Source organism: uncultured Gemella sp. (assembly GCF_963519265.1).
In the GTDB taxonomy this organism is placed as follows: domain Bacteria; phylum Bacillota; class Bacilli; order Staphylococcales; family Gemellaceae; genus Gemella.
Map to the genome: position 1 here is coordinate 1 of NZ_CAUQNQ010000008.1, position 40,663 is coordinate 40,663.

Sequence of the window (40,663 nt, forward strand, 5' to 3'; positions counted from 1 at the left end):
CACTAGATATTATATATCAAAAATGGTCAATTAGCAACTTTTTTCCCTTTCTAACCTTTCTTCATTATGGGATTGACCCAAATGACAAAGTTCATATGAGAACTCATAGACGCAGTGGTTTATTGATATCTAAATTCGCTTTATAAAAGCTTTTTAGATATCTAATAAACTGTGCGGAGGTGACTCGACAAAATCGATTTCTACGAAATCACGATTTTTGAGTCACTCCCATAAATACGACTTAAAAAACTATGTTTTTAAGTCGTACTATCCACGTTACTATAATCTATAAGAATGTTCTTTAAAGTTACCTACTATTGTATTTACTGCACTTACTGTTATAAATGCTTCTGGACAATTTTTTGCTACCAATTTACGCAATTGATACATCTCATTTTGCTGAATAACTACAATTATCATTCGTTTCTTCTCATGAGAATATCCACCCTCTACATCCATTATCGTCGAACCTCTATGTAAAGTATTATTAATAAGTTCCACCATAACCTCAGGATTTTTACAGATAATTGTACATTGAATATATGCAGAAAAGAATTTTTGAACACCTCTCATCGTTTGATTACGAACAAAACTCATAACAAGGGCATACATTACATATTTTATATCAAAAAATATCCATACTATTGTATAAACTGTAATATCTTGTATAAGAAATACCGTCGGTAAATTAAAATCCATTTTTTTAGAAATGAATTTACCTGTAATATCTGTTCCCCCAGTAGAAGCACCCGCAACTAATAAACAGCACATTGCTAATCCCGAAATGATTCCACAAAAAATTGCGGCAACTAAAGAATCACCTAAATTCACCGGAGTAATAATCTTTGGTAAATTATTTATTAAGAAAGATGAAATACTTATGACAACTCCTGTAAGTATTACAAACTTTCTACCAATATATCTATAACCTATATAAAATAGTGGAACGTTTAATATAAACTGAATCGTCCCTATTTTTATTCCTGTTAACTTATTCACCACTAAACTTAACCCCAAAGCCCCACCTGCTCCAATATTATTTACAGGGATTAATAAACCAGCATAAATAGAGAATAAAACCGTTCCTATTATTATTAAAATAACATCTTTGGCATTCTTATGTTTCTCTGTAGCATAAATAGTATCTGATAATTTCATGATATCCTTATCCTTTATTTTTTTCCTCTATATATTTTAATACAAATATAAATTTAAAACAATTAAAAATTGATTATCTTTTATAAAACATTAATAAATAATTCATTTTATAGGCATTTTGTGTTAAAATTTAAGTAATAGACTTTTTTAGTTATTATGATATAGAAGAAATTTGGGAGTTGCTTATTAGTTAATTAATATACTAATGATTTTTTATTTACAAACCTCCCTTTTAAAAGGAGCTATTTATGATTAAACTCTATAATACATTGACAAAACAAAAAGAAATTTTAAAAACAATTGAAGAAAACAAAGTAAGAATGTACGTTTGTGGACCTACTGTATATAACTATATACATATTGGTAATGCACGTCCTATCATCGTTTTTGATGTAGTACGCAAATATTTAGAACACAGTGGATATGAAGTAGATTTTATCTCTAACTTTACAGACGTTGATGATAAAATTATTAAGGCTAGTAATGAAGAAGGAATTTCTACAAGTGAACTAACTGACAAGTACATCACAGCTTTCTTTAAAGACTATGATGCACTTGGATGTAAGAGAGCAACGAAAAACCCTAGAGTTACTGAATACATGCAAGAAATAATTAATTTTATCTCAAAACTTGTTGAAGAAGGATTTGCATACGAAGCTAATGGTGATGTTTATTTCAGAACACGTAAAAAAGAAGATTACGGAAAATTAAGTAAACAATCTATCGATGACTTAATTAGCGGTGCTCGTATTGAAGTTGGTGAACACAAAGAAGATCCTCTTGATTTTGCACTTTGGAAAAAAGCTAAACCAGGTGAAGTTAAATGGGATAGTCCATTTGGAGAAGGTCGCCCTGGTTGGCATATTGAATGTTCTGTAATGGCAAAAGAAACTCTAGGTGATACAATCGACATCCACGCTGGTGGACAAGACTTAACATTCCCTCACCACGAGAATGAAATTGCACAATCTGAATGTCACAACCATGCACCATTCAGTAACTATTGGATGCATAATGCATTTATTAATATTGATAATGTCAAAATGAGTAAAAGCTTAGGTAACTTCCGCCTTGTAAAAGATATTATTGCAGAAATAGACCCAATGGTACTTCGCTTATTCATGTTGACAGTTCACTACAGAACTCCAATTAACTATACACTAGAAAATATTGAACTTGCGAAAACAAACTTTGAAAAAATTAAAACGTCTTATCAAAACCTACAATTCAGACTAAATAATGATATGACTGATGAAAAACTAGATACAGAAGTTGTAGCATTAATTACAGAAGAGTTAAACAAATTTGAAGAATATATGCAAGATGATTTTAATACAGCAAATGCACTTTCTTCTTGGTATGAAATCGTAAGAATATCTAATTCATACACAGCAAAAGAAGCTGTTAACAAAGAAACTCTAGAGCTAATTAACGCTGCATTTGAAACATATAGTTCAATTCTTGGAATAAACGTAAAAGAAGACAATACACTTGATAGTGAACACATCGAAAGTTTAATAGCTGAACGTGAAGAAGCTCGTAAAAACCGTGACTTCGCCTTAGCTGATAAAATCAGAGATGACTTAAAAGAACAAGGAATTATCTTAGAAGATACTAAACAAGGTGTACGATGGAAAAAAATATAACTTTTAAATTTACTGAAAAAAACTTCGCTAACCCGAATCAAATGCAAGCTTTAACCCTTGCCTACATAGGAGACAGTATCTATGATATTATGAGTAGAGAATACGTTATGAAAAATCACTTAGGAAAAATAAATGATCTTCATAAAACAGTTTCTACAATCGTATCTGCTAGAGCCCAAGCAAGTTTTATGGAAAACATACTAAATAATAGTATATTAACAGAACAAGAAGAAAAAATTTATAACCGTGCAAAAAATCAAAAAAACAACTCTAAAGCAAAGAACGCAAGTATTATGGAGTATAAACTTGCTACAGGTTTAGAGGCAGTATTCGGCTATTTATATTTAGAAAAAAACTTTGAAAGATTGGAGGAAATGTTTAACTACATAATTAAATTATATGAAGAAAAACAATAAACACTATAAAGAATTAAGATTAAAAAATAAAGAACAAAAACCTCAAGTTGAAACTTCTGAAATTGATTTAGACAAAGAAGTAATTGCTGGACGTAACGCTATACTTGAAGCAATTAAATCTGGTCGTGAAATTAATAAAATTTTATTCCAAGAAGGTATTGAAAAAGGAAGATTAAAATCTATTTTTGCTATTGCTAATGAGAAAAAAATCATTTGTCAAGAAGTTCCAAAACGTAAACTAGATAATTCTACTACTGAACGTCATCAAGGGGTTATCGCCTATGTTGCACCATACGCTTACTTTGAACTTGATGAAGTAGTAAATAACCTAGAAATTAATAAGGATACTACCCTACTAATTTTAGATCATATTGAAGATCCACATAATCTTGGAGCGATAATTAGAACTGCTGAGGCTAGTGGTGTTAAAGCTATAATAATCCCTAAACGTCGTGCTGCTGTGGTTAGCCAAACTGCGGTTAAAGCATCTGCAGGAGCAATTGAACACATGCCCGTTATTCGCGTATCAAACCTAACTGATGCAATTAAAAAACTAAAAGAAAAAGGGTTCTGGATCGCTGGAACTACACTAGCAGAACGTTCTGAAGACTACACAAAAATTGCAAAAGATGTACCTTTAGCTATTGTAATTGGTAATGAAGGCGAAGGAATGAGTAAAGTTGTTACTAATGAATGTGACTTCTTATATCACCTACCAATGTTAGGGAAAATCCAAAGCTTAAATGCTTCTGTAGCCGCTGGAATAATTATGTATGAAAGAATAAAGTCTAATGATTAAAATATTAAAATCTAAAGAAGAGCTTGACCTTGGTTTTGCTCTCCGTATTAAAGTATTTGTCGAAGAACAAAATGTTCCTATCGAACTAGAATTAGATGACAAAGATCATAGTACGAACACTGTTCATATTGGATATTTTAATGATGATAAACTTATCGGAATCGCTCGTCTTATAGATCTTGATAAAGACGTTATTCACATTGGACGCGTTGTTATTGATAAAAAATATCGTGGAAAAGGTATCGGTCGTAAACTTATTATTGGCTGCGAAAACATAGCCAAACAAATTCTAAAAAAAGAAGTAATTATAGAATTAAGTGCTCAAATTCAAGCTGAAAAATTCTATGAATCATTAGGTTACAACCGAATTAATGATAAAATATATTTAGATGCTGGAATTGAACATGTTGATATGAGAAAAATAATTAATTAAATTATTAAAGGAGGCTTTTTTATGAAAAAACAATATTTATTTATTGATGGTTATAATTTACTTTTTCGTATGAAAGAATATAACTTAATAAAAAGCTCTACCTTCCCTACTGAACGTGATGTTCTAATTGATATTTTACGTGAATATGCAGGCGGAAATAATTACATTGTCTACTGCGTATTCGATGCATATCTTACTCGTGCAAAAGAATATATTAAAGAAGAACCACCTATCAGTATTGTTTATACAAAAACTGGAGAACGTGCAGACCAGTGGATAGAAAGAAAAACTCGTGAACTAAGAATTGATCACTTTATTGACATTATAGTTGTAAGTGATGATAACGATGAGCGCAATACTACTCTTGGCTATGGCGCTATTCTAAGAGACTGCCATATGTTTATAAAAGAACTAAAAGATAGAAAACAAAATGTTTCTAAAATAACAAAAAAACATAATTCACGAAAATTAAAAAATAGACATATTCGAATGAGCGATAAAGACAGAAGAAAACTAGAAAATTTCATAAAAAACGGGAAATTTTAAAAATTTGAGAGTGACTTAAAAATTGTGATTTCGGAGAAATCAATTTTGTCGAGTCACTCCCTTTTTAATATTTTGAAAAATCTATACTCTAATTTAAATAAAGCTAATTTCAACTTTTCCTTTATTTGAAATTGCTGTTATTTGTCTTTCCATAGCAGCTGTTGTATTCTTACTGTAATTAATTTGATAATCTTCTTTATTACCTATTATCCTAACAAATATATCGCCAGCATCTGTTACCATATTCACAGAATTTACTTTAGTTTGATCTACTATTATTTTCGCATTATTTTTAGTTTTAATTACTGCATTTTTAATAGTATCCTTAGTAATCTGTACCTTTTTATTGCTAGTAGATAATTTAAGGTTTTCTACTTCAGCTCCATCAACATCTATCTCATCATTACTATTAACAATTAAATTCTTAACATTTATATCAAATACTTTCGAAGTTGCATCTTTATTTTCTATACTAATACTTTTATATTCTTTTTTTGGAAGATATATCGTTAGACTATTTTCATCTGATTCTTCAGCAGTAGAATTAATATTAAGTGAATTATTCTCTGTAGAATAATTATATTTTCCCTTAAAGTTTCCTTTTATTAAAATTGTTTCGTTATCGTGATAATAAATTTTAACATTATTTTTCATTGTGTTAATTTTAACACTATCTATCCCTTTCTCTCCAATCCATTCACTAAAGACTTTATTAGAAGATTCTTTTGTAACATTTTTTTCTGGATTCTCTTTACTAAATCTTACACAACCCGTTGATATAGATACTGTGAATATCCCAATAATTACTGTTTTTAATAATTTTTTCATAGTAATCCCCTCCTACGTTCAGCATACTCCTATAAAAATCAAATGTCAAGAAAAAAGGGAGTGACTAAAAGACTACAGCAATTTTTTATAAATTTACTATAAGCATATCCAATAAAATAAGCAGGACAATTCAATAAGATTGATTTCCAAAAAATCAAAATTTTAAAATTGTCCTACTTTTATCTTTATATAATTATCTCATTGTTACGAATTCTTCAGAACCTGTTGGATGAATTGCTACTGTGTTATCAAAATCACGTTTTGTTGCGCCCATTTTAATAGCTACAGCAAAACCTTGAATCATTTCATCAACACCATATCCAATTCCGTGTAATCCAATAACTTTCTCATCTTCCCCAAGAGTTACTAGTTTCATAAAGCATGGTTGTCTGTGACTAGTTATTGCAGAATACATTGGAGTGAATGATGATTTATAAACTTTAATATTTTCTTCACCAAACTCTTTAATAGCCTGTTCTTCTGTATATCCAATAGAACCAATAGCTGGGTGTGAGAATACTACTGTAGCTACATTAGTATAGTCTAAGTGCTCTTCAGGTTTATTATTAAATAATCTTTCTGATAATCTACGTCCTGCCGCAACAGCAACTGGAGTTAAGGCAAGACGACCTGTTACATCACCAACTGCATAAATCCCTTCTACATTAGTATTTTGGTATTTGTCTGTTGGAATAAATCCACGCTCATCCACTTCCACACCTGCTGCTTCTAAGTTAAGATTTTCAGATAATGGTTTTCTACCGATTGCCCAGATTAATAAGTCAACTGTAGTTTCGCGTCCATCTTCAAGCACTAAAGTAACACTGTCATCAGCATTTTTTACAACTTTTTTAGGAATAGCATTTGTGTGAAGAGTTGGACCTTCTTCATTAATAACTTTTACTAAAGTATCTACTATATCTTTATCAAAAGTTCTTAAAGGACGATCGCGACGTACAAATAAGTGAGTATCAACACCTAATCCGTTGAATACCCCAGCAAGTTCTACTGCGATATATCCTGCACCTACTACAGCAATACGTTTTGGTAGTTGTTTAAGTGCAAATACTTCATTAGAAGTGACACCAAACTCAGCTCCTTCAACATTAGGTATAGTTGGTTGTCCACCAGTCGCTATTAAAATGTGATCAGCTGTATACTGTTCACCATTTACTTCAACTGTATTTTTATTTACAAATTTAGCATATCCTCTTACTAAATCTACTTTATTATTATTTAATCCACGTTCATAAGAACCATGAATTCTATCAATATATGCAGAACGGTTACCTACTAATTTTGAAAAGTCAAATTCTACATCTCCAAAATTAAATCCATAATCATTTGCGTATAGTTTTAAACTTTCAGATATTTGTGACGCATGCCACATAACTTTCTTAGGAACACATCCAACGTTTACACATGTTCCTCCTAATTCATTACCTTCGATTAACAATCCTTTTACACCGTACATTGCAGCTCGGTTAATTGAAGCTATTCCACCGCTTCCTCCACCAATTGCAATATAATCATAATGTTTTGCCATGTTTTCACCTCTATAATATAGTATAGCTTTTATCAATTAAAGATTAGTATTTCCCTTATCTTTTCTTAAGTTAGACTTAATCTCTATATTTCATATTATGCAACATTTAACAATTTAATTCAATAGATATGCTTACATTTGTAATCGAAAATTGAAATCATCTTATTATCAAAGATTTTCAATACCTTTCAATATTTTCCAGTTAAACCTTCAAAGCATTGTTAATGATAAATACTTCTTTTTATGATATAATTTTTCCATAAATGAGGTGATTATATGTTTAACTATATAGAAAAATTAAACTCTATAGAACAATTTAAAACTTTAAAAGAGGAAAATGAAAAAATTGTTTTTGTATTTTCTGCAACATGGTGCCCTGATTGCATCATGCTTGATCGTTATTTAGAAGAAACGATGAACAAGTTTCCAGAAATAAAATTCATCTACGTTAATCGTGATGACTACCCAGAAATATCTCAAGCTCTTGATATTTTTGGTATTCCTTCTTTTGTAGGTTACAAAAACAATGTTGAAGTTAGTCGTTTTGTATCAAGACTTGCTAAAACGCAAAAAGAAGTAGAACAATTTTTAGAGAAAATCTAATTGAATTATAAAAAGGCTCAGCATTTCGCTAAGCCTTTTTATACTACCTTAAATAATAAAGTGGTCCTAATATTTTTTTAATATTTTCAGTTGATTCAAACTTTAGATCTAATGCATCATCAATAGTTTTTATCTTATTGTTTTCTATCATTTCTTCTAGTGTTGACGGAATTACACTTAATTTAAACACCGGAGTGATTTTTAAATCTGATGTAGGAACGATATTATAAAGATCATTTTCTTTAATTTTTTGACCTACAAAAATCTCTTTTGTCCCTTTATCCATATTTACTTTTACTGTTTTGTTTGCAATAAAATGAGATAATGAGTAACCCGATTTAGGTACTACTATTATTTTATTATTTTTTGTAGCATCTCCAATATTATTAAATTCATCAACTCTTAAAACATTAGATGTTCCTTTAGAAAGATTAATATTTCCTTCAAAAGTTTTTTCAAATTCTACATTAAACAACTTTCTATATACTGCAGTAAATTCAATATTTTTTTCTTTTTCTGTAACTACAGCACCTAATTCATTAGTTTGCAATAGCTTGTTTTTAGAAACTCTGATATTTTCTGAGTTTTCACCAGCCATTAAATAATCGCTATTTGCCTGCCAACCTAAGAACTCTTGCTCTGTAACTCCAGTAGCTGTCGGTAAATTAATCATACTATCTATTCTAGAACCTACTAATACCTCTTGACCATCAGACAAGAATTTATCAATACCACGTCCTACAAACTTAACAGTAACCCACTCACTATCCACTTTTTTAAAGTAAATCTCTAAAACTGTCTCTGCTGTAATATAATCATCATCGCTGATTACTTTCTTATTGGATCTAAATAGTACTTCATATCCTGAATTTGGTTTAATTTTTTTACGAAGTTCTGCTAATAACTCCCCTATTTTTTTAGTTTCAGGCCACTCTATATCCTTATCTTTTATACTGTCATCAACCTTACCAAAACGTTTATTGTAATCATCTTGACGAATTTTAATAGTATTAGTATTTTCTTTATAATTTGCTTTTACTATAATACTATTATCAATACTAACTTCAGATAAATCCTTAATTTCATTAATTTTAGAATTATCTTTTGCATCTATAATAGTATAGCTATCAACATGATATTTTTCTCTATCAAAGAACTTAGTATCTATTTCACTTAGTTTCTGACCAGTTAGCAACGTCACTTCTTTCTTAGTAATGCCGTTATCTAATAATATTTTTGTATTATATTTTGCTTCAATTTTTATATTATTTCCTAATACTTGAGAATTTGCAACTTCCTTGTCATCTAAATAATAACCAGAAAAATCATAACTTGAATCATTACTAGTTATATCTTTAATTTCATTTTCTTTAATGAAGTTACCAAACGATACTCCCTGTTTGATTAAAAACTCTTTATTATTCTTCTTAAATTCCGAAGGATATTCTATTTTCACATTATTCCAGTAATCTTTATCCTGAGTTAATTGCACTTCTATTTTTTTCGATAGATATGGAACTTCTATATTCTCCGAACTTGTTTCCTTACCATCTACCAATATTTTAGCTTTTGTATAACTATAATATTTATCAGGTCGATAATACTGTTCCACTTCATATGGTAAAACTGAAACCTTATCATCCTTCGGTGCATTTCTTAATTCAATCGTTCTATTTACTACCTCTTTTTTACCTTCTGTTACAACTAGATTGATATTCTTTTTAGTAAAATATATTTGACTTGATTTAGAATATTCAAGATTCTCTATATTTCCTTTATTATCAATTTCATAACTCATAACATTCATTATTATTCTACTATTCGATACAAAAAGTTTTAGTAAACTTTTATCAACTATTTTACCAGCACCACTATTTTTTAATTGTATTCTAAACATTTCATTTGGAATATTATTATTATCAAGTGAATAGAAAATTAGATAGTTATGTGAATTCTTTTTATAATTCAGTAATTCAGCACTATACTCCAATTCTTCCATATTACTCTGAATTAGATTATTTTTTATAACAGGAAGAGAGTAACTTCTACTTCTAGAGAATAAATCAAAATTAAATATATTATCCCTTAGTACTGTATCCATTACAGTTGTATTATAATCTGTAAAATAATCTGCTTTTATTTCAGTACTCGTAGTTATAGTTAAACTAAAACACAATAGTCCAAAACTTATAATTTTACAATATTTCAACATTTCTCCTCCTTTCTTTCTAATCTCTATTATATCATATTCAGTAAAAACAATTATACATAATGTCATTAAAATGAAATTAAATAATATAATATTTCCGCAAGATATTATTATTTAATTTCTGATATAAGAATTTTTATTTAAATATCACAAAATTGACCTATAAGTGTATCACTTATAGGTCTAATTTTTTATTAATGTTATTTTTAAGCTTCACTTATATTTTCTAACATTATTTGATCATTAGATATACTAACTTCATCATATTCGTAATCATCTGCAAAATCATACAAATACTCCTTATACAGGAACATTTCATTAGAGTAATCCAAAAACTCCTCTTCTGGAGCAGAAAACTCTATTTCATTATAACTTTCATCAGCATAATCTGATAAAATTTCATCTTCATAGTCTATTTCAGTATTGAAGTCCTGGGAATATTCATCATCTTGCCCGTACCTGGGATCCGGCGACTCCAAACTAGATAAGTTCATTGTATACATAAAAATCTCCTTAAATATCTTTTTTATTATTATACATTATACATAATCGTTTAACTTTTTACAAGCAAAAACTATAGTTTTTTCAAAATATTTTTTCGCACCTCATTAAGCGCTTCTACACTTGCTCTATAGCGAATTAACTCCCTATCTCCAACGAATAAACATTCTTTAACAGAAACATCTCCTTGGGCATAAATCGCTATATAAACTAATCCAACAGGTTTCCCACTTTCGTCGCTATTTGGTCCAGCTATACCTGTCGTAGCAATAGCAAAATCACTATTTAAACGTTTTGCTATCCCTAGAACCATCTCACTAGCAACCTCTTTACTAACAGCTCCAAATCTCTCCAAAGTTTCTTCTTTTACTCCTAATGTAGTTATTTTAGACCTATTAGAATAACAGACTATTCCCTCTAATAATGAATCTGAAATTCCACTTTTTTCTACTAACATAGAGGCGATTTTACCTCCAGTTAGAGACTCAGCAATGGAAATTGTATAATTATTTTCAATAAGGAGATTAGCAACTGCACTATTCAATTCCGTTTGCGAGCTTGAGATATCTTCATCTCCAACCAGATAAATATACTCACCAACTCCTTCTCTACTTTCTATTTCTTCTAGCTGACGATTTATCAGCTCTTCACATTTAGTTTTATTTTCTGAACTTGCTGTAATTCGTAGTAGAACTTCTCCTGTTTTCGCGTATAACGCTAATGTTGGATTAGTTTGTCTATCCATTATGTCTTTAATTTTCGTCTCTAACAACGATTCACCAATACCATAAAACCTAACATATTTAGAAATAAATTTTTTCTTACTATATTTCTCTAAATAAGGTTTAACACTTTTTTCAAACATATCACGCATTTCTCTTGGTGGTCCTGGCATTAATATAATACGTTTATTATTTTCTTCAATAATTATACCTGGCGCGGTACCACAAAAGTTCTCTAACACTATAGCACCCTCAGGAATCATAGCTTGTTTTTTATTATTATCTGTTATTACATTTCTACCTGTTCTCGTTAATCTCTCGAGTATTTTTACCCATGAATATTCATGAAAATAGAAATCGCGACCAAAATATTCGGCTACACATTCTTTAGTGATATCATCATCCGTTGGCCCTAAACCTCCAGTTATTATAACAGTATCATTTTCATTAAATGCACTCTCTAAAGTTTTTAGCAACCGTTCTCGATTATCTCCGACCGTTGTTTGTCTAAAAACCCCTAATCCTAGTGCTGCTAATTCTTTTGATAAATATGCTGTATTAGTATTTACAATATCACCCAATAATAACTCTGTTCCGACAGAAACTAATTCAACTCTCATAAATAAACCTCGCAAAATTTACTAATTTTCTTCTCTTAATTCTATTCTACATCATAATAGTTAAAAAATAAATAATCTAGTCCTAGAGTCCTTTCATTAAAAAAAAAGAAAAGTTCAATGAAGTTACTCATTGAACTTTCTTATTATTCTATTCTCTATTTGTATATTTTTGATGTAACTCTAATTGATCTCCCATTAATTCATCAATCGTCACTAATTCAAAACCTTGTTCTGTTAAGTATTGTAGCACTGAAGGTAAAGCATTAATTGATGTTTGGTGAACATCATGCATTAAAATTATTGAACCTGGACGTGCTTTTCTTACTTCTTTCATTATAGAAGCAGTATTACGATTTTTCCAATCTAGAGTGTCAACATCCCACAAAATAAACGACTGATCCACTGCAGCTTGGATAGTTGCGTTAATTCCTCCGTATGGTGGTCTCATTATATGTACATCTTGACCACTTGCTTTTTTCAAAGCTTCAGTAGTATCATTAATCTGACTTTTAGCTTGTTCTAAACTAATTTTCGTTAATAATGGATGACTCCAAGAATGATTCCCAATTTGATGCCCTTCAGCAACAACCTGCTTAATTATCTCTTCATTTCCAGCCACTGCTTTTCCTACCATAAAGAATGTACCCTTAGCATTATATTTCTTCAATAACTCTAAAGCAACAGGTGTTGTATTAGGATTTGGACCATCATCAAACGTTAATGCTACAGCCTTTCTACTTCTTTTCTTAATATAAACTTTATATTTCTCTAAATCTTCTCCTTTTAAATAGGTTTCATCAATATATTTGTACAAATCATTTATAGAAATATCTACTGAATTAATCTCCGATGTATTAGATTCCACAGCTATGCTAAATTTAGAATTATTATATGTAAATTTCCATGTAGCCATATCTTTATCACGTAATTTTGTGATAATTTTATTAATATCTTCTTCAGATGCTCCTTGAACAGCTAATTGTTGTCTTATTCTAACTAAAAATTTCTGTTTAGCATCATCTGGTGAAGTAAATAAACTAGATAAAGTAAATTCGTTATTATCTTTATCTAAATAAATACTTGAAACTATTGATTCTTCAGCAGATGAGATTTTCTTAGATTCAATCTTATACAAAACTTTTTTAAGACTTACTTCTTTTACAGCAGTAAAATCTGACTCTTTATTAACTACTCCATAAAATTCTATCGCTTTAATATCTTTATCAAAATTTAAATTTCCCTCTTGCAATCCTTTAGTAACTACATCTAAGCGAGTTTTTATCTCAGCAGCCTGTTCAGTGCTCGAATTTGGATAATAAACTTTAATATATTTATCCTTTAGCCAGCCAGATTTTACACTACTATCTTTTGCTAACTCTAATTTATCACCATCTTGAACTATTTTTTTTACCTGAGATTGAAAATTATAATCTTGCCACTTTTGATATGCTGTATCTCCATAAAATAATAAAAACGTACATATTGAAATACATAATGCACCTAATAGAATAACGAATTTTTTCATTTCTTATTCCCCTTAAATTTTTTCATTTTATATACTTTCACAATATATTATACATTAAACAATTAAATTACTCCAGTAATATTTAAACAAAAGTATACAACTATTTTTTTATAGATAAAAAGGGAGTGACTCAAAAATCGTGATTTCAGAGAAATCGATTTTGTCGAGTCACCCCCGCACAGTTTATTAGATATCTAAAAAGCTTTTATAAAGCGAATTTAGATGTCAATAAACCACTGCGTCTATGAGTTCGCATATACACTTTTTTTAAATTTAGGACTTTTGGGTCAGCCCCTTTTCTATACTATTTATTCTGCATTCTACGGCCTTTTTTATCGAAGAATTTTTTATCTGTACCACGACGTTCATTACGATTTTTCTTATCTCTATTATCTGAACGTCGGCGTCTATCATTTCCTCTATTCGAACGTCTACCTTTATCTTGTCTACGAGGAAGTGGTTTTTCAAATGATAATTCCACATCAACTTCTTTTTTATCATTTATTAATTTACTAAGTAATATAGTTATAACTTTCTCCGCATTAGTTTCAGCTAACAATTTATTAGCTAAACTATTAAATTCTACATGATTGTTATCCATTTCTGAGATAACTTCATCGAATAATCTATTGTGGCGTGCTTTTTTCACTTCTTCTTGTGAATATGGACGTAACATCTTCATTCTCTCTCCACGAGAACTTTCTATATCTTTTAAATACGGCATTTCTACAGGATTTAAAAATGTTATTGCTACTCCAGATTTTCCGGCACGACCTGTTCTTCCGATTCTGTGAGTATAGCTTTCTACATCTTGCGGAATATCAAAGTTATATACATGTGTAACATCACTAATATCAATACCACGAGCAGCAACATCAGTTGCAACAAGAATTTGTAACGAATTATTTTTAAATTTACGTAAGATTTCCAAACGTTTTGATTGAGTAATATCTCCGTGCAATCCTTCAGCTAAATATCCTTTTGCGATTAAAGCACTTGCAAGTTCATCAACACGACGTTTAGTTCTTCCAAAAACAATCGCTAAGTTTGGATTTTGAACATCTAAGAAACCAACTAATGTTTCTAATTTTTCATTTTCTCTAGCAATTGTTGCATATTCTGTAATATCCGGTTTCAGCTCTTCATCACTCATAGTTTTTATAAGTTTATAATCATTCATGAAATCTTTTGAAAGTTCCATGATTGTTTTTGGCATAGTTGCTGAGAATAACAGCGTTTGATGTTTTGATGTTATCTTTGATAGAATAAATCTAACATCTTCGATGAATCCCATATTTAACATTTCATCCGCTTCATCTAGGACTAAATGTGTTAATGCATCTAATTTTATTGTTCTTCTATTAATATGGTCAATCACACGACCAGGCGTACCTACTATTATTTGTGGACGTTTTTTCAAATCTTGAATTTGTCTTTCAATACTTGTTCCACCAAATACGATGCTAACTTTTAATCCTTTCGCTCTTGACATAAGTCGAAGCTGTTCTCCTACTTGTTGAGCTAGTTCTCTTGTTGGGGCAAGTATTAATGATTGCAATTGATCATTACGCCTTACTGTATCTACTAACGGTATTCCAAAAGCACCTGTTTTTCCTGATCCTGTTTGTGCTTGTGCTAAAATATCAATCCCTGATAATACATATGGAATTGTTTCTGTTTGAATACCAGTTGGAGATATAAAATTCATATTGGTTAGCGACTGAACCGTCTCTTGACTAACCCCTAATTCTTCAAATGTTGTCATTTGTTTCTCCTTAATTTATCCGATTTTATATACTGTCTTATTTATATAACCTGTTAATTATAGCATGAAAATTGAAAATAATAAAGGAATATGGATAAACATCAAAAAAACTTGACGCCCCTTCTATCACTGATGTTTGAAAAATACATAATAAAAATAACAGGAGTGACTCAAAAATCATCATTTCAGAGAAATAAGATTTTGTTGAGTCACCCCCTCACAAAGTTTATTAGATATCTACAAAACTTTTATAAATCAAGTTTAGATATCAATAAACCTCTGTATTTTATAAACTCTTTTTAAAAATATAGGCTTTTTGAGTCAGCCCACTATAACCTTAGCTTCATTGAGAAAATAAAATTTCATGTTCATATTTTCTTACTACATATTTTTATTTGTAATCTCATCAATTTTTTTCGCAATATTTTTTATACTTTGTCCTGAGTTATTCAAATTATTTGTATAAATTAGCAACATATAATCCTTATCGCCAAAAACTAAAGCTGTATCATGATAATTTGTCTCTATAGCACCATACTTACTAGCTACTTTCTTATCCGGAATACCCTCTTTTATCCATTCACCATCATCTGAATCCTCAAGATACTTTAGTAATTCTGGATATTTATCTCGTTCTTTATACAACTTAGTCCATACTACTTCCATCATCGCTGGAGTGATTCTGTTTTTTTGAGCTTCTACCTGTGGTAATGTTACTCCCATTTCTGACAAATACTTAACTACAAAAGCCGAGGCAGTCGCACTATTCCCCATCAACATATTTGTAGCAGTATTATCAGAATACTGAATCATATTTTGAATAACATAATCTAATTTATAACTATCTTGCTTTGTATTGTTTGTTATCTGACCATTACCCTCTTCTAAAAACTTCGGATTATAATATATATCTGCATCCTTAGATAGTTCACCATTTCTAATACGATCATATATCTTCATTGCATAAATAACCTTAATTGTACTAGCTGCAGTAAAGTAATGCTTATCCTCTTGTGCATATCTATATCCTGTAGAAAAGTTCTTATAAACAATACCTATCTCGTTATTACCTTTGTATTGTTCTAGTAGATTTTCCATTGCTTCATTCAATTCTATCTCACTAAGCTTTTTATTTTCAACAACTGGTTCTTCCTGTTTATTTTCTTCATTCTGTGCTTCTTGTTGAGCCAGTTCTTGCTGTTTAATAGCATCTTTCCTAGCCTTAATCTGAGCACCTGCTGAAAATACACCATAAATAATTAAAATCACTGCTGTTGACTCAATTATAAACTTTAAAATTCTTTTTCCAGTTCTCTTCACTACTTTACTCACATCCTTTATCCATATATTCTTATACTAGTGTACTACATATTAACTATTTTAACAATAATAACACGAAAATAATCTTAAAAATAAAATTTACATTTCAATTGAAAATTTATCTACTTTAAAGCCCTTAACCTATCTTTGTTCTTTCCAAAGACTTATTTCAATTGTTAAAAGAGTAATCCAAAGCTTTCTGAATTACTCTTCTATAACTTTACATATTAGTTTTCAAATAAAAATCTTGCTCCGATATCTTAGAAAACCCTATATTCTCATACATATATTTTGGAGTATCATTAGCATCCACTACTAGAATTACATTTTCTTTTCGTTCATTATTTATTGCAAAACTAATTATGTGTTTAGCTATACCACGATTTCTATATTCAGGTGCTATATATAGATTATCAATTTCAAAAAAATTATTTTTAACGATAACATTAGCTGAACCTATTATTTTTTCTCCGTCCTTAGCGACAAGTTGTTTAATATTCTCAGATCTAATATCTTCATAAAGTATCGTCTGATTGTGCTCAGCCCATTCTTCATTGCTTGATTCCATATCTATTTTGTATTGGAATTTTAAATACCTATTTAAATCTGGTTTCTGTAGATATTCAACAGTAAACTCACTTATCTCCTGTTCTACAAAATCTCTAATATTCAAATAATATAGATACAGATTAATCTCACTAAAACTTTCCTTTTTTAAATATTTTTTTAATTTCCTTGATAACGTCACATTCTCCATTGCTGCTAAATGAATAAAGTTGACCCCTTTATCTCTAAAAAAGTTTCTGCATGAAGAGACATAATATTCAAGCTCTTCTATCGTAGTAGGCTCTTTTTTCATTAATAAATAATTTCCACTAAAGTATAACTTAGACTTTATAGTTTGATAGATTACATAACTATCAGTTTCTACAGCCGACTTTGCTCTGGAATAAATATCTTTAAAGCTATAATCCATAATTCACACCTCCTATTCTTAATGTAATTTATCTTATACTAATGATGTCCATGTGGTCCATGATGATGTTCAAAATGATTAATTATTTCTAAAACTCTTGAACTTCCAGTCAAATCATAAACATTTCTTAGAGTTTCTACATATGTTGGATCATCGTGTAAAACATCAAAATATGTAACCACTTCTTCTTCTACAAAATCGATATAATCTTCCTCTTCTGACAGAGCATTTAATGCTGCACCTAGAAGAATCGGATCATCTTTTAGCAACGCATTACCATTATATAAATCATAGATTTTTTCATACTCATATAATGATTTAAGCGCGTGTATAGTTATAAATAATGTTTCTTCCGAAAGACCTTGTGCTGTTAATACCTCTTGCATTAGCGTACGAATAGTGTCATATTGCTGATCTTCTTTATACAGAGAAATTAGATGTAAATAACCACTAATAGCCATTCCCTGTAGTTCTACATATTTTTCTAAGTATCTCTTAGCCTCATCACCTTTTGACATGTGCCCTAAATGTAAGTACGCTTCTGTAAAATCAGGATCAAGAGCAATAGTTTTTAATAGGTGCATTTTAGATTTTTCTAAGTTTTGGATTTGATTATATGCGAATGCTAAAGAGAATAAAATTCCTGGATCCTCATATCCTCTTCCGTTTTGATTATAGAAATCAATAGCCTCTTCAAACAATCCTAAAGCAAATAAATTATCAAATGCAGTTTGGAAATTCTCTAAAGATGGTTCTTCATAAAAAATTCTCTCACTTAAGCTTCTAGCTTTATCTTCTCTTCCTGTTGTTAAATAAATCCCTACTAACTCTTTATCAATTGCACGAATAGCCTCATCAAAATCTGTTCCGGCTCTTGCAGCTAAGAACTTTTCTTCAGCAATTTCATATAATTCATCTTCTAAATATATTAGACCTTCTTGATATAAAATCGCGGGTGTTTTTGGAGAATTATACAATACTACTAACGCATCATCTTTCTTATCTAGATAAAGAAGATTGTGAACATATCCTTCAATAGCTGTGTCCTCTTCTCTGTTTTGTTCATAAATTACTCTTGATAATTCTAAACATTCATCAAATAACCCATTATCTAAAAGTACTGTACGAAACTCCTCCTGCTGCTCTCTATCTAATGCAGAAAAATCTATATCTTTTAATTCCTCTAAAAATTTTTGTAAATCCATCTAATTATCTCTCCTTGCTAACTTATTCATTATAAAAGTTAATTCAGTTTTTACAGTAGAATCAATATTATCGATACTCTTCTGAGCTTTTTCTAAATATTTTCTACTTATAGTCAATGTCTCTGATAAAATCCTATCATTATTTTTTATATAATTTATAATATTTTCTTTTTCTTTTCTACTAGTTCTTTTTGTGAAATTATTAAATAATTCTGGATTTTCTTTCTTCGCTATTAAAGCTGGCAATGTAATATTACCATTCATTAAATCTTGCCCTACCTCTTTTCCAAGATTTTGCGCTCCTCCTGCAAAATCTAAGTAATCGTCAATTATTTGATAGCTCATTCCTAAATAGTAACCAAATGAAAAAGTACTACGTATGTCTTCATCAGAAGCTTTAGCTACTATACTTCCTGCCACACAAGAGAAGGCAATTAATATCGCTGTTTTTCTCTTAATCTTCTTAAGGTAATCTAGTCTTCTAGTCTTAATATTATACAAGCCATCTTCTTGGATAAGCTCACCTATACAAAGTTCCTTTAAAGTCTCTGTCAAATAGATGTGTATTCTCTCATCTTCGAACTTAGCAACTTCTCTTAAAACTACTGCAAAAAGATAGTCTCCTAAATAAAGGGCAAATTCATTTCCATACTGTTTATTCATTGTAACACTTCCACGTCTTGTATCAGCATTATCAATAATATCATCATGAATCAAACTAGCAGTATGAATTATTTCAACTATACTAGCCATCCGAATTATATCTTTTCTATTCAATTCAAAATTTCCTAATTTGGCACACATAAGTAAAAGAAGGACTCTAACCCTCTTTCCACCATTCAGAAAATACTTCTTGATAATTTCATTTAATCTATCATCTTCACTTCTAGTAATATCAAAAATATCTTCTAATACATCATGTACCAAAATTTCATACTGTTTTAACATTCTATTCTCCATTAATCTTATACAAAGATCACCGCTTTACTATCAAATTCTTGAAACTCGATATTATAAAAATTAAACCATGTCTTTATTATACTTAAATAAAACTCTTCCTCACTCATTCTCTTAGTAAGAATTTGAAAGTACCCAACTCGCATAGTTTCAGTCAAAATACTTAACTTATCCAAATCATCTTTTAGTAAACTATAATACTCAAAACTAAAATAATCTCCAAGTAATATTGACTTCGACTCGATAGGTTCGAATCTAGCACTGTGGCTGTGCAAAGAACTTAAAGCACAAAAAATAGCCGTATTATATCTCTCGTTATCAAAATTATATTTCTCTATAAAAGGTATAATATTTAATTTTTCTATTAATCTTTCATTATAACTATATTTTTTCATAATAAATCCTTCATTATTTATCTGTATAAATTATACCACAATATTGTAATTTATTAAAATTTGATTAACTACATTTCAAACAAAAAAATTTATACATTGAATATCCCCGATGATAATAAAAATTAAGAGCAACCTTAAAATCATGATTTAAAAATCACAATCATAAAGTTACTCTATAAATTTATTCATTTTTAAAAATCAATATATTACTATTCAATAAATCTATATCTTTTCTACAACTAATTCTGTATCGTTATTTTTTAATATTTTTATTGTATTAAACTCACTTATTAATATTAAAAACATTACTAATGTAAGAATTGCTTTAGTAGATATATTATCCGTATTATTGCTAATCATACCTAGAAATACATAACAAATTATACTATTATGCCAATTAGATTGTTTCATATACTTCGAATTTTTAAAGCTTATATAAAGACTATATAAACTTATTAATATTTGACAAAACAATAAAATATTACTTAACATACACATTCACCTTTTTTTAAATATAGTAACCTAAAGCATTCTCAAATTTATCCTTACAGATAATTAACTGTATCTTGATATTCCTCACGTCTTTCTTTTCTAACAAATAGCATAATTGCTACAATGAAGTAGAATAGATATACAGGCACTAATAACCCTACTGTTCCAACAGCCACTACAATCGCTAATAATAAGAAAAGTATTCCAGATAAAATACGTTTTTTCATTAGGAATGTCGCTAATAGTGCAACTACAACTAATACGATTAATAGAACTGAATACATCTTAATCCCTTGAATCGTATAGTCAATTATTTGTTCAGCCGATAAATTTACCCCGTTAGAATTTTTAGCAATTTCATCTTTAAAAAGATTTAAAAATTCTTGGTTATCTTTTAAAGCTGAAATTTTAAAAAATGAGTTATACGCTAAAACTCCCGTTAAAACTATTAAAATAAAATTGGCACACCATGCTAAAATTTTTTCTACTGTTCTTTTGAATGGTTTCATAGTAAACCCCTCCTTCTATAAACTCAAGGATTTCCCCTTTAATTAATTATAACATAAAACGTTCCCATAATATATAACAAATCACCTGAATTAGCAAATTTTATACTTGAAATGATAGTCTTTAAAGTCCACTAATTAGAGATTTTTATTATCAATTCTTATACCTTTATCTAAATTTTTATTTCTCTCCAGATACTTTTTATAAAATAACATATGGCATAACCCTACAAAAATGAATAAACCAAATAAATATAATATCTCCCTTGTAATTTGATAGTCATCAATCGTTAGCAATGCTATAAATAAAAGGATTATCAGCTCAATACAATAAAAAATAACTGCTATAATTCTCTGAATTCTATTCAATTTTTTTAGTGATTTTTTCGCATCATCAACAACCCCAATTAGAAAATCAAAAAATACATCAAACATAATTTCTTCTCCTTTATATTCCCCAAAAAATAAAATTCATCTTCTTAATACTATTCAACTTTAATATTTTTATATTAATTAGGGATAGTATATCATATTTTTTACTAATTTCATTTTTTCTATACATGTTTTTTACCATAAACTCTTATTTTTATATAAAAAATCCTCCAAACCGCATGGTTTGAAGGATTACAATCAGTTTAATGTCGTTCACCAAGTGTAAATCTCATCTCGATTTTAAAAACACCATCTTCTGGTGAGTAAGCACGTATTGTTTCTCTATGTTTTTCTGCAATAAGCTGTGCCATAGATAACCCAATACCGTAACCTTTGATTGTACTATTTCTTGATTCATCCAAACGATAGAAACGATCAAAAACCTTACTTAAATCACCTTTTTTAACATCTGCTTTATTTGAAACCTTTAAAATAGCATTCTTTCTATTTTTCTTAAGACAGACTAGTATATCACTATCTTCTGGTGCGTATTTAATAGCATTTTCTAATAAAATATCCATCAACTGAACTATAGAATCCTTTTCACCATAATAATTTAAACCAGAATCTATGTCGATTGCTATATATTTTTTCTGGAAGTTAGCTAACTCATTAAAATCCTCAATCCTCGATTTCAAAGCTTCCGTTAAATTAAATTGTGCTCGCTCGACGGAATCTTTTTCTTCCATTCTACTGAATACTACCAAACTGTTAACTAAACTTGAAAGACGCTCTACTTGGTTATGAATATTATTTGTCCACTTAGAGTCCCCGTGTTCCATTTCTAATACATCAGCATTAGAACTAATTATAGCTAATGGCGTCTTTAACTCATGACTAGCTCCCGTTATAAATTGCTTCTGTTTTATATAAGTCTCTTGTATTGGTGCTATAACTTTTTTAGATACTAAAATAACCAAAATAAGTACTGACACTATCACAACAAAAGAGATTAAAATACTATTTTTCAAAAATGATTCAAAAGAATCCAATTCACGTTGGCAATTTAAAAATAGTATTAAATTTCCAACGTTTGATTCTACTTTTAAAAATCTATAACTACCGATGAAACCACTCGTTTTTCCCACTTTAATAGCTTCGATTACTTTATCTTGCAAGGCATCTTGATCTGGCAATAAAGAATCATCACGATATGCCTTTATTACCCTTCCGATATTATCAACTTTAGCAATAGAAAAGCCATTATAATCTGTAGGACTAGATGAATTTTTCGTAATTACTAAATCATCTCCATCTTCTGTAAAGATTTTAATCAACGCCTGAGATTTTGAGGCTTCTAGAAGAGTTGTGTCTATTCTTTCTTCTAACTTATTAAAATTTATAAAATTTAATGTAATAGCCAATACTGCTACTACAACAGCTACACTCCCAACAGCTGTCGCTATAAATTTTTTCCTAAGACTCTTAAACATCTAGCATCTCCAGTGTATATCCTACATTCCTTGTAGCTTTGATTTGAACATTAGCATCTAACGCTTTTAATTTCTTTCTTAAATACGATATATTAACCCATACTACATTAATTTCAGAATCACTATCATATCCCCAAATTTTTTCTAAAAATTGTTCAGTTTGAATTACATTTCCTGGATTTCGCATTAGTAATTCCATCATTTGATATTCTTTATTAGATAATCTTACTTTATCTTTTTCTGTAGATAACTCAAATGTATATTTACTTAAACTCACATTTCCTAATTCTAATACATTACTCGTAAATGTAGATTGTCTTCTTGTCATTGAACGTACTCTTGCTAACAATTCTCTTGTAACAAAGGGTTTAGTTAAGTAATCATCTGCCCCACTATCTAATCCATATACTTTATCTTCTATTTCTGATTTAGCTGTAAGTAATAATACAGGAGTACTTTTTTTATTTTCCCTTATTTTTTTTACAACTGTTACTCCATCCATCTGCGGCATCATGACATCTAAAATTGCTCCATCGTATTCATCTAACATTAGATAATCATATGCATCTTGTCCATTATCTACTACATCTACAGAATAATTATTATGTTTTAACATTGCTTCAAGTGCATCTGCTAAGTCTTTCTCATCCTCGGCCAGTAATAACCTCATTGACTTTCACTCCTAACTATACTTTTATGTTATTTTCCTAATACAAATCTATTATATATATACTAACTAAAATTAAGTTTAAACTATTATTTAATGTACAAAATATATATTAACGATTTTTTAGTGAAAATCCTATGAAATCTTATACATTTTGTAATATATATAACAAAAACAATGAAGAAGTTATCATTACGATATATTATACCAAAATTCAAACTTATATTCTCATTTTAACAACAAAATTTTAAAATTTTTTAATTATTATTAGTTTCTTCTCATTTTACCTTATTTTGTCTATACATGTCAAAGTTAATGATTAACGTTTTCTAAAACATTAGCCAAAATAATTATTTTCTTCCAATAAGTAGTCCACTTTGAATATAATCTTTCATCCCTTTACCATAGCCCCATTTTTCTGCGTACTCATCCGTAACATCAGAATTAATAATCTGGAACTTAGTAAACCCTGCTTCCTTGATAATATCAGCCATCTCTTCTTCCAGAAGAGCACCTGCTACTCAAGTGCAATGCATTCTGCTAGAATTTTTCCATTCTAATGGCAATTCTTTTTTCAAAATGATATCAGATATTACAAACATACCATCTTCTTTAAGTATACGATATATCTCATCATAAACTTTTTGCTTATCAGGTTCTAGGTTTATAACACAGTTACTAATAACTCTATCTACAGCTTCATTTTCTAATGGGATATTGATTAATTCACCTTTAATAAACTCTATATTATCAAACTTCTTATTATCACAAACCTTCTTCGCTTTTTCTAACATAGAATCTAATCTATCTAGACCATAAAGCGTTCCTACTTTAGGATTTTTCATCTTTGTTATGAAAATATCCATTCCAGCTCCACACCCTAAATCTATTAAAGATTGCCCTTCTTTAATTTTCAGGTGATTAATTGGATTCCCACAAGAAAGTCCCATATTAATTTCATCTGGAAATTCATTAATAATTTTTTCATCGTATCCTAATGACTTACTAAGTTCTTTCGGATCAATTTTTGTCTTTTGTTTGTTTTTTGAGATATTATCATAGAAGTTATCAACTGATAATCTTATTTTTAAATTGTTTTTCATACTTTCACCTATCTTTACTTCATTACTTACTTTAAATTTATTTTCCATCTTTATATTAACTAGAGATTACATCTACTAGTTTTATTAATTTCTTTTCATTTTTTAATTATTTAACACTAATTCTACCATAATAATCCGTATTTTTCTATCCAAAAAAATAAGCCCTAATTAGGACTTATTTTTTGAAAAATTATATTAGTTTATTGTATTCTTCTTCTGTTAAGTAACTTGAAATTGCACCTATTTTTGTAGTTGTTAAACTAGCATAGTTTGTCGCAAATGTTGCCATATCTGACAGTTCTTCTTCTGAAATATTATTAAGTTCATAATTTAATAGTTTAGATAAGAATGAACCAGCAAATGCATCACCTGCACCAGTAGTGTCAACCGCTTTTATATTAGGGATTTCAGTTACTACCTTATGATTTTGATAGTAAACTTCTGCGCCGTGTTCTCCTTTAGTATAAAGAACAACTTTCATGTGGCTGAAGTCTTTTTTTAATGCTTCTTCGATATTAGTAGTTCCTGTTAGGAATTCTAATTCGTTATCAGCAACTTTAATAACATCAACATAAGGTAAGAATTCTTTAATAGTTTCAAGATACACTTTGTGATTGTCCCACAAATTGAAACGTAAGTTAACATCAAAAGAAATTAGCACACCTGCTTCTTTTGCTTTTTTCAGTAGTAAATGATGGCTATCTTTTGATTCTTCTTGAATAGCGATACTTGCGAAGTGAATTGCTTCAATTTCTGATAAATCTACTTTCTCTACATCTTCTTTACTAATTCTTAATGTTGATGAACCTTTGAAGTAAAAACTAAATGAACGGTCTCCAGTTTCATCTAAAGAAACAAATGCTAATGGTGTAAAACTATCTACTTTACGACTCACATATCTACAATCTACATTTTCATTTTTTAAAGTATTTTCTAGGAAATCACCAAAACCATCTTGTCCTAATGATGTTAATAAATAACTCTTGTGTCCTAGTTTCTGTGCAACACACGCAACATTAGCTACACATCCACCAGCCTCTTTTTTAAATGATTTTACTTTATCGATTGTTCCTACACCTTCTCCAATAAAGTCAATTAGCATTTCTCCTATACATAAAACTGCCATTTTAGTTCTCCTCTCTAATTTCGATTGCTCCAAGTTCTTTTGCTACATAATTAGTAGCTAATATTTTTACATCGTGATTTTCTGGATAGAATCTTGTCGAAATTGTAAATGATCCACCATTAGCAAATAATTCAATTGATGAACTATCAAATACTATTTCTACATCTTCTAAATCCAATTTATATTTTCTATCATTTCTTCCGTAACCACTAGTACCAAAAGAAATTTTTAATTCGTTATTTTCATAGCTTACTTTAAAATCAGCTACACTGATCTCAAAACTTTCTCCATGTTCTTGTTTATAATACCATGTATTTTTATTAAAGTCATTAGTTTTAATATTGCTACCTAATAAATCTTTCACCGATTTATGTAAGGTTTGTCTAACTTTTCCATCTTTGTAATTTACTACACGAGGCACTGTTAGACAGTTTTGATAACCAAACTTTGTAGTCGGATTTGTATAACTACTATCCGGCACATACATCCAACCGATTAGTACACGATTATTATCCTCATCTAAAAATGTTTGTGATGCATAAAAATCATGTCCATAATCTAATAGTGTGAAGTTCTCTAGTTTATCTACATTTTCAATTCCTTCTTCTACAACAGAATATCCAATTTGATACATATTTTCATAATATGGGTACATTCTTGTAATACCTTGAGGTGAAAACATAAATATTTCTTTTCCATCTACTTCGAAATAATCTGGGCATTCCCACATAAATCCTAGATTTTTTTCTGAGTAAATAGTTTTATACGGTTTAAGAGTATCCTTATCGAATACTAATAAACATCCATAATCATTGCTATCTCTAGCTCCAAGAACTAGATAGTTTTTTCCATTTTTTTCAAATATTTTAGGATCTCTAACATGATTTGACATATTAGGATAATCATCTGTTGTTAACAGACATTTTTTCTCAGTAAAATTAATTCCATCTTCCGTTTCAAAAAATATGGTATTATGACCACGTCCTTCATGAACGTAGTCATAATCACCTTTATATTTCACATTTCCTGTGTAGTAGAAGACAAGTTTTCCATCTTCTATATTAGCACTTCCTGAATAAACACCACTTTTTTCTTCTTCTATAGTTGGTGTAAGAAATACGCCACGATCTTCATAATTTTTTAGGTCACTACTAGTATAGTAATACCAAAGTTTTAACCCACCTTCTACTTCGTAAGAATATTGGTGAAAAATATGATATTTACCTTTAAAATAGGCTAATCCATTCGGATCATTAAGCCAACCCTTAGTAGGTTCTAAATGAAGATTTTGTTTCCAGTTATTAGCTAGCATTTACAAGTTCCTTCTTAGTTTTGAAGAAGTATGCTGTTACTGAGAATGAAACGATAAATGATAATGCTAAACCAATACCAAATGTTGACCAGTGGTTAGCAGGAATTGATAAGAATCCTGGAAGACCAGCTGCTCCTAATGCTGATGCAAATACTTTGTTTAATCCAATCCATGCACTTCCTACCGCACTTCCTGCAATAGCTCCGTAGAATGGATATCTAAGTCTTAAGTTAACCCCGAACATAGCTGGCTCTGTAATACCTAATAATGCAGAAATTCCAGATGCTGATGAGATTGATTTCATTTTTGTGTTTTTAGAAAATACTAATACTGCAAGAACCGCTGCACCTTGTGCTACGTTAGACATAGATGCGATTGGGAAGATAAATGTTAATCCTGTTGCAGCTAGTAATTGAGTTTCGATAGCAGAGAAGCTTTGGTGTAATCCAGTGATTACGATTGGTGCGTAGAATAAACCGAAAATACCTGCTCCTACGAATCCACCTTGCATGTATAACCATTGTAATCCTTCACCTAATAAAGTACCAGCTTCACGAAGTACAGGTCCCATCCATGCGAATGTTACAAATCCAGTTACGAATAATGAAACTAATGGTGTAGTTAAGTTATCTAACCATGATGGAGTTACACGACGTAAAAATTTTTCAATTGTCGCTAATAACCAAGCAGCTGCAAGGATTGGTAATACAGTTCCTTGATATCCTACTTTAGCAATCTTAAATCCGAATACATCCCAGTATTGAAGAGATGTAAGTCTTTGTAGACCATCAACTGCTTGACCACTTTGGTTAACGATATCTAATGCTGGAGCAAGAAGTTGGTTTGTAGATGGATCTAATTTACCAAATACATAGAAGTTCATTACATCTGGGTGAACCATTAACATCGCTAGTGCAGCACCTAGATATGGATTACCACCAAAACGTTTAGTAGCAGAGAAACCAATTAATACAGGTAAGAATACGAACGGTGCATTAGCAAATACGTTAACCATATCAGCAAGACCTGCAATACCTGGATTAGCTTCAATAACTGATTTACCAGTGTAGAATAAATCTTTAGCTGTTAAGACGTTATTGATACCCATTAAAAGACCACCAGCAACGATCGCTGGGATAATCGGAACGAAAATATCACTTAACATTTTTACAAAACGCTGTAGTGGATTTCCTTTTGGTTTTTTAACAGTTTCACTTGAATCTTCTTCACTATTTGAAGCAGCACCTTTAAATACTTCATTATATGCCGCGTAAACTTGTTGAACAAGACCACTTCCGAAGATTAATTGAAGTTGACCATTGTTAAAGAATACACCTTTAACACCTTCGATATCTTCTAATTTTTCTTTATTATATTTTTTTTCATCGTTTAATTCTAAACGAAGACGAGTTGCACAGTGAACAACAGATCGTAAGTTTTCTTGACCACCACTATGTTCAACAACTTCTTTTACAACTTTTTTTAAGTCCATAGTTCTTTCTCCTTTGTATTTTTTTATGATAATGACTCTTAACGTTTACCAAACAGTAATGGTAACGTTACTTTTTTATTGTACACCTCTTCTACCCCAAATGTCAATAGAAAAAAGTAACGTTACCATAAATATTTTTTAAAGCTTCTTACTCCTTGCTTGAAAATAGTAATTTTGATATAATCTAATAGCATAAAAATACTATAGAAAGTGAGGTTATCATGGATTTTAAGATTTATAATTTATTTTCCAATGTTCTAAAAAATATAAATCGTTATAAATTTACATATATATCTATTGCCGCAATTATTCAGCTAATGCTTATTTGTGGTTTATGGCTCATTTCTAGAATTTTTCAACTTGCTCTTACTCTTGCAGGTGAAGAGCATTTAGATAAAAACAATATTCTACATATCCTTACTAATCCCTATAGTTTTGTAATTTTAAACTTACTAGTTCTTATTGTAGCATTTTTTATGTTTATTGAGTTTTCTATATTGACCTTCACCATTTACGGTCAATTAACAGAAAAACAATATTCTTTTCGAAGCATATTAGACAATGCATGGAATAAGACGAAGAATCTTGCAGGGTTTCAAACCTTATTTTTTATATTCTACTTTTTAATAACCATACCTACTATAAATCTTGGGGTAAAATCTGTTCTTGCAAAGAATTAATTTATACCAAAATTTATAAGTAGTGAAATTATGAAGACTAACAGTGGGCTTATCGTATGGGGATTAATTATGATAGTTTTTGCTTATCTAAATCTTCGACTAATTTTTACCCTTCCACTTACTGCTGTTGGAGATGAAAATATACTAGATAGTATTAAAAGAAGTTGGGAACTTACAAAAACTGGCAAAAGAAAACTAGTCTTAACTATACTATTATTCGAAATAATATATTTATTAATTGCTGCAGTTTTAACTGGTGTAATTACATACATTTGCATCTATTTCGATAATGACGGTAATAATCCAGTTATACAAACACTATTTTTCTCTTCGATAAGTGGAATTGTCTTCTTTTTAGGTGTTATTTCAAAAGTAACGGTTATAACTTCATTAATAACTGTTCTAATAGATCATAACGAAATATCCGAAAAACTGGTTAATAATCTTAATGAAAATAAGAAAAAATCAAGATTAGTAGTAACATTGACCACAGTAATTATAGTTGTTGCGGTTCTTGTGAATGGTTTTAATATGTACGGAAACGGTGTTAACAAAAACATTGAGACTATAGCTCACCGTGGATATGTTGCTAAAGGTGTAGAAAATTCAATAGAAGCGCTCGAAGGGGCGGCTGAAATTGGTGCTGATTACGTAGAATTTGATATTATTCTAACAAAAGACAATAAATTTGTAGTAATGCACGATTATAATTTAAAAAGACTCGCAGGAGTGAATAAGCGAGTTCAAGATATGAATTTTGATGAAGTAGTAGGTTTAACAATTAAACAAGGTGATTATACTAGTAAAATTCCATCATTAGAAGAATTTATAAATAAAGCGAAAGAATTAAACATGAATCTTGTAATCGAACTTAAACCTCATGGAGCAGAACCACCTAATTATATCGACATATTGATTGATGAAGTTAAGAGATTAAAACTTGAAAATTATAAATTTATGTCACTAAACTCTAAAGTTATGGAAGAACTAGAAACAAAAGTACCAACCTTGGAAACTGGTTATGTTATTCCTCTTCAATTCGGAAATTTTCATCATAGTAATGTTGACTTTTTCGTCATAGAAGACTTCTCATATAGAGACCGTCTAGTCGAGCAAGCTAGAAAAGAAAATAAACAAGTTTTTGTATGGACTATAAACGATCCAGCGTTAATCACCAAATATTTACAAAGCCCCGCAGATGGTATTATTACTGATGAACCCGAACTTGTGAAAGATGAAAAAGATATTTTGGAAAATAATTATACTTATTATGATAAGATACTAATACTAATCAATATTTAATAATAACCTCGACTGAAATTATTATAACATTTCAGTCGAGTTTATTTATATCTTAGAATAAGTATTTTTTACAAGTCCTATATAGTTTTTTCTATCTACTAAGTTTGAAATTATTATTCTTTCTCAGTAATATTTCACTATTATTTATATATTTTAGAATATAAATAATTTTTCTGAAATTCGCTGATTAACTACCTAAAAAAAATAATAATATTATTTTTATTTAATTATCATTAATTAAAGCGTTTGCTTAACTTGCTTTTATTTTCTATAAAAAAATATTTAGTTTATAAATTTTTTTAAAATAATTTCACATTGAATTTTATATATTTATATCTTATACTTGTATATGTAGATAACAAAAGGAGCTATATATATTATGAAAAATAAAAAACTTGTTATGTCTATTTCTTCAGTATTAGCTACAGTCGTTCTTGCAACTGGATGCGCACAAAAAACTGAAGAAAAAAAAGAAGAAAATAAGAGTGGAGATAATAAAATAACTCTTACTTATGATCAACTTAGATCAAGAGAAAATACAATGGGAACACTATGGTATCAAAACGCTGCTGAAGTAGATGCATTATACCAACAAGGTTATAACGTTGCTACTAATAAATTAAAAGAATTATTAAAACAGCCTACTGATAAACCTTATTCTATCGTATTAGATATTGATGAAACAGTATTAAGCAACATTCCATTCCAAGTAAAAATGATTAAAGATGGAACTGCATTTAATCCTAAATTATGGGATGAATGGGTTCAAAAAGCAGAAGCGAAACCTGTAGCTGGAGCTAAAGAATTCCTACAATTTGCAGATAAAAATAAAGTTCAAATCTACTACATCTCAGATAGAACAGATGCTCAAGTGGATGCAACTATTAAAAACCTTGAAGCACAAGGACTACCTGTTCAAGGTCGCGATCACCTAATGTTCAAAAAAGAAGGTGATAAATCTAAAGAAGGACGTCGTCAAGAAGTTTTAAAACACACTAACCTTGTTATGTTATTTGGTGATAACTTAGTCGACTTCGCTGAATTCTCTACTAAATCAGAAGCTGATAGAGATAAAATGTTTGAACAATTAAAAGCAGAATTTGGTGATAAATTCATCATCTTCCCTAACCCTATGTACGGATCATGGGAATCTGCAGTATACCAAGGTGAGAAAAAAGATGGTAAAGGGCAATCAGAAGCTCGTTTGAACGCCTTAAAAGGATACTAATTTAAAAACAATAACAAATTAATTTAAATAAAAAATATAAGTGACTTAAGATGTAATAATAAAAAAATGTTATTAAGTCACTTATATTTTTTTTTATTTTAGAAAATAATTTACTTGATTGATTATCATTACGGGAGTATAATCGTAAATAGGAAGCTTTTTCAAGCTTCAATCATTTATTTAAATATTTTATTTTAAAATAGGAGTTAAAAATGAAGAAAAATAATTTTAAATACGTTCTTATACCAGCATTTGCAGCTGCAGCATTATTCCCTGTTTTAGCTAACGATAATCAAGCTAAAGCTAATGAGGATAAAAATGCAACAACTTCTACTGTTAGTAAGCCAGAAACTACTGATGCAAAACCATCTAATGTTCCTACTACTAACAATGTTGCAGAAACAACACCTACTACCCCTGCTAGTCCAGCTAACAGCGTAAAACCAACACCAATAAATAACAATCAAACAACTAATAGTGCAAGTGTTATTAACAACGAAACTGTTAAAACAAAAGCGCCATTAACTGTAGCTGAATATAAGCAAAAAAGTGCTTTAGAACTTGCTCAATTAATTCGTGAGAAAAAAGTTACTAGTACAGAACTTGTTGACTTAGCTTATAAAGTTATTGCAAAAGAAAATCCTAAATTAAATGCTGTACTAACAACTGAAAATGGAAAAATTCCTAAAGCTATTGTTGATGAAGCATATAGAACTGCTAAAGAAATAGATAATCGTATTAGTGCTGGTAAACTAGCTGCTAATCCTGTAGACTGGAAAGCACAACCATTTTTAGGTGTACCTGCTTTAATTAAAGGTCTTGATCAACTTAAAAATGGTGACTACACTAATGGTGTATATCTAAACAAAGGTAAAATTGCTGACGAAAGTGGTCCTGTAGCTAAAGAATTTGCTAAATTAGGTTTTGTTATACTTGGTCAAACTAACTACCCAGAATTAGGAACTAGAAATATCACAGATTCTAAATTATTTGGACCTGCTGGTAACCCATGGGATCCTAGTCGTAATACTGGAGGATCTTCAGGAGGAAGTGCTGGTGCTGTAGCTAGTGGTATGGTACCTATAGCTAGTGGTAGTGATGCTGGAGGATCTATCCGTATTCCTTCTTCATGGACTGGTCTTATCGGTTTAAAACCTACTGGACACGTGGTTAAATTCCCTCTAGTAAAAACTATCGAAGATGCTAAAGCTTACTTTGAAAAAACTGAATTAAGTAAACCAAAAACGTTAGTAGAACCACCTAAAGATTTGAAAAAATTAAAAATAGCCTACACTCTTAAAACTCCACTTAAAGATCTTGAATTAAGTGAAGTTGCTAAAAAAGCTATTTTAGAAACAGTAGATTTCCTAAGAAAAGAAGGATTTACTGTTGAAGAAGTTAAAGAATTCCCTATCGATGGATACGAAGGAATTAAAACATATACTGTAGGTGGTATCGGTGAAGAAAGTTATGTTGCAGCTGTTAAAAACGTAACAGAACAAAACAAACGTCAACTAGATCCTACAACTTACGGATTAGGAACTTCTTCATATATGGGACCAAATGCAAATACTGATGTTTCTTCAGTAAAACCATTATCTACATTTATAGATCAAATGAATGCATTTTATAAAAAATATGATTTATTCTTAGTTCCAACTAACGCAGTTACTGCACCTTCTAATGATAAAAAAGTTGATCCATATGTAGATCCAGCTGTTGAAGAGCAACTATATAATATTAATAAAATTAAAGATCCAAAAGAAAGATTTGATTTATTAATTAAACAATGGTTACCGATGACAAGACGTTCTCCATATACTTGGGTGTTTAACTTATCTGGAAATCCTGCGATTTCACTACCAACATATCTAAGTGATAAAAATCTACCATTCGGTGTAATGTTCGCAGCAAAAGACAATTCAGAAAAAGTTCTTTTAGAAATTGGTCAATACTTCCAAGACAGACATCAATTCAAAATGAACCCAGCTATTAGAAGCTCAAATATTTCAGAAAATGGAAATAAAATAGGAATAAGTAAAGATGGAACTAAATTTGAATACGCAGTTCCAACTTACGCACCTACTGTTGCAGAATTACCAACCTTAAATATCAACAATGGAACTATTACTACTCCAAGTAAATCTGAAAATTCACTAAATTTATCTGTTAAAGGAGAGAAAAAAGTAGTAAATACAAACTCAACTAAATTAAATTCAACTCCTAAAACTCTTCCAAATACAGGAGAAAGTACAAGCAACTTCCTATCAGTAATCGGGCTTTCATTCCTTGCTTTAATAGGATTACTAAAACGCAAAAATAATAATTAGTATTAAATTAATTTAAAATACGGTTGATTCCTATAATTGACCGTATTTATTTTGTTTTGAAAAAATATTTTTCTATATCCTTAACTGCTATTCTATCTATATAGAAAACCCTGTTAATATTTTTTTCATTTCATCTAACTATTTTCTTGATTGATAATTAGTATAGGAGTATAATGGTATGTAGAAAGCTTTTTCAAGGCTTAAATAATTATTTTAAATAGGAGTTAAAAATGAAAAAAAATAATATTAAATATGTACTTATTCCTGCCTTTGCAGCTGCTACATTATTTCCAGTATTAGCTAATGACAATCAAGCTAAAGCTAGTGAAGATAAAGCAACAGCACCGTCGAATGTGACTAATACAGTTAATACTAACGATAAACCTGTTGCTGTAAACAACTCTACAAATAATGCTGTTGTTTCAACAACTGCTAGTCCTGTTTCTCCAGTTAACACTGTAGTACCGACTTCTAGTAACAATGAATCAACAAACAGTGCTAGTGTTGAAAACAAGGAAGTTGCTAAACCAACAATTCCATTCACCGTAGCTGAATATAAACAAAAAAGCGCTCTAGAACTCGCAAAACTAATTCGTGAGAAAAAAGTTACTAGTACAGAACTTGTTGACTTAGCTTATAAAGTTATAGAAGAAGAAAATCCTAAGTTAAATGCTGTTCTTACTACAGAAAATGGTAAAATTCCTCATGCTATTGTTGAAGAAGCATATAAAAAAGCCAAAGAAATTGACAATCGTATTAGCGCAGGAAAACTAGCTTCTAATCCTGTAAATTGGGATGAACAACCATTCTTAGGTGTTCCTACATTAATTAAAGGATTAGATGCTTTGAAAAACGGAGATTCTTCTTATGGTGTGTATTTAAATAAAGGTAAAACATCTTCAGTAAGTGGAGCTGTTGCGAAAGAATTTGAAAAACTAGGTTTTGTTATCCTTGGACAAACTAACTACCCTGAGTTTGGAACTAGAAATATTACTGACTCTAAATTACTAGGGCCTGCTGGTAACCCTTGGGATCCTAGTCGTAACACTGGAGGTTCTTCAGGAGGAAGTGCTGGTGCTGTAGCTAGCGGTATGGTATCAATCGCAAGCGGAAGTGATGCTGGAGGATCAATTCGTATTCCTGCTTCATGGACTGGTCTAATCGGTTTAAAACCAACTGGACATGTTGTTAAGTTTCCACTAGTAAAAACTATTGAAGATGCTAAAACATATTTTGATAAAACAAAAATCAGTAAACCAAAAACTTTATTAGAAGTTCCTAAGGACTTAAGATCACTTAAAATTGCTTATTCATTAAAAACACCATTAAAAGACGTTGAATTAAGTGAAGATGGTAAAAAAGCTGTTCTTAAAGCTGTTGATTTTCTAAGAAAACAAGGTTTTACTGTTGAAGAAGTAAAAGAATTCCCTATTGATGGCTATGAAGGTATTAGAACATATACAATAGGTGCAATTGGTGGTGGTTATACTGCGGCAGCGAACTTAGCTAAAGAAAAAAACAAACGTGATTTAGATCCTGCAACTTATGCATTAGGGACATCATCTTACAATGGAAAAAATGCAAATACAGATATTTCATCTGCAAAACCTGCTACAGTTTACTTTAACCAAATGAATGAATTCTACAAAAAGTATGATTTATTCTTAATGGCTACTAATGCAGTAACAGCACCATCAAATGATAAAAAAGTAGATCCTTATGTTGATCCAAAAGTTGAAGAGCAACTTTATAATATTAATAAGATCAAAGATCCAAAAGAAAGATTCAATCTACTTGTTAAACAATGGGAACCTATGATGAGAAGAACACCGTTCACTTGGTTATTCAACTTAACAGGAAACCCTGCAATATCATTACCTGTTTATAAGAGTACGAACAACCTTCCTCTTGGTGTTATGTTCGCAGCTAAGAACAACTCAGAAAAAATACTTCTTGAAATGGGACAACTATTCCAAGATAACAATCAATTTGTGATGCATCCAAGTGTAAGAAACACAGTTATTTCTGAAAATGGTAATAAAGTTAGAGAAAATGAATATGGTACAAAATATGAATATTCAGTTCCTTCTGATGCTCCTGTTGTATCAGAATTACCAGAACTAAACATTAACAACAATACAGTTACTGTTAATATTAAATCAAAAGATAAAGATATAAGCGTTGATTTATACTCTACAGATAATAAAGATTTAACTTTATCTGCCAAAGATATCACTAAAAATGTAGATTTAGAAAATCTAAAAGATAAAGTTGTTGCAGATGCTAACAATAGTATTAAAGACAAAAAAGATATTACATCAATTAGAGTTGTAGATTTAGAATTACAAAAAGATAATAAAACAGTAAAAGTTGATGTTCCAAGAACAGTAAAAGTTGCTTTACTTCAAAATGAACAAAACAAAGATATACTTGTTTATCATATTAAAGAAGATAATTCTATTGAACTAATTCCTTCATTTGTAAATGAAAATAACCTACAGTTCACAGTTGATCACTTTAGTAAATTCGCAATTGTTGCTAAGATTAAAACAGCATTTGCTTCAAGTGAAAAAGATATTAATTCATCAGCTGTTCAAGAAGAGAAAAAATTCACAGTAATAGATACTAGAGGAGTAAACTCAACTCCTACTAATGCACCAAAAACTCTTCCAAAAACTGGTGAAACTACAGGTAAATCTCTAACTGCAATTGGACTATCACTTCTTGCTATAGTTGGATTATTAAAACGTAGAAAAAATAATTAATTAGAATAATATTATAACCTCGGAAATAAATTTCTATTATGAAACCTAAATTCCGAGGTTTTTTGTTTCTTTATAAATTTCAAAACATAATATGAAGTAATCTCAGTATATAATAAAAAAATGTAGTCCATAATAAATATGAACTACATTTCTTCTTATAATTGTTCAGCTACCTTCAGACGAGCACAAGCTTTAGCTAAAGCTAGTTCAGCACGTCTTACATCAAGACCTTCTTCTTTTTTAGCAAGACGATCTTCTGCACGTTGTAACGCTCTTTTAGCACGTTCAACATCGATATCTTTACCTAATTCTGCTGTTTGAACTATAATAGTTACTTCGCCTTTATGTGTTTCCACAAATCCTTCACTTACAGCTAGATACTCTTCTCGTCCATCAGGAAAATTCACTTTAAGAGGACCAATCTTTAATGACGCTACCATAGGAACATGGTTAGCCATTACACCAAGTTGTCCACTTGTAGTTCCCAATACAACCATAGAAGCTTCTTTTGCGCTATAAGCTTCTCCATTAGGAGTAACAATGCTTACACTTAAAGTATTCATTTATTTACCTCCTATTTGTATTATACTTCTACTCCTAGTTTACGAGCTTTTTCTAATACGTCTTCAATTCCACCAACTAGACGGAATGCATCTTCAGGAATATGGTCATATTTACCATCTAAAATTCCTTTGAATGCTTGTACTGATTCAGATACTGGTACGTATGAACCAGGTTGACCTGTGAATTGTTCAGCTACGTGGAAGTTTTGAGATAAGAAGAATTGAACACGACGTGCTCTATCAACTGTTTTCTTATCTTCATCACTTAATTCATCCATACCTAAGATGGCGATAATATCTTGTAATTCACGATATTTTTGAAGAGTTCTTTGAATTCTTGTCGCAACTTGATAGTGTTCTTCTCCTACGATTTCAGGAGCTAGTGCTCTTGATGTAGAAGCAAGTGGGTCAACTGCTGGGTAGATACCCATCTCTGTTAACGCACGCTCAAGGTTTGTTGTTGCATCTAAGTGAGCGAATGTTGTCGCTGGAGCCGGATCAGTATAGTCATCGGCTGGTACGTAAATCGCTTGGATAGATGTAACAGAACCTTTTTTAGTAGATGTGATACGTTCTTGTAAACGCCCCATCTCTGTAGCAAGTGTTGGTTGGTAACCAACGGCTGATGGCATACGTCCTAATAACGCAGAAACCTCAGAACCTGCTTGTGTGAAACGGAAGATGTTATCGATGAATAGAAGCACGTCTTGTCCTTCTTCATCACGGAAGTATTCCGCCATTGTTAATCCTGTTAATGCTACACGCATACGAGCACCTGGTGGTTCGTTCATTTGTCCGAATACCATGGCTGTTTTGTTAATAACACCAGAATCTTTCATTTCATAGTATAAGTCATTTCCTTCACGAGTACGTTCACCTACACCTGTGAATACTGATAATCCACCGTGTTGTTGCGCAACGTTGTTGATAAGTTCTTGGATAAGAACCGTTTTACCAACTCCCGCACCACCGAAAAGACCGATTTTACCACCTTTAATATATGGTGCAAGTAAGTCGATAACTTTAATACCTGTTTCAAGAACCTCAACGTGAGTTGATAATTCTTCGAATGTTGGAGCTTCTTTGTGAATTGAATCTTTACGAACTTCTGCTCCTGCTTCTTCACCGTGGTCAACTGCTTCACCTAGTACGTTGAATACACGACCTAATGTATAGTTACCTACAGGAACCGCAATTGGTGCTCCTGTATCTACTACTTCTGCTCCCCTATTTAATCCATCAGTAGATGACATAGCGATTGTTCTTACTACGTTATCACCAATTTCTAGAGAAACTTCAAGAACTAATTTTTCTTTTTTCCCATCGCCTTTTTCTATATAAACTTCTAAAGCGTTTAATAGATTTGGCATATGCCCTGATTCGAATTTAACATCTACTACAGGTCCCATAACTTGGAGAATATAACCTTTATTCATATGTTGTATGCTAACTTAATAGCTTCTCCTTTCTCATTACTATTTTGTTGCTGCTGCTCCACTTACAATCTCTGTAATTTCTTGTGTAATTGCAGCTTGTCTTGCACGATTATATTTAATCGTAAGTGTATCAATAATATTTCCTGCATTATCAGTTGAATTTTTCATTGCTGTTTTTCTTGCAGAATGCTCACTAGCTTTACTATCTAATATACTTCCATAAATCATACTTTCTGCATATTGAGGTAGTATTACATCTAGTACAGCTGTCTCACCAGGCTCAAATTCGTATGCTCCTGTAGGCTGTTGCTCTTCAGAATTTGCGAATTTGTCTGTATTGTCAATAGGAAGAACTTTACTTTCAGTTACAACCTGTTGGATCATACTAACAAAGTGGTTATAATGTAAATAAATTTCATCGTATTCTTTATCAATAAAGTATCCTACTACTTTATTAGTAATTTGTTTAACCTGAGTGAAACTTGGCTCATCTGGTATATCTCTATAACTATCAACTACATTATAGCCATTTTTTCTAAAGAATTCTGCCCCATAATTACCTATAGCAACAATACCATACTCGCTATTAGCATGTCTTTCATTAACAGTATTAACAAAGTTTCTAATAACGTTTGAGTTGAATCCTCCACATAAACCACTATCACTAGTAATTACCACATAAAGAGTTTTCTTAGCTTCTCTTTTTTCTAACATCGGGTGTTTAATACTAGAACTTTTACCAAAAATTGTTCCCATCACCTCTTGCATTTTTTGCATATATGGATTAAATTTTTGTGTATTTGATTGTGCTTTTAAAAGCTTAGAAGTTGAAACCATCTCCATCGCTTTTGTAATATGACTAGTTTTCTTAGTAGAATTGATTTTGTTTTTTATATCTCTTAGTGACGCCAATTAGTTCACCACCTTTACTCTACTACTTATCATCTTAAGCAAAAGTTTTTTTGAATGCAGCGATTACTTCATCCATAACTTCTGTTGCTGGTAAGTCTTTTGTTTCAATAATGTGCTTAACTGCTTCATTTTCATGAGCATCTAAGTATGAATATAATTCTTGTTCAAATCTGTGAATATCTTTAACTTCTACATCATCTAAGAATCCGTGAGTTAAAGCATAAAGAATCATAACTTGTTTTTCTACTGGAATTGGTTTGTGTAAGTCTTGTTTTAAAACTTCAACTGTACGTTTACCACGTTCTAGTTTTTCACGAGTCGCTGGATCTAGGTCAGAACCGAATTGAGCAAAGCTTTCTAACTCACGGTAAGATGCTAAGTCAAGACGTAAAGTACCTGATACTTTTTTCATCGCTTTAATTTGCGCAGATCCCCCTACCCTAGATACCGAAAGTCCGGCGTTAATCGCTGGTCTAATACCTGAGAAGAATAAATCTGATTGTAAGAAGATTTGTCCATCTGTAATTGAAATTACGTTTGTTGGAATATATGCAGAGATATCACCTGCTTGAGTTTCTACGAATGGTAGGGCTGTGATACTTCCTCCACCGAAATCTTCATTTACACGAGCAGCACGCTCTAGAAGACGAGAGTGTAAGTAGAATACGTCCCCTGGGTATGCTTCACGACCTGGTGGTCGTTTTAATAGTAATG

The 40,663-nt window shown here is 30.4% G+C and carries 36 protein-coding genes and 2 pseudogenes; 11 read left to right on the forward strand and 27 right to left on the reverse strand.

The window, feature by feature from the left end; genetic code table 11:
• Window positions 1–279: 279 nt before the first annotated feature.
• Complete coding sequence (locus RWN11_RS01910) at window positions 280–1,158, reverse strand: YitT family protein (protein WP_314160115.1); 879 nt, start codon at window positions 1,156–1,158, stop codon at window positions 280–282.
• Window positions 1,159–1,406: 248 nt separating this feature from the next.
• Between RWN11_RS01910 and cysS the strand changes: the two genes are divergently transcribed.
• The 5 genes from cysS to RWN11_RS01935 are packed head-to-tail and all read left to right on the forward strand — an operon-like array spanning window position 1,407 to window position 4,998.
• Window positions 1,407–2,804 (forward strand): cysteine--tRNA ligase, encoded by a 1,398-nt coding sequence (cysS, locus tag RWN11_RS01915; protein ID WP_314160116.1) that lies wholly within the window; start codon window positions 1,407–1,409, stop codon window positions 2,802–2,804.
• The gene (locus RWN11_RS01920; protein ID WP_048803296.1) at window positions 2,789–3,220 is read left to right on the forward strand and encodes a Mini-ribonuclease 3; all 432 of its coding nucleotides are present in this window, start codon (window positions 2,789–2,791) and stop codon (window positions 3,218–3,220) included. Before cysS ends, RWN11_RS01920 begins: the two co-directional genes overlap by 16 nt.
• The gene (gene rlmB, locus RWN11_RS01925) at window positions 3,204–4,019 is read left to right on the forward strand and encodes a 23S rRNA (guanosine(2251)-2'-O)-methyltransferase RlmB (protein ID WP_314160117.1); all 816 of its coding nucleotides are present in this window, start codon (window positions 3,204–3,206) and stop codon (window positions 4,017–4,019) included. The genes RWN11_RS01920 and rlmB overlap by 17 nt, the downstream gene beginning before the upstream one ends.
• Window positions 4,012–4,452 carry a GNAT family N-acetyltransferase gene (locus RWN11_RS01930; protein WP_314160118.1) on the forward strand — a complete coding sequence of 147 codons (441 nt, stop codon included), beginning with the start codon at window positions 4,012–4,014 and terminating at the stop codon, window positions 4,450–4,452. The genes rlmB and RWN11_RS01930 overlap by 8 nt, the downstream gene beginning before the upstream one ends.
• Window positions 4,453–4,473: 21 nt before the next feature.
• On the forward strand, window positions 4,474–4,998 hold the full coding sequence (locus RWN11_RS01935; RefSeq protein WP_314160119.1) for an NYN domain-containing protein: 525 nt from the start codon (window positions 4,474–4,476) through the stop codon (window positions 4,996–4,998).
• Between the two features lie 93 nt (window positions 4,999–5,091).
• Here the strand turns inward: RWN11_RS01935 and RWN11_RS01940 are convergent, their stop codons facing one another.
• Window positions 5,092–5,826, reverse strand: a complete 735-nt coding sequence (locus RWN11_RS01940) for a DUF4097 family beta strand repeat-containing protein (protein ID WP_314160120.1) — start codon at window positions 5,824–5,826, stop codon at window positions 5,092–5,094.
• A gap of 193 nt (window positions 5,827–6,019) precedes the next feature.
• Window positions 6,020–7,372: a glutathione-disulfide reductase gene (gene gorA, locus RWN11_RS01945; RefSeq protein ID WP_304094357.1), complete on the reverse strand. Its 1,353-nt coding sequence runs from the start codon at window positions 7,370–7,372 to the stop codon at window positions 6,020–6,022.
• Window positions 7,373–7,648: 276 nt separating this feature from the next.
• Here gorA and RWN11_RS01950 point away from each other — a divergent pair, with 276 nt between their 5' ends.
• Window positions 7,649–7,975: a thioredoxin family protein gene (locus tag RWN11_RS01950; protein ID WP_060913758.1), complete on the forward strand. Its 327-nt coding sequence runs from the start codon at window positions 7,649–7,651 to the stop codon at window positions 7,973–7,975.
• Window positions 7,976–8,018: 43 nt separating this feature from the next.
• On the opposite strand, the gene RWN11_RS01955 is transcribed toward RWN11_RS01950, so the two are convergent.
• From RWN11_RS01955 to RWN11_RS02050, 20 genes are all read right to left on the reverse strand, one after another.
• Window positions 8,019–10,187 carry a hypothetical protein gene (locus tag RWN11_RS01955; protein ID WP_314160121.1) on the reverse strand — a complete coding sequence of 723 codons (2,169 nt, stop codon included), beginning with the start codon at window positions 10,185–10,187 and terminating at the stop codon, window positions 8,019–8,021.
• A 203-nt stretch (window positions 10,188–10,390) separates the two neighbouring features.
• Window positions 10,391–10,687 (reverse strand): DNA topoisomerase IV, encoded by a 297-nt coding sequence (locus RWN11_RS01960; protein ID WP_314160122.1) that lies wholly within the window; start codon window positions 10,685–10,687, stop codon window positions 10,391–10,393.
• Window positions 10,688–10,758: 71 nt separating this feature from the next.
• A complete protein-coding gene (locus tag RWN11_RS01965; RefSeq protein ID WP_314160123.1) occupies window positions 10,759–12,027 on the reverse strand; it encodes a competence/damage-inducible protein A in 1,269 nt (422 codons plus the stop codon).
• A gap of 148 nt (window positions 12,028–12,175) precedes the next feature.
• A complete protein-coding gene (locus RWN11_RS01970; RefSeq protein WP_314160124.1) occupies window positions 12,176–13,552 on the reverse strand; it encodes a polysaccharide deacetylase family protein in 1,377 nt (458 codons plus the stop codon).
• 304 nt (window positions 13,553–13,856) lie between these two features.
• Entirely contained in the window at window positions 13,857–15,317 is a 1,461-nt protein-coding gene (locus tag RWN11_RS01975) for a DEAD/DEAH box helicase (RefSeq protein ID WP_314160125.1), read from the reverse strand.
• A gap of 381 nt (window positions 15,318–15,698) precedes the next feature.
• On the reverse strand, window positions 15,699–16,637 hold the full coding sequence (locus RWN11_RS01980; protein WP_314160126.1) for a serine hydrolase: 939 nt from the start codon (window positions 16,635–16,637) through the stop codon (window positions 15,699–15,701).
• A gap of 220 nt (window positions 16,638–16,857) precedes the next feature.
• A complete protein-coding gene (locus tag RWN11_RS01985; protein WP_314160127.1) occupies window positions 16,858–17,613 on the reverse strand; it encodes a GNAT family N-acetyltransferase in 756 nt (251 codons plus the stop codon).
• Between the two features lie 38 nt (window positions 17,614–17,651).
• Window positions 17,652–18,818, reverse strand: a complete 1,167-nt coding sequence (locus tag RWN11_RS01990) for a slei family protein (protein ID WP_314160128.1) — start codon at window positions 18,816–18,818, stop codon at window positions 17,652–17,654.
• The gene (locus RWN11_RS01995; RefSeq protein WP_314160129.1) at window positions 18,819–19,766 is read right to left on the reverse strand and encodes a polyprenyl synthetase family protein; all 948 of its coding nucleotides are present in this window, start codon (window positions 19,764–19,766) and stop codon (window positions 18,819–18,821) included. It abuts the gene before it with no gap.
• Between the two features lie 17 nt (window positions 19,767–19,783).
• On the reverse strand, window positions 19,784–20,170 hold the full coding sequence (locus RWN11_RS02000) for a hypothetical protein (protein WP_314160130.1): 387 nt from the start codon (window positions 20,168–20,170) through the stop codon (window positions 19,784–19,786).
• A gap of 222 nt (window positions 20,171–20,392) precedes the next feature.
• Window positions 20,393–20,581, reverse strand: coding sequence for a hypothetical protein (locus RWN11_RS02005; RefSeq protein WP_314160131.1), 189 nt, complete (start codon window positions 20,579–20,581; stop codon window positions 20,393–20,395).
• Between the two features lie 134 nt (window positions 20,582–20,715).
• Complete coding sequence (locus RWN11_RS02010; protein ID WP_314160132.1) at window positions 20,716–21,171, reverse strand: DUF4064 domain-containing protein; 456 nt, start codon at window positions 21,169–21,171, stop codon at window positions 20,716–20,718.
• A 135-nt stretch (window positions 21,172–21,306) separates the two neighbouring features.
• Window positions 21,307–21,603, reverse strand: a complete 297-nt coding sequence (locus tag RWN11_RS02015; RefSeq protein ID WP_314160133.1) for a hypothetical protein — start codon at window positions 21,601–21,603, stop codon at window positions 21,307–21,309.
• Window positions 21,604–21,803: 200 nt separating this feature from the next.
• The gene (locus tag RWN11_RS02020; protein WP_314160134.1) at window positions 21,804–23,033 is read right to left on the reverse strand and encodes a HAMP domain-containing sensor histidine kinase; all 1,230 of its coding nucleotides are present in this window, start codon (window positions 23,031–23,033) and stop codon (window positions 21,804–21,806) included.
• On the reverse strand, window positions 23,026–23,703 hold the full coding sequence (locus RWN11_RS02025) for a response regulator transcription factor (RefSeq protein ID WP_314160135.1): 678 nt from the start codon (window positions 23,701–23,703) through the stop codon (window positions 23,026–23,028). The genes RWN11_RS02020 and RWN11_RS02025 overlap by 8 nt, the downstream gene beginning before the upstream one ends.
• A gap of 347 nt (window positions 23,704–24,050) precedes the next feature.
• Window positions 24,051–24,194, reverse strand: coding sequence for a methyltransferase (locus tag RWN11_RS02030; protein ID WP_314160136.1), 144 nt, complete (start codon window positions 24,192–24,194; stop codon window positions 24,051–24,053).
• A 27-nt stretch (window positions 24,195–24,221) separates the two neighbouring features.
• Window positions 24,222–24,803, reverse strand: a complete 582-nt coding sequence (locus RWN11_RS02035) for a methyltransferase domain-containing protein (RefSeq protein ID WP_314160137.1) — start codon at window positions 24,801–24,803, stop codon at window positions 24,222–24,224.
• 190 nt (window positions 24,804–24,993) lie between these two features.
• Window positions 24,994–25,929, reverse strand: coding sequence for a carbohydrate kinase (locus tag RWN11_RS02040; protein ID WP_314160138.1), 936 nt, complete (start codon window positions 25,927–25,929; stop codon window positions 24,994–24,996).
• A gap of 1 nt (window position 25,930) precedes the next feature.
• Window positions 25,931–27,241 carry a glycoside hydrolase family 32 protein gene (locus RWN11_RS02045; protein WP_314160139.1) on the reverse strand — a complete coding sequence of 437 codons (1,311 nt, stop codon included), beginning with the start codon at window positions 27,239–27,241 and terminating at the stop codon, window positions 25,931–25,933.
• Window positions 27,231–28,733 carry a sucrose-specific PTS transporter subunit IIBC gene (locus RWN11_RS02050; protein WP_304096535.1) on the reverse strand — a complete coding sequence of 501 codons (1,503 nt, stop codon included), beginning with the start codon at window positions 28,731–28,733 and terminating at the stop codon, window positions 27,231–27,233. The genes RWN11_RS02045 and RWN11_RS02050 overlap by 11 nt, the downstream gene beginning before the upstream one ends.
• Before the next feature lie 221 nt (window positions 28,734–28,954).
• On the opposite strand from RWN11_RS02050, the pseudogene RWN11_RS02055 reads away from it, so the two are divergent.
• The 5 genes and pseudogenes from RWN11_RS02055 to RWN11_RS02075 form a co-directional block, all read left to right on the forward strand.
• Window positions 28,955–29,908, forward strand: a pseudogene (locus RWN11_RS02055) (glycerophosphoryl diester phosphodiesterase membrane domain-containing protein); the annotation flags it as partial.
• A gap of 36 nt (window positions 29,909–29,944) precedes the next feature.
• Window positions 29,945–30,715: a glycerophosphodiester phosphodiesterase gene (locus RWN11_RS02060; protein WP_314160146.1), complete on the forward strand. Its 771-nt coding sequence runs from the start codon at window positions 29,945–29,947 to the stop codon at window positions 30,713–30,715.
• Window positions 30,716–31,094: 379 nt separating this feature from the next.
• On the forward strand, window positions 31,095–31,943 hold the full coding sequence (locus tag RWN11_RS02065; RefSeq protein ID WP_314160140.1) for a 5'-nucleotidase, lipoprotein e(P4) family: 849 nt from the start codon (window positions 31,095–31,097) through the stop codon (window positions 31,941–31,943).
• A 212-nt stretch (window positions 31,944–32,155) separates the two neighbouring features.
• Window positions 32,156–34,273 carry an amidase family protein gene (locus RWN11_RS02070; RefSeq protein WP_314160141.1) on the forward strand — a complete coding sequence of 706 codons (2,118 nt, stop codon included), beginning with the start codon at window positions 32,156–32,158 and terminating at the stop codon, window positions 34,271–34,273.
• Between the two features lie 230 nt (window positions 34,274–34,503).
• Window positions 34,504–37,038 carry an amidase family protein gene (locus RWN11_RS02075; protein ID WP_314160142.1) on the forward strand — a complete coding sequence of 845 codons (2,535 nt, stop codon included), beginning with the start codon at window positions 34,504–34,506 and terminating at the stop codon, window positions 37,036–37,038.
• A gap of 155 nt (window positions 37,039–37,193) precedes the next feature.
• Here RWN11_RS02075 and RWN11_RS02080 read toward each other — a convergent pair whose 3' ends face one another.
• The 4 genes and pseudogenes from RWN11_RS02080 to RWN11_RS02095 all read right to left on the reverse strand — a co-directional run.
• A complete protein-coding gene (locus RWN11_RS02080) occupies window positions 37,194–37,601 on the reverse strand; it encodes a F0F1 ATP synthase subunit epsilon (RefSeq protein ID WP_314160143.1) in 408 nt (135 codons plus the stop codon).
• Window positions 37,602–37,621: 20 nt separating this feature from the next.
• On the reverse strand, window positions 37,622–39,037 hold the full coding sequence (gene atpD, locus RWN11_RS02085) for a F0F1 ATP synthase subunit beta (RefSeq protein ID WP_314160144.1): 1,416 nt from the start codon (window positions 39,035–39,037) through the stop codon (window positions 37,622–37,624).
• A 39-nt stretch (window positions 39,038–39,076) separates the two neighbouring features.
• Window positions 39,077–39,949: an ATP synthase F1 subunit gamma gene (gene atpG / locus RWN11_RS02090; protein ID WP_314160145.1), complete on the reverse strand. Its 873-nt coding sequence runs from the start codon at window positions 39,947–39,949 to the stop codon at window positions 39,077–39,079.
• A 34-nt stretch (window positions 39,950–39,983) separates the two neighbouring features.
• Window positions 39,984–40,663: pseudogene (locus RWN11_RS02095) on the reverse strand (F0F1 ATP synthase subunit alpha); the annotation flags it as partial.

Coding starts and splice junctions, on each gene's coding strand:
- RWN11_RS02030 (WP_314160136.1), bottom strand. CDS start 24,194: ATGGCTGATATTATCAAGGAAGCAGGGTTTACTAAGTTCCAGATTATT.
- RWN11_RS02000 (WP_314160130.1), bottom strand. CDS start 20,170: ATGAAAAAATATAGTTATAATGAAAGATTAATAGAAAAATTAAATATT.
- RWN11_RS01970 (WP_314160124.1), bottom strand. CDS start 13,552: ATGAAAAAATTCGTTATTCTATTAGGTGCATTATGTATTTCAATATGT.
- RWN11_RS01910 (WP_314160115.1), bottom strand. CDS start 1,158: ATGAAATTATCAGATACTATTTATGCTACAGAGAAACATAAGAATGCC.
- RWN11_RS01990 (WP_314160128.1), bottom strand. CDS start 18,818: ATGGATTTACAAAAATTTTTAGAGGAATTAAAAGATATAGATTTTTCT.
- RWN11_RS01950 (WP_060913758.1), top strand. CDS start 7,649: ATGTTTAACTATATAGAAAAATTAAACTCTATAGAACAATTTAAAACT.
- RWN11_RS02075 (WP_314160142.1), top strand. CDS start 34,504: ATGAAAAAAAATAATATTAAATATGTACTTATTCCTGCCTTTGCAGCT.
- RWN11_RS02010 (WP_314160132.1), bottom strand. CDS start 21,171: ATGAAACCATTCAAAAGAACAGTAGAAAAAATTTTAGCATGGTGTGCC.
- RWN11_RS02080 (WP_314160143.1), bottom strand. CDS start 37,601: ATGAATACTTTAAGTGTAAGCATTGTTACTCCTAATGGAGAAGCTTAT.
- RWN11_RS01960 (WP_314160122.1), bottom strand. CDS start 10,687: ATGTATACAATGAACTTATCTAGTTTGGAGTCGCCGGATCCCAGGTAC.
- gorA (WP_304094357.1), bottom strand. CDS start 7,372: ATGGCAAAACATTATGATTATATTGCAATTGGTGGAGGAAGCGGTGGA.
- RWN11_RS02040 (WP_314160138.1), bottom strand. CDS start 25,929: ATGGCAGTTTTATGTATAGGAGAAATGCTAATTGACTTTATTGGAGAA.
- RWN11_RS02060 (WP_314160146.1), top strand. CDS start 29,945: ATGTACGGAAACGGTGTTAACAAAAACATTGAGACTATAGCTCACCGT.
- RWN11_RS01995 (WP_314160129.1), bottom strand. CDS start 19,766: ATGTTAAAACAGTATGAAATTTTGGTACATGATGTATTAGAAGATATT.
- RWN11_RS01965 (WP_314160123.1), bottom strand. CDS start 12,027: ATGAGAGTTGAATTAGTTTCTGTCGGAACAGAGTTATTATTGGGTGAT.
- atpD (WP_314160144.1), bottom strand. CDS start 39,037: ATGAATAAAGGTTATATTCTCCAAGTTATGGGACCTGTAGTAGATGTT.
- RWN11_RS01940 (WP_314160120.1), bottom strand. CDS start 5,826: ATGAAAAAATTATTAAAAACAGTAATTATTGGGATATTCACAGTATCT.
- RWN11_RS01975 (WP_314160125.1), bottom strand. CDS start 15,317: ATGACAACATTTGAAGAATTAGGGGTTAGTCAAGAGACGGTTCAGTCG.
- RWN11_RS02005 (WP_314160131.1), bottom strand. CDS start 20,581: ATGAAACAATCTAATTGGCATAATAGTATAATTTGTTATGTATTTCTA.
- RWN11_RS02045 (WP_314160139.1), bottom strand. CDS start 27,241: ATGCTAGCTAATAACTGGAAACAAAATCTTCATTTAGAACCTACTAAG.
- RWN11_RS01920 (WP_048803296.1), top strand. CDS start 2,789: ATGGAAAAAAATATAACTTTTAAATTTACTGAAAAAAACTTCGCTAAC.
- RWN11_RS01930 (WP_314160118.1), top strand. CDS start 4,012: ATGATTAAAATATTAAAATCTAAAGAAGAGCTTGACCTTGGTTTTGCT.
- RWN11_RS02020 (WP_314160134.1), bottom strand. CDS start 23,033: ATGTTTAAGAGTCTTAGGAAAAAATTTATAGCGACAGCTGTTGGGAGT.
- cysS (WP_314160116.1), top strand. CDS start 1,407: ATGATTAAACTCTATAATACATTGACAAAACAAAAAGAAATTTTAAAA.
- RWN11_RS02015 (WP_314160133.1), bottom strand. CDS start 21,603: ATGTTTGATGTATTTTTTGATTTTCTAATTGGGGTTGTTGATGATGCG.
- rlmB (WP_314160117.1), top strand. CDS start 3,204: ATGAAGAAAAACAATAAACACTATAAAGAATTAAGATTAAAAAATAAA.
- RWN11_RS01985 (WP_314160127.1), bottom strand. CDS start 17,613: ATGGATTATAGCTTTAAAGATATTTATTCCAGAGCAAAGTCGGCTGTA.
- RWN11_RS02050 (WP_304096535.1), bottom strand. CDS start 28,733: ATGGACTTAAAAAAAGTTGTAAAAGAAGTTGTTGAACATAGTGGTGGT.
- RWN11_RS01935 (WP_314160119.1), top strand. CDS start 4,474: ATGAAAAAACAATATTTATTTATTGATGGTTATAATTTACTTTTTCGT.
- RWN11_RS02070 (WP_314160141.1), top strand. CDS start 32,156: ATGAAGAAAAATAATTTTAAATACGTTCTTATACCAGCATTTGCAGCT.
- RWN11_RS01955 (WP_314160121.1), bottom strand. CDS start 10,187: ATGTTGAAATATTGTAAAATTATAAGTTTTGGACTATTGTGTTTTAGT.
- RWN11_RS02035 (WP_314160137.1), bottom strand. CDS start 24,803: ATGAAAAACAATTTAAAAATAAGATTATCAGTTGATAACTTCTATGAT.
- RWN11_RS02025 (WP_314160135.1), bottom strand. CDS start 23,703: ATGAGGTTATTACTGGCCGAGGATGAGAAAGACTTAGCAGATGCACTT.
- RWN11_RS02065 (WP_314160140.1), top strand. CDS start 31,095: ATGAAAAATAAAAAACTTGTTATGTCTATTTCTTCAGTATTAGCTACA.